The 57,671-nt window shown below is 52.5% G+C and carries 48 protein-coding genes (1 of these 48 running past the window's edge); 28 read left to right on the top strand and 20 right to left on the bottom strand.

Features of this window, described 5'->3' with window-relative positions:
• Together NDI52_RS16000 and NDI52_RS15995 are read left to right on the top strand one after the other, a co-directional pair.
• Positions 1-1,855, top strand: partial view of a filamentous hemagglutinin N-terminal domain-containing protein gene (locus NDI52_RS16000; RefSeq protein WP_190773266.1) — the 3' end only. 2,051 nt of this gene lie to the left of the window's left edge; the window shows 1,855 of its 3,906 coding nt (coding positions 2,052-3,906); its start codon lies off the left edge, out of view; the stop codon is at positions 1,853-1,855.
• 71 nt (positions 1,856-1,926) lie between these two features.
• Entirely contained in the window at positions 1,927-4,437 is a 2,511-nt protein-coding gene (locus NDI52_RS15995; protein WP_190773267.1) for a CHAT domain-containing protein, read from the top strand.
• Positions 4,438-4,657: 220 nt separating this feature from the next.
• On the opposite strand, the gene NDI52_RS15990 is transcribed toward NDI52_RS15995, so the two are convergent.
• The gene (locus tag NDI52_RS15990) at positions 4,658-5,377 is read right to left on the bottom strand and encodes a bifunctional 4-hydroxy-2-oxoglutarate aldolase/2-dehydro-3-deoxy-phosphogluconate aldolase (protein WP_199307667.1); all 720 of its coding nucleotides are present in this window, start codon (positions 5,375-5,377) and stop codon (positions 4,658-4,660) included.
• Between the two features lie 77 nt (positions 5,378-5,454).
• Between NDI52_RS15990 and NDI52_RS15985 the strand changes: the two genes are divergently transcribed.
• Both NDI52_RS15985 and NDI52_RS15980 read left to right on the top strand, forming a co-directional pair.
• Complete coding sequence (locus NDI52_RS15985) at positions 5,455-5,850, top strand: TMEM165/GDT1 family protein (RefSeq protein ID WP_199307670.1); 396 nt, start codon at positions 5,455-5,457, stop codon at positions 5,848-5,850.
• A 59-nt stretch (positions 5,851-5,909) separates the two neighbouring features.
• Positions 5,910-6,200, top strand: coding sequence for a TMEM165/GDT1 family protein (locus NDI52_RS15980; protein ID WP_190770279.1), 291 nt, complete (start codon positions 5,910-5,912; stop codon positions 6,198-6,200).
• Between the two features lie 295 nt (positions 6,201-6,495).
• Here NDI52_RS15980 and NDI52_RS15975 read toward each other — a convergent pair whose 3' ends face one another.
• Positions 6,496-8,157 carry an ATP-binding protein gene (locus NDI52_RS15975; protein WP_199307666.1) on the bottom strand — a complete coding sequence of 554 codons (1,662 nt, stop codon included), beginning with the start codon at positions 8,155-8,157 and terminating at the stop codon, positions 6,496-6,498.
• A 351-nt stretch (positions 8,158-8,508) separates the two neighbouring features.
• On the opposite strand from NDI52_RS15975, the gene NDI52_RS15970 reads away from it, so the two are divergent.
• Entirely contained in the window at positions 8,509-10,020 is a 1,512-nt protein-coding gene (locus tag NDI52_RS15970; protein ID WP_190770280.1) for a UDP-N-acetylmuramoyl-L-alanyl-D-glutamate--2,6-diaminopimelate ligase, read from the top strand.
• An 81-nt stretch (positions 10,021-10,101) separates the two neighbouring features.
• On the opposite strand, the gene NDI52_RS15965 is transcribed toward NDI52_RS15970, so the two are convergent.
• Positions 10,102-11,196 carry a HAMP domain-containing sensor histidine kinase gene (locus NDI52_RS15965; RefSeq protein ID WP_190770281.1) on the bottom strand — a complete coding sequence of 365 codons (1,095 nt, stop codon included), beginning with the start codon at positions 11,194-11,196 and terminating at the stop codon, positions 10,102-10,104.
• 2 nt (positions 11,197-11,198) lie between these two features.
• Complete coding sequence (locus NDI52_RS15960) at positions 11,199-12,512, bottom strand: hypothetical protein (protein ID WP_190770282.1); 1,314 nt, start codon at positions 12,510-12,512, stop codon at positions 11,199-11,201.
• Positions 12,513-12,831: 319 nt separating this feature from the next.
• Between NDI52_RS15960 and NDI52_RS15955 the strand changes: the two genes are divergently transcribed.
• The 3 genes from NDI52_RS15955 (at position 12,832) to NDI52_RS15945 (ending at position 15,088) form a co-directional block, all read left to right on the top strand.
• Entirely contained in the window at positions 12,832-13,029 is a 198-nt protein-coding gene (locus NDI52_RS15955) for a hypothetical protein (protein WP_190770283.1), read from the top strand.
• A gap of 229 nt (positions 13,030-13,258) precedes the next feature.
• Positions 13,259-13,861: a DUF721 domain-containing protein gene (locus NDI52_RS15950; RefSeq protein WP_190770284.1), complete on the top strand. Its 603-nt coding sequence runs from the start codon at positions 13,259-13,261 to the stop codon at positions 13,859-13,861.
• Between the two features lie 912 nt (positions 13,862-14,773).
• Positions 14,774-15,088 carry a hypothetical protein gene (locus NDI52_RS15945; protein ID WP_190770285.1) on the top strand — a complete coding sequence of 105 codons (315 nt, stop codon included), beginning with the start codon at positions 14,774-14,776 and terminating at the stop codon, positions 15,086-15,088.
• On the opposite strand, the gene NDI52_RS15940 is transcribed toward NDI52_RS15945, so the two are convergent.
• On the bottom strand, positions 15,030-16,178 hold the full coding sequence (locus NDI52_RS15940) for a TonB family protein (protein WP_348256466.1): 1,149 nt from the start codon (positions 16,176-16,178) through the stop codon (positions 15,030-15,032). The genes NDI52_RS15945 and NDI52_RS15940 overlap by 59 nt on opposite strands.
• A gap of 466 nt (positions 16,179-16,644) precedes the next feature.
• On the opposite strand from NDI52_RS15940, the gene petN reads away from it, so the two are divergent.
• Positions 16,645-16,734, top strand: coding sequence for a cytochrome b6-f complex subunit PetN (gene petN / locus NDI52_RS15935; RefSeq protein ID WP_075599400.1), 90 nt, complete (start codon positions 16,645-16,647; stop codon positions 16,732-16,734).
• A 13-nt stretch (positions 16,735-16,747) separates the two neighbouring features.
• Positions 16,748-16,894: a hypothetical protein gene (locus NDI52_RS15930; protein ID WP_190770290.1), complete on the top strand. Its 147-nt coding sequence runs from the start codon at positions 16,748-16,750 to the stop codon at positions 16,892-16,894.
• 292 nt (positions 16,895-17,186) lie between these two features.
• On the opposite strand, the gene NDI52_RS15925 is transcribed toward NDI52_RS15930, so the two are convergent.
• Both NDI52_RS15925 and ligA read right to left on the bottom strand, forming a co-directional pair.
• Positions 17,187-18,902, bottom strand: coding sequence for an alpha/beta hydrolase (locus tag NDI52_RS15925; RefSeq protein ID WP_190770713.1), 1,716 nt, complete (start codon positions 18,900-18,902; stop codon positions 17,187-17,189).
• Between the two features lie 170 nt (positions 18,903-19,072).
• The gene (gene ligA, locus NDI52_RS15920; RefSeq protein WP_190770712.1) at positions 19,073-21,115 is read right to left on the bottom strand and encodes an NAD-dependent DNA ligase LigA; all 2,043 of its coding nucleotides are present in this window, start codon (positions 21,113-21,115) and stop codon (positions 19,073-19,075) included.
• A gap of 220 nt (positions 21,116-21,335) precedes the next feature.
• Here ligA and NDI52_RS15915 point away from each other — a divergent pair, with 220 nt between their 5' ends.
• Entirely contained in the window at positions 21,336-21,827 is a 492-nt protein-coding gene (locus NDI52_RS15915) for a hypothetical protein (RefSeq protein WP_190770711.1), read from the top strand.
• Positions 21,828-22,171: 344 nt separating this feature from the next.
• Positions 22,172-24,901: a GAF domain-containing protein gene (locus NDI52_RS15910; protein ID WP_190770710.1), complete on the top strand. Its 2,730-nt coding sequence runs from the start codon at positions 22,172-22,174 to the stop codon at positions 24,899-24,901.
• Between the two features lie 30 nt (positions 24,902-24,931).
• On the opposite strand, the gene NDI52_RS15905 is transcribed toward NDI52_RS15910, so the two are convergent.
• Both NDI52_RS15905 and NDI52_RS15900 read right to left on the bottom strand, forming a co-directional pair.
• Entirely contained in the window at positions 24,932-25,552 is a 621-nt protein-coding gene (locus NDI52_RS15905) for a DUF3611 family protein (protein ID WP_190770709.1), read from the bottom strand.
• Positions 25,553-25,728: 176 nt separating this feature from the next.
• Positions 25,729-26,589: a CPBP family intramembrane glutamic endopeptidase gene (locus NDI52_RS15900; RefSeq protein ID WP_242035660.1), complete on the bottom strand. Its 861-nt coding sequence runs from the start codon at positions 26,587-26,589 to the stop codon at positions 25,729-25,731.
• Between the two features lie 213 nt (positions 26,590-26,802).
• Here NDI52_RS15900 and NDI52_RS15895 point away from each other — a divergent pair, with 213 nt between their 5' ends.
• On the top strand, positions 26,803-27,585 hold the full coding sequence (locus NDI52_RS15895) for an SAM-dependent chlorinase/fluorinase (protein WP_190770715.1): 783 nt from the start codon (positions 26,803-26,805) through the stop codon (positions 27,583-27,585).
• Between the two features lie 81 nt (positions 27,586-27,666).
• A complete protein-coding gene (locus NDI52_RS15890) occupies positions 27,667-28,650 on the top strand; it encodes an ATP-binding cassette domain-containing protein (protein WP_190770708.1) in 984 nt (327 codons plus the stop codon).
• A gap of 305 nt (positions 28,651-28,955) precedes the next feature.
• Here the strand turns inward: NDI52_RS15890 and NDI52_RS15885 are convergent, their stop codons facing one another.
• Positions 28,956-29,690, bottom strand: coding sequence for a response regulator transcription factor (locus tag NDI52_RS15885; protein ID WP_190770707.1), 735 nt, complete (start codon positions 29,688-29,690; stop codon positions 28,956-28,958).
• A 373-nt stretch (positions 29,691-30,063) separates the two neighbouring features.
• Complete coding sequence (locus NDI52_RS15880) at positions 30,064-30,483, bottom strand: hypothetical protein (protein WP_190770706.1); 420 nt, start codon at positions 30,481-30,483, stop codon at positions 30,064-30,066.
• A 97-nt stretch (positions 30,484-30,580) separates the two neighbouring features.
• Between NDI52_RS15880 and NDI52_RS15875 the strand changes: the two genes are divergently transcribed.
• Entirely contained in the window at positions 30,581-31,165 is a 585-nt protein-coding gene (locus tag NDI52_RS15875; RefSeq protein ID WP_190770705.1) for a TIGR00730 family Rossman fold protein, read from the top strand.
• Positions 31,166-31,249: 84 nt separating this feature from the next.
• On the opposite strand, the gene ruvB is transcribed toward NDI52_RS15875, so the two are convergent.
• Complete coding sequence (gene ruvB, locus NDI52_RS15870; protein WP_190770704.1) at positions 31,250-32,410, bottom strand: Holliday junction branch migration DNA helicase RuvB; 1,161 nt, start codon at positions 32,408-32,410, stop codon at positions 31,250-31,252.
• A 256-nt stretch (positions 32,411-32,666) separates the two neighbouring features.
• Between ruvB and NDI52_RS15865 the strand changes: the two genes are divergently transcribed.
• Both NDI52_RS15865 and NDI52_RS15860 read left to right on the top strand, forming a co-directional pair.
• Complete coding sequence (locus tag NDI52_RS15865) at positions 32,667-33,218, top strand: hypothetical protein (protein ID WP_190770703.1); 552 nt, start codon at positions 32,667-32,669, stop codon at positions 33,216-33,218.
• 56 nt (positions 33,219-33,274) lie between these two features.
• On the top strand, positions 33,275-33,703 hold the full coding sequence (locus NDI52_RS15860) for a hypothetical protein (protein ID WP_190770702.1): 429 nt from the start codon (positions 33,275-33,277) through the stop codon (positions 33,701-33,703).
• Here NDI52_RS15860 and NDI52_RS15855 read toward each other — a convergent pair.
• Genes NDI52_RS15855 through NDI52_RS15840 form a run of 4 tightly spaced genes read right to left on the bottom strand, consistent with a single transcriptional unit; the run spans position 33,700 to position 38,634 of the window.
• On the bottom strand, positions 33,700-34,941 hold the full coding sequence (locus NDI52_RS15855) for an O-antigen ligase family protein (protein ID WP_190770701.1): 1,242 nt from the start codon (positions 34,939-34,941) through the stop codon (positions 33,700-33,702). The two genes, NDI52_RS15860 and NDI52_RS15855, sit on opposite strands and share 4 nt — an antisense overlap.
• 4 nt (positions 34,942-34,945) lie before the next feature.
• A complete protein-coding gene (gene wbaP, locus NDI52_RS15850) occupies positions 34,946-36,388 on the bottom strand; it encodes an undecaprenyl-phosphate galactose phosphotransferase WbaP (RefSeq protein WP_190770700.1) in 1,443 nt (480 codons plus the stop codon).
• Between the two features lie 45 nt (positions 36,389-36,433).
• The gene (locus tag NDI52_RS15845; RefSeq protein ID WP_190770699.1) at positions 36,434-37,540 is read right to left on the bottom strand and encodes a glycosyltransferase family 4 protein; all 1,107 of its coding nucleotides are present in this window, start codon (positions 37,538-37,540) and stop codon (positions 36,434-36,436) included.
• 2 nt (positions 37,541-37,542) lie between these two features.
• Positions 37,543-38,634: a polysaccharide pyruvyl transferase family protein gene (locus tag NDI52_RS15840; protein WP_190770698.1), complete on the bottom strand. Its 1,092-nt coding sequence runs from the start codon at positions 38,632-38,634 to the stop codon at positions 37,543-37,545.
• Between the two features lie 290 nt (positions 38,635-38,924).
• On the opposite strand from NDI52_RS15840, the gene NDI52_RS15835 reads away from it, so the two are divergent.
• The 3 genes from NDI52_RS15835 to NDI52_RS15825 all read left to right on the top strand — a co-directional run bounded on the left by NDI52_RS15835 (position 38,925) and on the right by NDI52_RS15825 (position 41,392).
• Entirely contained in the window at positions 38,925-39,716 is a 792-nt protein-coding gene (locus NDI52_RS15835; RefSeq protein WP_190770697.1) for an ABC transporter permease, read from the top strand.
• Entirely contained in the window at positions 39,713-40,510 is a 798-nt protein-coding gene (locus NDI52_RS15830; protein ID WP_190770696.1) for an ABC transporter ATP-binding protein, read from the top strand. The genes NDI52_RS15835 and NDI52_RS15830 overlap by 4 nt, the downstream gene beginning before the upstream one ends.
• Positions 40,511-40,651: 141 nt before the next feature.
• Complete coding sequence (locus NDI52_RS15825) at positions 40,652-41,392, top strand: PspA/IM30 family protein (RefSeq protein ID WP_190770695.1); 741 nt, start codon at positions 40,652-40,654, stop codon at positions 41,390-41,392.
• Between the two features lie 45 nt (positions 41,393-41,437).
• Here NDI52_RS15825 and NDI52_RS15820 read toward each other — a convergent pair whose 3' ends face one another.
• Together NDI52_RS15820 and trxA are read right to left on the bottom strand one after the other, a co-directional pair.
• Complete coding sequence (locus NDI52_RS15820) at positions 41,438-41,629, bottom strand: DUF2949 domain-containing protein (RefSeq protein WP_190770714.1); 192 nt, start codon at positions 41,627-41,629, stop codon at positions 41,438-41,440.
• A 544-nt stretch (positions 41,630-42,173) separates the two neighbouring features.
• The gene (trxA, locus tag NDI52_RS15815; protein ID WP_190770694.1) at positions 42,174-42,497 is read right to left on the bottom strand and encodes a thioredoxin; all 324 of its coding nucleotides are present in this window, start codon (positions 42,495-42,497) and stop codon (positions 42,174-42,176) included.
• Between the two features lie 396 nt (positions 42,498-42,893).
• Here trxA and fabG point away from each other — a divergent pair, with 396 nt between their 5' ends.
• Complete coding sequence (fabG, locus tag NDI52_RS15810) at positions 42,894-43,649, top strand: 3-oxoacyl-[acyl-carrier-protein] reductase (protein ID WP_190770943.1); 756 nt, start codon at positions 42,894-42,896, stop codon at positions 43,647-43,649.
• A 217-nt stretch (positions 43,650-43,866) separates the two neighbouring features.
• Here the strand turns inward: fabG and NDI52_RS15805 are convergent, their stop codons facing one another.
• The gene (locus NDI52_RS15805; protein ID WP_190770944.1) at positions 43,867-44,499 is read right to left on the bottom strand and encodes a Crp/Fnr family transcriptional regulator; all 633 of its coding nucleotides are present in this window, start codon (positions 44,497-44,499) and stop codon (positions 43,867-43,869) included.
• Between the two features lie 628 nt (positions 44,500-45,127).
• Between NDI52_RS15805 and NDI52_RS15800 the strand changes: the two genes are divergently transcribed.
• The 4 genes from NDI52_RS15800 (at position 45,128) to NDI52_RS15785 (ending at position 50,616) form a co-directional block, all read left to right on the top strand.
• The gene (locus tag NDI52_RS15800; RefSeq protein ID WP_190770951.1) at positions 45,128-45,436 is read left to right on the top strand and encodes a DUF6679 family protein; all 309 of its coding nucleotides are present in this window, start codon (positions 45,128-45,130) and stop codon (positions 45,434-45,436) included.
• Positions 45,437-45,907: 471 nt separating this feature from the next.
• Positions 45,908-46,966 carry an MraY family glycosyltransferase gene (locus NDI52_RS15795; protein ID WP_190770945.1) on the top strand — a complete coding sequence of 353 codons (1,059 nt, stop codon included), beginning with the start codon at positions 45,908-45,910 and terminating at the stop codon, positions 46,964-46,966.
• A gap of 80 nt (positions 46,967-47,046) precedes the next feature.
• Positions 47,047-48,309: a competence/damage-inducible protein A gene (locus tag NDI52_RS15790; RefSeq protein WP_190770946.1), complete on the top strand. Its 1,263-nt coding sequence runs from the start codon at positions 47,047-47,049 to the stop codon at positions 48,307-48,309.
• 306 nt (positions 48,310-48,615) lie between these two features.
• The gene (locus tag NDI52_RS15785) at positions 48,616-50,616 is read left to right on the top strand and encodes a DICT sensory domain-containing protein (RefSeq protein WP_190770947.1); all 2,001 of its coding nucleotides are present in this window, start codon (positions 48,616-48,618) and stop codon (positions 50,614-50,616) included.
• Between the two features lie 272 nt (positions 50,617-50,888).
• Here the strand turns inward: NDI52_RS15785 and NDI52_RS15780 are convergent, their stop codons facing one another.
• A complete protein-coding gene (locus NDI52_RS15780; RefSeq protein ID WP_242035658.1) occupies positions 50,889-51,773 on the bottom strand; it encodes a DUF1361 domain-containing protein in 885 nt (294 codons plus the stop codon).
• Between the two features lie 365 nt (positions 51,774-52,138).
• On the opposite strand from NDI52_RS15780, the gene NDI52_RS15775 reads away from it, so the two are divergent.
• The 3 genes from NDI52_RS15775 to NDI52_RS15765 all read left to right on the top strand — a co-directional run bounded on the left by NDI52_RS15775 (position 52,139) and on the right by NDI52_RS15765 (position 57,453).
• Positions 52,139-54,757, top strand: a complete 2,619-nt coding sequence (locus NDI52_RS15775) for a DNA polymerase III subunit alpha (RefSeq protein WP_190770948.1) — start codon at positions 52,139-52,141, stop codon at positions 54,755-54,757.
• Positions 54,758-55,203: 446 nt separating this feature from the next.
• Entirely contained in the window at positions 55,204-56,016 is an 813-nt protein-coding gene (locus NDI52_RS15770; protein WP_190770949.1) for an exosortase-dependent surface protein XDP2, read from the top strand.
• A 537-nt stretch (positions 56,017-56,553) separates the two neighbouring features.
• Positions 56,554-57,453: an alpha/beta fold hydrolase gene (locus NDI52_RS15765; RefSeq protein ID WP_190770950.1), complete on the top strand. Its 900-nt coding sequence runs from the start codon at positions 56,554-56,556 to the stop codon at positions 57,451-57,453.
• Positions 57,454-57,671 lie beyond the last annotated feature (218 nt).

The raw sequence follows: 57,671 nt of genomic DNA, 5'->3' as shown, positions 1-57,671 counted from the left end.
TGCCATCTCGGCCAACTCCCTGATCGCAGCTCGCAATTTGCAAGTTACCGCTCAAACAGGAACTCTACAAATCCTTGATTCTGCTGCAGATGCGATTGTGTTTGAAGCGGGTAATAACATGACCTTGCGGGGTGGTGGTGGCATTAGCCTGAATGCTTTGACGAATACAGGTTCTGTCTTCCGCAGTAATGGGGATATCACATTAATCAGCAACAATGCGATTACGGCGAATGGACGGTTCGGGGCCGGGAGTGATTTCGCAGTGCTGGATGCTCTGGGTAATCCCCGTGCCTTTACCACCACAAACCAAAATGCTAGCAGCGTCATCAGTGCTAGTGGCAACGTGACGTTTGGGAATTACAGTGGCGTTTCGCTTTGGGTAGAGGCTCTGGGCAGCATCCAGGGCGGCAATATTGACATTACGGGGCCAAATACAGCCCTGACCGGAACTGACCCAGAAGTTGCTCTGCTGAGCACCACAGGGTCTGTGGTTTTGCGGGCAGGGGTAACGCAATTAAGTAATCCGGCTAACCTGGGGGCTCCAACGGCCCTTGGGGGCACAACGTTTACTCCAACGACGGCCTCTGGCGGCAATTTGACTGTGGGCAATGTCACCGTTGGGTTTGATGGACGGGTGGTTCTCTCAGCCCGTGGTTCTATACAGACGGGCGACATTTTAGGTGGTGAGGGTATTCGTTTAAATGCTGGTGGCAACATCACGACAGGGAACCTGAATACCAATATTTCAGGAGACTCGCTAGATTTTGGGCAAGTGCGGCTCACCTCAGGTGGTGACATTACTGTAGGGGCTATTGATGCGGGGGCAGGTGGTGTCGATGTCACAGCGGCGGGGGCATTTCGGGCTTTAGGCTATGGAGCAGGTTTGCTGGAGACCTTTGTGCCCTTACGCGGCAATACCCAACTCATCAACTACTTGATCAGCCAGGGAGTACCTGCCAGTTTGTTTGCTGATCCAAACAACGTTGCCGAGTTTATTAGCATTCGCCCTGGCTCCTCAAATGGCACGTTTGACCCAACCAGGACAGATAACACACTGTTTCCCGTAAGTATCTTGACTCGTCCCAGTAGTAGTGTCGTGACCAGCAGTGGGTTTAATGCCCCGGTTGTGATTCGTTATGGTGGGGCGGGAGCCTCTACCCTGGTGGACAATCAATTTACTGTGGAAGGACGACCCGGACGGATTACTGTCATCGGTGCTGGGGAGTCTTTTTCAACGGGGCCACTGACGACAACGGCTAATCCTACTTTGGTGCCAGAGGATGCCGCAAATACCTTCGCGACTTTCGACCCCAACAATCCCTTCAACCTTCGTCTCAACAACACCTACGGCTTGGTGCCGAGCAATGTTGTGAATAATGCCAGCGGTACAGTGGGGGCGATCGCCGTAGGAGCCGGCACGAATGTCAACCTCTACGGCTCATTGCAGAACAACACTTTTGCGCCGATTCCTCCCGATAATGGCGGTGGCCCCGGTGGTGGTCCTGGTGGTGGTCCTGGCGGTGGCCCCGGTGGTGGTCCTGGCGGCAGTCCTGGTGGCGGCCCCGGTGGTGTTGGCAGTGGTGGCAATGGTGATGGTGGGTCAGGGGCTTCAGGCAACAACGTGACTACAGCTCAGTTGGAGAACGACGAGAGCAGTACAGAAACTTGCCCTGTAAACCCAGGGCTGACTCCCAACACCCCGGAAACGATCGCCCTCCGCAGCAGCGAAACCGCAGCTTCACCCTGTACAACCCGATCTGATGAGGAGCCAGTGCTACGGATTGAGCCGGGAGTTGTCCCTCAACTGGCAATTCCTCCGGGGGCAGCAGAGCCGAACACCTCTGATTCTCCTTGATACCCCTTATGCACCGATCGCGCTTGAGTCGCTTGGTCAAATTCCTCAGCTGCTTGCTTTTGGGTCTATGTTTGAGCGGAATAGGGACACCGCTAGTTGCCCTGAACCTGCCAGTAACCCTGGCTGTGGAATCAGCACCTACCACTTCTCCGTCCTTATCGGAGCAGGCCTTGGAGCTATTTTGGCAGGGCTACCGGCTTTATCAAGATCAGCAGGTGGAGGCGGCGATCGCCCCCTGGCAACAAGCCCTCACCCTCTATCAGCAAGCCCAGGATCGTGCGGGAGAGCGCTCTACCCTCAGTGCCCTGGGTTCTGCCTATTTAAATCTGGAGGATTATGGGCAGGCGATCGCTCACTTGGAGCAATTTCTGAGCCGAGTCGAGGCAGAATCCGCACCTTTGCCTGAGGCAGATCGCTTAGCTCAGGCTCAGGTACTCAGCAATTTAGGCGTAGCTTACCGCGAAGTCGGACAATACGCCCGAGCGGTAACCGTGCAGGAGCAAGCTCTCCATCTCATGCAATCCCTCGGAGACGCTTACCAATCTGCAACGGGTCGCGTGTGGGGCAATCTAGGCAATGCCTATGCGGCTGTGGGGGATTACAATGCCGCAATTCAAGCTCATCAGCAGGCACTGGCTATTGTGCAAGCGCAGAATGATGCGGTGGGCGAAGCGGAGACGCTCAGCAATCTGGGGGTGCTCTATGCCAATGAGGGCGACTATGACGAGGCGATCGCCCAGTACCAGCAAAGTCTGGTGCGGCTCGAAGCTCTGGGTAGCCAACCCGAACCAACCCGCTATCACCAGGCTCAGGCACACCTACTCCTCAATATGGCGTCGGCTTACCATGCGAAGAGCGATCTGGATCGCGCAGAGGTTTATTATCGTCAGAGTTTAACCCTGGCGCAGGAGGTAGGCGATCGCTCCCTGGAGGCGATGGGCTTGGGCAGTCTGGGGATGGTGCAGGAGGAGCGAGAGGATCTGGAGGGGGCGATCGCTTTACAGCGGGAGAGCCTGGTCATTGCACGAACCCTGGGCGATCCGCGCCTAGAGGCAACCGTACAGAATAATCTCGGCCATACTCTGTTTAACCAGGGCCAGTATCGAGAAGCAGAGGAGTTGCTGCGGCAGGCGATCGCCCATCTCGAGTCCTTGCGCCCTGGTCTGTCGGATCTGGATAATATCGCCCTGTTTGATAGTCAGATATTCAGCTACAACCTGTTGCAGCAAATTCTCGTGGCTCGGGAGCGCTACGAGGCCGCATTGGAGGTATCGGAGCGGGGGCGGGCGCGAGCCTTTGCAGAACTATTAACACGTCGCAGCAATCCTGGCTTCCCGTCCGATGTGCTGCCACCGCCTACGGTGGAGGAGATGCGAGCGATCGCCCAGCGTCAGAACGCCACACTGGTGGAGTATGCGATCGTGGCAGATGATGCATTTCGGTTTCAGGGGCGGCAGCGGGGGCGGGAGGCAGAGTTATTAATTTGGGTGGTGCCACCATCGGGGGCGATCGCTTTTCGTCGTGTCGATTTACAACCTCTCTGGGATCAAAACCGCTCGAGTAGCTCCCTGAGTAATCTGGTTGCTAGTAGCCGCCGTGCTTTGGGGGTGCGCGGCGAGGAGCGCGATGGTGCCAGTGCAACTAGCTTCGATTGGCCCAAGTTGCAACAACTGCATGAACACTTGATTGCCCCCATCGAGGATCTCCTGCCTGCGGAACCCACCGCTCCTGTCATCATCATTCCGCAGGATGCGTTGTTTTTGGTGCCTTTTGCTGCGCTTCAGGACACTGACGGTCGTTATTTAATTGAACGCCACACCTTGCTCACAGCCCCCTCCATTCAGGTCATTGGATTGGCCCAGGCTCAGCAGGGCCATCGTGAGACGAGAACAAGCGGTGATGCACTCGCCTCGGTGCTGTTGGTGGGTAACCCAACGATGCCCGCAATATCGTCTAAACCCGGTGATCCACCCCAGCCTCTGGCTCCTCTGCCCGGTTCTGAGCAGGAAGCCCGAGACATCGCCCGATTGCTCAATGTGCCTGCTCTTTTGGGTGAACAAGCCACAGAGGTAACTGTACGCGATCGCATGCCTACAGCCCGCATTATTCACCTGGCAACTCACGGTCTGTTGAACTATGGTCAGGCTCAGCAGGGAAGGGGGCGTGATATGCCGGGGGCGATCGCATTAGCTCCTTCTGAAGAAAGGCCCGCCCTTGGTTCACCGCCACTTTCCTCTGCTGAAACCGATGGGCTTCTAACCACCGCCGAAATTCTCAGCCTGCGTCTAAATGCCGATCTGGTGGTGTTAAGTGCCTGTAACACGGGTCGCGGCGAAATTACGGGGGATGGGGTGATTGGTTTATCCCGCTCCTTTATCTCGGCAGGTGCCGCCAGCATCATCGTTTCCCTGTGGGCCGTGTCTGATACCTCCACAGCCTTTGTCATGACCCACTTTTACGAGAACCTGCGCCAGGGGCAGGGTAAAGCCCAGGCCCTACGACAAGCTATGCTGGATGCCAAAAACGAATATAATCACCCATTTGACTGGGCCGCCTTCACATTGATTGGTGAGGCTCAATAATCTGAGTTCGGGTTAAGGAGATTTCCAGATAAGAACTTCCCCATTATTTGGAAAAAAGGCGCGGCGAAGCCGCGCCTTTTTTCCAAATAATGGGGATATTGTTTCTCAGAAATCTCCTAAGGGCGTTAGATCGCAAACGAGCGTTTTGGGCGTACCGAAGCATACCCATAATGCTCAAGAACTAGAGGGATAGTGTGGCTCAGTAGGTTTGAAGCCGCCCTTATGCTTTATCCATTCCGCTATGTATAGGCGAGTGTCCATTGGCTCCTATCAAGAAGCTGTGAATTCGTTGGCGCAGGGTTTGAGCCAGATCAGTAATTTGCGACCAATCTCCTGTGGCGATCGCCTGCTGTGGAAACAATTGCCCGGAAAGGCCTACGGCGATCGCTCCTGCCTCTAAAAAGGTGCGCGTATTCTCCAGTGTCACACCCCCTGTCGGAATCATGGGAATCTGACCTATCGGCCCCTGCAAGCAGCGCAGGTAATTCGCTCCACCTACCGATTGGATTGGAAATACCTTCACTGCCGAAGCCCCAGCTTGCCATGCCGTCACAATTTCTGTGGGGGTTAGAGTACCGGGCACCATTGGCACATGGGCTCGATCAGCTGTTTCGATAAGACGAGGGTTTGTGTGCGGGGTAAAGAGAAACTGGGCTCCGGCGGCGATCGCTTCCTCTACCTGGCTTTCGGTCATCAATGTTCCGGCACCAATGGTGCAGTGGGGTAAAGTTTCTCGCAGGTGAGCAATGAGATGGGCCGGACGATCGCTATTCCAGGTAATTTCAATCAGCCCCATGCCGCCGGCCGCAACGGCTTGGGCCATTTGAAAGCCCAGAGCGAACTCAGGAGAACGGATAACGGCGATCGCCCGCTCTTGGCGCAGTTGCGATAACCAGTCAATGGACATTAAGGATGAAATTTGGGATTGCGTTCCAGACATTTCCACAGGATAATGAAAAGAATATGAAAAATTAGTCCGCCAGGCTGCCAGTGACACTTACTTCCAACTCCCCAACCTTGGCTTCAGACGCTCTAACTTCGGTGACTCCTGCTCCTTCCCTAGCGGTCACCCCGGACGAAACTCTTTCCGAGACTCCGGCCACAGTAGAACCTCAAAATTGCCTCACCTGGCAGGCCGAGCTGCAAATTTTCCTCTCTACATTCTTCACTATTTTTCTGGCCGAGGTGGGAGATAAAACCCAACTGACCGTGCTGCTCATGAGCGCCGAGTCAGGTTCTCCATGGACGGTGTTTTTGGGTGCGGCAGTGGCGCTCGTGGCAACGAGCTTATGTGGCGTGCTGCTAGGGCGTTGGCTTTCCTCTCGGATTTCCCCAAAGGTTTTGGAGAAATCCGCTGCGGTCTTACTGCTGGGTATCGCGGCCTTGTTGTTGTGGGATGTGAGCCAGGGCTGACAGAATTTTACCCTTGTTTCCTTCCTGTCTTAAACCTCTTTCTCCTGGAGCCTGGAGCGGTGAATTTACAATTATTGGGTTTGACCTTTGTAACGGTTTTTATTTCTGAGTTAGGAGATAAAAGCCAGTTGGCCGCGATCGCCCTTGGCAGTAGTTGTAAATCCATCCGGGCGGTATTTTTGGGGGCTTCTCTGGCGCTGGTACTGGCAAGTTTTCTGGGGGTTTTATTAGGAGAAGGGGTTGGCACACTCCTGCCAGAACGATGGGTGAAGGCGATCGCCGCCATCGGTTTTATTATCATGGCGTTCAAACTACTCCTCAGTCGCGAAGACGATACAGAAGCTGCGTAGTTTTGACCATGAGTTACGCCATCAGAAGCTATGCCAGGGCTATAAAGAGTGCGTTGAGTTTGTCCCTCATGTGCTGAAAATTTTGTAATGACGCTGCATGCAGTGTCATTACAAAATTTTCAGCACATGAGAATCTTTTCAGCAATTCTCATTTTGATATCCAACCCGAAAATAGCCCGCCGAAGGCGGGCTATTTTCGGGTTTCAAAGCTGAGAGTTCGTGCCCGACGGGCACGAACTCTCAGCTTTGAAACCCATACTGAGAATTGCTGGAATCTTTTGGTGAATCATGCAGGCTAAACGGGAGTATAGCCTTTCACCAGTTTCAGAATGGTTTCGACGAGTAGCGCTGGCTCTAATGGTTTCGGCATGTGTTCCTGAAAGCCTGCAGCCAGGGCTTGTTGGCGATCGGCTTCGCTGATGTAAGCGGTAAGGGCGATCGCGGGAATTTGACTGGTTTGCGTTACTTTTCGAATGTGCTGCATTAAAGTGTAGCCATCCATCTCAGACATGCCAATATCGCTGAGCAGAACGTCGGGTTTGCATTGGGACAGCGTGTCGAGAGCATCCGATGCTGAGGAGGATGTGGTTACCCTGGCACCATACATCTCCAGGGCAAAGGTAATCATCTCGCGGTTGTCGGCATCATCGTCCACCACCAGGACATGAATGTTGTCCAGTCTGTCCTCGTTTGTAGGAAGGTTCGTAGAAACTGGCATGGATGGCGTGGCCGCTAGGGGAATTTGCACCGTAAAGGTTGCCCCTTGGCCTTCTCCATAGCTGGCAGCGTGAATGCGGCCCTCATGTTTATCAACGATTTGTTTAGCGATCGCCAATCCTAAACCCAGGCCGCCATAGGTACGTGTTGTCGTGCTATCCGCCTGTTCAAAATGCTCAAACACATGAGGCAGAAAATCGGCGGAAATACCCCGACCGTCATCAATCACCTGGATCTGGGCAAAGACATCAAAATAATTGAGTTGAATAATAATTTTGCCTCCAATCGGGGAGAACTTAATGGCATTCGACAACAAATTCCAGACCACCTGCTTTAAGCGGTTCGCATCACCCAAGGCATAGTGTGGAGTATTCTCAAACTGTGTAATTAATTGAATTGACTTTGATTTTGCCATGGAATGAACTGTCTCCATGGCATCTTCAATAATGGGAATTAGAGGTGTTGGAACAATATTTAAAGTGAGTTTATCCCGCAAGATCCGAGACGTATCGAGTAGATCATCGATCATCTGTGCCTGTAATTTGGCATTGCGTTCAATGGTTTCTAATGCTCGTTGGGTTACCTCTGCATCCAGTTTTTGCAAGAGTAGCAATTTACTCCATCCCAGAATTGAATTAAGGGGCGATCGCAACTCATGGGCCAGCACCGCCAGAAACCTATCTTTTAAGTGATTGGCTTGCTCTGCTTCCTCTTTTGCTGCTTGGGTTTCCAGTCTGAGCTCCCGTTCTCGGCGCTCACTGATAATCTTCTGCGTTGTTTCATTGACGGCAATAAAAATGCCTCCCACTCGGCCCGATTCCTCCCAGATGGGCGTATAGGAGAAGGTGAAATAGCCGATTTCAGGCTGTCCAAAGCGCTCCAATTGGAGGGGCAAATCCTCCGACCAGGTAGCCTTTCCTGTGGCGACGACCTGATTCAACATCGGGCCAACTACGTCCCAAACTTCTTTCCAGCACTCGCTTCCCGCTTGCCCGAGGGCTTTAGGGTGCTTGCTGCCTGCAATAGAAATATAGGCATCGTTGTAGAAATGAATGTAGTCTGGCCCCCACAGAATCTGCATGGGAAACTTGGACAACAGCAAAACCTGTAATGTGACCTGAAGGCTTTGGGACCAGGTTTCAATAGGCCCTATCGAGGTCGAGGCCCAGTCAAAGGCTTTGATCCGAGCCCCCATTTCTCCACCCTGTTCAAAGAGATCAGTCAAAACTCCGTTTTTCACGTGATACTCCCTGCATTTCTGGTGCTGTTTTCGATGGGTGGTTGGTTATTGTGGAAGGAATGCTTCGCGCCCCTTCCACCCACAGTAACCAACACAGATTTGAAATTTCACCCAGCTATTTTATAGCGTTACTCAATGAGACGTTAATTATTTATTCCCTTGAAAGATAAAAGGTGATCCTCTATGGCGGAATAGCGCTAACATCAGCCTAAACTTACGCTAGAGAAGGGTCAGGGTCTGCTTCAACGACAATTTTGTAAGATAACTTGCCTCAGGTTGTCAAAAGGAAAACAGAAAAATAGGGGTGGGGATCATTCACAATAGGGGCAGCAGTTGTGAGGAGATTCTGACATGAAACTGAAGGAACTACTGGCCACCCTGTCGGACATGTCTGGACTGCCAGAGCATCCAGCCCTTGACCAGGAAGTGACAGGTCTTTGTACCAACTCCCATGCCTGCAAACCGGGAAGTCTGTTCATTGGGATGCCGGGAACGCGGGTGGATGGCGGCGAGTTTTGGGTCAGTGCCGTGGAATCGGGAGCGATCGCCGCCCTCGTCTCCCCCTCAGCGCTGCAAAACAAGCCTCCCAGCAGTAGTGAGTTTCCCAATGCGTTGGTGATTGCAGTGCCAGATATGGCGATCGCCTGCGCGGCTGTCTCCGCCGCCTTCTACGATTACCCCAGCCGCAAGATGCAGCTAGTCGGCGTGACGGGTACCAATGGTAAAACCACCACGACTCACCTGATCGAATTCTTCCTGCAACAGGCTCAGAAACCTGTCGCTCTACTGGGTACTCTCTACGCACGCTGGCCGGGTTATCAAAAAACTGCGGTTCATACGACTCCCTTTGCCCTGGAGTTGCAGGAGCAACTTTCAGAAGCAGCCCAGGCCGGTAGCCAGATGGCGGTCATGGAAGTCAGTTCCCATGCTTTAGCTCAGGGACGCGTGAGCGACTGTACGTTTGAAGTGGGGGTGTTCACCAACCTGACGCAGGATCACCTCGATTACCACAAGGATTTAGAAGATTACTTCCAGGCCAAAGCCTTGCTCTTCAGTCCGCAATATTTAGCGGGACGGGCGATTATCAATTTGGATGATGCCTACGGAAAGCGTATTGCCTCCAGTTTAGAGGTCGGTCGCGTCTGGACCTATAGCACCCAAGACAGTACTGCCGATCTGTGGACGAGCGACCTGGTTTATGAACCCGATGGTGTGAGTGGCATTCTCCATACTCCTGTGGGCAACGCCTCCTTTAAGTCTCCGCTGGTGGGGCAGTTCAACCTGGCAAACCTGTTAGCGGCAGTGGGAGCTGCTCTGCACCTGGGAGTGGATGTGGAAACCATCGTAGCGGCGCTGCCCCGGTTCTCCGGCGTACCCGGTCGAGTAGAACAGGTGCAAGTGCAACCCAATCAAGATATTAGTGTGATTGTGGATTATGCCCACACCCCTGATAGTCTGGAAAACTTACTTAAGGCATCCCGACCTTTCATTAAAGGGCGGATGATCTGCGTGTTTGGATGCGGGGGCGATCGCGATCGCACTAAACGCCCTCAAATGGGCAGCATCGCCGCTCGCTTGTCAGACTGGGCCATTGTCACCTCCGACAACCCCCGTACTGAAGATCCTCAGCGCATCCTGGATGACATTGTGGCTGGGATTCCCGAGGGAACTAACCCGCTGGTGTTGGGCGATCGCGCCCAGGCCATTCGCACCGCTATTTTAGAGGCGAAGCCTGGGGATGGCGTTCTGATCGCAGGCAAAGGGCACGAGGACTACCAGATCCTTGGCACCGAAAAGGTCCACTTCGACGATCGGGAGCAGGCGCGTGTAGCACTAGAGGAGCGGTTTGCGGTAACGGCCTAAGAGAGAACTTTGGGAGAAAAGGAGTGGGGCGGCGCAACACGCCGCCCCACTCCTTTTGTTAAAAAAACTTTCAGCCCGTCCTCAAGCCATGGGCAACGAAAACCGAAACACGCTTCCCCTTCCTAACTGGCTTTCTACCTCAATGGTGCCGTTCTGCAATTCCACCAGACGGCGGCAAATGGCGAGGCCGACGCCGGTACCGCCAGAGTTGCGATCGCGCGATCGATCTGATCGCCAAAACCGTTCAAAAATGTGAGGGAGATCTTCGGGGGCAATACCGATACCAGTATCACTGATAGCTGTCCAGACGCGATCGCCTTCTTCCCAGGCGGTTACGTGAATTGTTCCCTGCGGAGTGTAGCGCATGGCATTGCTGATCAAGTTGACCAGAATCTGTTCAATGCGAACCATGTCTCCCCGGACGAGGGGCAAATCCAGCGGCTCATCCAGATGTAGGGTAAGCTTTTCATTCTCTACCAGTTGATCCGAAAAGCGCTGCACGACAGACTGCAAGATGGGGTAGAGGGCCGTGGGCTGAGAGTCGATGGGGAGGTAGCCTGCCTCAATTTTGGATAACTCCTGTAAGTCATTGACCAGCCGCCGCATCCGGTTCGTTTCCTTCGATAGGAGCTGGTATAGCTCCGGCGATGCCTCCAGAGTACCGTCGCCCATGCCTTCCAAATAGCCTTCAATAACGGTCAGGGGAGTACGCAGTTCGTGGCTCAAATCCGTGACGAGATCTCGCCGCCGCTGCTCGACCCCCTGCAACCCCGCCGCCATACGGTTAAAACTGCTGGCAAGCTGATCGAGCTCAGGAATTTCTTGAGAAGGCAGTCGCTCTTGTAAGTTTCCAGCCGCAAACTTCTTGGTGATTTCCTCCATTTGGATCAGCGGTTGCACAATCCGCTTTGAAACTAGATAACTCAAAATGCCTGCTGTGCTGGCACCTACCACCACAGACCAGAAGGCTCCCCGGTTCCAGGCATACTGAAACCCCTGTATCAGGTCTCGGCGAAATGGCCCCACGACAATCTCCCGTCCCTGAATTCGCTCAAGGTACAGGATAAAGTACCGGGGAGATGAAATTTTGCTGATCACTACCAGCGTAAGGGTTCCCAGCAGTGTAACCAGCAGGTGGGACAGAAACAGCCGGGAACCCAGAGCTAACTTGGACATTGCTAATTGGATTCAGCCCGATAGATTCTGGCTCGGATACCTTGCTGTTGCAAATCCTGAAGTAGGGATTCGGCGCGGCCTTCTTCCTGAAATGCTCCAAACTGGACAACCGCACCAATCTCAAAGTTGCGCACATAAGCGTCGCCTACAGCACGGCGAGCTGACTCCAGGCTGCGATCGCCTGTATAGTCTGTCACGACATAGTAATAGGCGGATGGCCGCGATGGGGCGGCTGCTACTGTAGGTGCCGGTCGTGACGGTGCCGGACGAGAGGCAGCAGGGGATGGAGCCGGACGGGAAGCAGCGGGTGCCGGGCGAGAAGCTGGACGGGCAGCAACCGAGGGCCGGGTTGTAGGGCGTGGAGATGCGGCTGGAGCCGGACGGCTGGCGGTGCGAGATGGGGTTGCCGGCCGGGAAGCGGGAGCTGTGTTGGCGCGTTGAGAAGATGCAGCCGGGCGACTGGCTGAAGGAGAACTGGCCGCTCGGGATGGCTGGGCTGCTCGAGCAGTATTCGGAGCAATGGAGGGAGCTGCTGTTGGAGTGCGGGGAGTCGCAGACGTCCCTGAGCTTGAGTTGACAGTTGGAGGTTTCGGTGTTGTTGAGGCTTCGGAAGTTCCATCCTCAGGCAGTGTGCTGAGGGTGTCCAAATTCAGATCACGAAATTCTTCGCTTGATAGGTCTGGGTAGAAGGAACTGGGCTCATTGCTGGCGGTGGTTGTGTCTGGGGTTGTAGAAGCGGCTGTGCCAACCTCATTAGCTGGAGCTTTGGCGCTCGTGAACGGCAGTCCGTTCGGGTTGGTCATGATGTACCCCAGGGTCACACTGGAAAGTAGCAGTAGCACCATGGAGCCTACCCCAAGCGGAGTCAGGAGCGTATCCATCAACCGAGGAGCTGACTGTGACTCTGTGCGCAGCTCAGCTTCGTCTTCAGCCAGGCTACGGAGCAAATGCTCAGAGGATTCCAAATAGTCTGGATATCCTTCGGTTTGGGGAGGGGTAAAGGGCTTGGAGGGAGCTTCGGGCGCTAGAGGAGCGGTGAAACTGGGTTCAGGTTGTAGATTGGCAGCCAGGTTTGGAGCGATCGCCAACGCAGCAGTCTCCGCAACGGGAGGAGCGGCTTCGATCGCGCTGACTCCGGGGTCTGTGATCGGCTGCCCTTCTCCCCAGCGAGACTGGACGGGCGATCGCCGTCGTGCACGCCGATAGCGAGCCAGTTCGTCCTCCAGGCGCACATCCATACAGTGCAGCGTTGTCTGAAGCACTGGATGTAGATCTGTCAGGGGTGCAGCGGAATCAGTGGATGGACGGCGAGGCATGGGTCTTTCTCCTGCCATGGAAGGACGCAACGTATAGCCGGGTCGAGGGGTATGCCCTCTATTCTATTGATGATGACTGATAATAATAGCGAATTTTAATAAAGTCAGGGGTAGAACTCGTCTGAATCGGCAATTCTCGCCAAGAACGAGACTGGAAGGTCGGGCTCTACCAGTATGAACTTCTAGCCTCGGAGCTCAAATCTAGCCGTCAGCGGTCCAGTTTAAGGATTGATTGCACGTAGGAAATTGTTGCGCCTGCATCGCTGGGGCCACTGCTTTTAAGAGCTGACAGAACTTACGCATTAATGTTGGGTGTCGTGTGAAAAGCACACCCAACATTAATGCTCTGATAGAGCGGACTTGCGTAAGCCCTGAGCTGAACTGTAGCCAGGTTCATTTGAGTTGCGGCGGTGGGAGAGCTGAGGACTTAGTCTTTAGCTCTCCCACCGCTGTAACCGTATTGGGTGAGCCTGCCATCAATGAACGCCTACTCGAAGGCAGCATTTTTGATCCGTGAGAGAGGGGGATCACCGAATTCTTTAGCAAATTTAATAACTAGTGTGGCTGTACCATATATAGTGGACAATGTTCGAGTAAAAAGCACAACTACGCTAAATCTGGTAAAGCCATAGGAGTCCTGTTGATAGTATGAATTGACGTTAGATTGGTATCGATTGATGTCGGCTAGGGTATCGGTAGACTCGGGATTCGTTAATCAATTTTGAATTGAAGGTTTTGGAAATCTTATGGCGTGGCGATCGCTCCACCAAGTACTAGGTTCTTTTGAGCAGGAGCCCACCTGGAACCATCGGCAACAGTTTCAGCGCTTGCTGGCTCACTGGCCCGAGGTGGTGGGAACAGCGGTTGCAGCCCAAACTCGTCCCATTGCGTTGCAACGGGATGTACTTCAGGTAGCGACCAGTAGTTCGGTGTGGGCACAGAACCTGATGTTTGAGCGGCAGCGTATTCTCGATAAGCTCAACTCTCAGCTATCTTTAGCCGTTAAAGATATTCGCTTCTCCACAGCTCACTGGTATAACGGCGGGGCAGAAACGATCGCTTCCGAGTCGCAAAAGATTTGGCAGCAACATCCCAGCCGTACAAGCGGCCCGGGGTCTGTGATTGTGCCTCCGGCTCCTTCGAAGGATGCGACGACAGCGTTTCAGGCTTGGGCAGGGCGAGTGCGATCGCGCGCTCAACACTTGCCGCTGTGCCCTGACTGCCGTTGTCCTACGCCAGAAGGGGAATTGCGGCGCTGGTCAGTTTGCTCGTTATGTGCTGCAAAAGCTTGGGCTCCCGGTGGAGACAATGCTTCAAAGGATGAGTCTGTGCCCGACCCATCCGTTTAACTTGAGATGTTGGCAGGGTGGACAAAGCCTTCTTAACGTTATAGGGGCGTGCTTTGTAGCCCTACGTAATTTTGTACCAAACCTGAGTTTGGGATATGGGCTTTTCGAGGGGCGCGCAAAGCGCCCCTCGAAAAGCCCATTTTGATGTGCGCGTTGGGCCATGCCTTCCCAAAATTAGTTTTTTGAATAAATTCTAGGTGGTAGAAATACAGTCCCTGTGTTTGAGATGAAGGTGCAAGCACCTCCATCTCAAACACAGGGGCATTGAGCTGTCAATCTAGGCCCTTGTGGGAGTCATAACCGTGCCGCTACCCCCATCAGCAGTTCTTATTTTGGAATCAAGCCTGAAAACCGCTCGCCTGAGGTGAGCAGTTTTCAGGCCTCAAAGCCCACTATGAGAATTGCTGCACTTCCACAGAAGATGCAAGGTGTCGATGCGTCATTCTAAGTATTTGCTGGATTGCTGCTTGGTTTTGCCGAGGTTTCTTGGGGCTACTGGTACTACACCAAGAAGATTTTTTGAGGATCCGAAAATTTGCCTAATAAAAGTGAAATTAGCTCAATCTCTGGGTGGAAGCGATCGCTAAATTGTTTTTTAACTCTGGAAATTCCTACTGGAAGATTGTATTTCTTTCCATACTCCTGGCTTCCTGTTTCCGATGATCCCCGATCAGTTGCTCTTGGAATGAGAGGGTTCTTAGGTTTGTAAAGGATAATACCTACTACAGAAAAACTAGTGCTTTTTTTCTGTGTCTTTAATTAACCGAAAACGGAAGAGAATGTAAAACTTGTTTTTTATTTGGGATCGCTAGAACCCTTACAAAAATAAGGTCTTGAGTGGGTTTTTTATAGAAAACTTCGATCGAAACCCAACGCAGAATAGGAGTACTTCCTCCACTATCAAATCTTCCAATGAGCAGCATTTCTCCCAAAGTTTCCGCATGCCGTCATTGCCTTTATTACCAGGTTGAAGGGCGTCGGGGCGGTAACTGTCATCAGCTGGGGGTTCCCGTACAGGCTCAATGGAAAGCGTGTCCTTTAGCGACACCCTGTTTTGCTGAATCTTCCGTTAAAACAGACGAAGATTTACTCTATCAACCAGCGCTTACCCCTGTTATGGAAGTGATCCCCACCGTTGCCGTCATGGAAGTACCAACTGCGGCGGACGTCATTCCGATTGCGGGTGCGGTGCGGCGATTGGTGCGGCCTCCCTCCCTGATGGCGTAGCAGCTGTTGTGGGTGTCGCGATGGTGTAATTGAACGTCATATTGATCCCCAAGCGCTCATCGGTCATCTCATCATTAAAAGCTTGAAAGGGTGCTGCATTACGCACAGCCTCCAATGCGGCTTGATCGGCTGCAGCAGAACCGGAGGGCTGTGTTAATGCCACCTGTCGCAAATTCCCCAGGCGGTCGACCTCCAAACGAACGATCGCCTGACGGCTAACATCCAAAGGAATTCGTTCCCACTGAGCAATAATTTGGGCATTGACCTGGGCAGCGTAGGCTCCCCGTAACTCATCCTGCTGGGCGGCAACCTGTACGGGGCCGTCCTGGTTGGTGTAATCCGGGTTCGGTGTTCCTTCTAACCCTGTGTTCGCAGCGATAGGCTGGGTTACCGAGGCGGGTGTTGCGTCTGCGGGGGCGCTTTCAGTGGGGACGCTCGCCTCTAAAGTTTCAGCCTCTGATATCGCCTGCGGCGAGGGAACTTCTGGCGGTTCGGGCAATGGGAAAGGCTGTGCAGCGGGATCAACTTCAGGTTCTGGTGAAATCGTGCTCGGAGAAACCACTACCTCAGAGGGCAACGTTGGGACCGGTGTAGAGAGGGATGGGGCGACCAAAGGGGGTGGGGTCGTGGGTGCATCAGCTGTTACAGCTTTTGCTTCTTCGACGGGCGGAGTTTGTGATGCCGGAGGGGGCACGTTATTTTGGGCTGGACGCACTTCTCCTGGGATGTTGAGAGTAGCCGCATTAACGGGTTTAGAAGCGTCTTCAGCCAGAATTGCTTTTTGTGGAGCAGCGGTTGCTTTCCCAGCATTAATCGGTAAGTTAGGCCGGTGCTCACCCTGAGCTTTGGTATTAGATTGCGCTCGTCGAGGGGTATTTTCTACAGACGCATCATCGTCAGCATCAATATAGATGAATTCAATGGGAGTGCTGGCGATCGCCTCTGGAGCAGTGGCTTGCCATTCTTGCCAACCGACAAATCCGGCAGCCCCAGCCCCAGCATGGAATGCTATAGCTGTTACTAAATAGAACAGAATGCGATCGCCCCGGGGAGCCGCAAACTGAACGCGATACTTTCGAGCAAGACTCATTCCTCACCACCCAAAAACCTGGAAGACCTTAGCCACGACCGAAGCTGTCACGATAAGCTTCTACGCCATTAAAATTGCCTTCCCGCTAAAAATTGCCTTCATCTAATCACACCTTCAGGTGTTTGACGACCGTAGCCAACCCTAACTCGATGCAAGAGATATTTAGCACGCTGCGCTGCTGATCTCTCCGCATTAGGATGGTACTTCCGCTATTTTGTCAGATGTTGCGGAAGCACCTATGTCATCGAGCAAAGTAACGCTATATTTGGCAGATTTATATAGGCTTTAAAACTGATTTGCAAGTCTTGGAAAGGGTTGATGCTTCATACGCAGTATCAACCCTTTCCAAGACTTGCAAACGGATTCTTAGAGGGATAATGGGATCGTTGCGGCTGGCTCTAAGGCTATCCAAAAGGCGGTATCATAGGCGATGAACGCTGTGTTATGTCAGTTGGGTACTGCACTTATGGATATCTTGACCTTGGGCTGGGTTTCGCTGCTGGTCGTTTTTACCTTCTCCATTTCAATGGTGGTGTGGGGACGTAACGGTTTCTAGATGAGCCTTTCCAATGCCCATTGAGATCTCACCTCTGATTATTCTGTCTACAGTTGCCCTGCTGTTGATGTTGCTGGTTACGGGTGGTGTGGCTTATCTCACCGCCATCGATTGGCGCGATCGCCGCCGTCAAGATCAGGAGCGACGGGGTAAGCGGTAGCTACCTAAGAACCGTCTATATAAAAAGGTGCAGCGTAACATGCTGCACCTTTTTGCGTTCAACAGGACTGGTCATCGGCTCAGGCGGTTTTAAGAGTCATTTTCTTCGTAACCTGAGTTCGGGTTAAGGGCGTTTTCGAGTGCCGCGCAACGCGCGGCACTCGAAAACGCTCATTTTGGCGTGCGCTTTGCGCACGCCAAAATGAGCACTTCAGCTTATCCCGAACTGAGGTTTCGTACGGTAAGCGCACGAAAAAAATGACTCTTTCATCCAGTTTTAGAGTTCCTCCAAACTATCGGTTGAGAGGAATTGCCTCAACCAGGGAAAGCACGCCTGGGGAGAAGTTACGAACCAGGTCAATGGGCAAATCGGGTTGGCTCAGATAGCGGGCATAGGCCGGAGTAAGGTAATTCTCCAGAGAGCCATCATTTTGCAGATAATGCCCAAAAAAGGCCAGGCTGAAGGCTGTGAGATACTGATGAGCGATCGCCGGGCTTGGTCCTACCAGTTCCGAGGGCAGGGTGACCGTAGCCGTCTCGCCTTCTGGAATGTCGATGGCGGAAAAGTGAGTTGCATTTTCCATCATCAACAGATAGCGATCGGGTATGGCCAATTGAGAGAAGGGGGTGATCTGCTCCGGTAGGGCCGGAGTGACGGTATCTGCACCACCCGACACTACCATGACAGGAATATCGACCTGAGCCAGGGCCGTGCGATCGAGCAGGCTGCTACCTACAGTGTTAATGGCAAAAATAGCTTTGACCCGCTCATCTCGAAAGTTGAGTTGATCGGGAATGGGCAAATTTAGCACATCACACTGCAATAGCAATGAGAGATTGAGCGAGAAGGTGATGGTGTTTGTCGCGGCACAATCGGCTGCCAACTGGGTACGGTTGAGAGGAACCCCGGCCAGAGCAAAAGCGGTATAGGCTCCGAGGGATTGTCCCATGACCCCAACGTGCTGCACGTCATACCGTCCTCGCAAGGTCGGGTCTTGCTGGGCCCGGCGCTCCAGTTCGTCGAGCAACCGGGTTACATCTAGAGGGCGATTGATGAATTCACTGGGTTCTGTGACCTGCTGGGCCCGCCCCTCAATCAGGGCTTCCAGTTGTTGGGTGTTGCTTCCGGGGTGCTCGGGTACCGCCACGGCAAAGCCATGGGAGGTGAGGTGCCGGGCCAAATAGGCGAAGGTATCCCGGTTTGACCCCAGACCATGGGAAATGACTACGATAGGAGGCGGTGGTTGATTCAGTTCCAGAACGGGGAGGTACAGGTCAACGGCAAAGGTGCGATCGCGCTCTGTATCGACTAGCTCAAAGGTGTATTGATCAATGCGAAAAGACCCACGCCGTTCTAGTTGTGGTAACTCTGAGAAGTTGGGCGAGGGGGTGTTATCAATCGACTCATCAGCTTCTGCTTCGATGGCAGCGATCGCCCGCTGGGTCTGAGTTACTTGCCGCTGCACCTGGGCAACAATCTGGGAGGTTTGGGTCAGGTCAATTTGCAAGCCATCCAGGGGGAAGTGTTGCAGCACCGTGAGGGGAGTCAGCCCCTCTGGGTCAAAGGCCGCCAGCACGAGAGCCGCTCGAAGGGCACGAGAACCCGATCGCCCGGACTCTGTGCGCACAACGGCTCCCAATTGTTCCAGCAGAGCTTCTCCCTGATCGGTATAGAGAAACTGGGAAATGCCGACCGGAGAAAGGTCAAACCGTGTCCTGAGTAATTGTCGAAACTGTTCGACCTGTTCAGGGGTAAAGGCTCGCGTGTAAGACTTGAGCTCCTGAGGTATGTCTTCGCTGGCAGAGAACTGTTCGAGGGTTTCGATGCTGATGCTGCGTTCGAGTAACCCATAGGAAAGGGTAATCCGCTCGGCGGCATGAGCAGGGGTCAGAGCCATTGCTAGGGGCACAATCCATCCTAACCAACGTTCCCAGCGCCAGGGCGTTTGTCTCGGACGCCGTCCAGCCAAGGCACGATCCCCCAACTTTAAATTGTGATACCTGCTCATGGGGGTAATCCGCTACGCTATCCAGTGCCGCCGCTTGTGCCCGGTCAATCTTTAAGAGTCAGCTACTCGGCTCTTAAAAAGTAAGTTTAAGAACCTTTTTGTAGATTCGCAGACCTGACAAAAATTCTTGACAGAGCACCAGGGGCAGCAACCTAATAATATGGATGAGCTTATTGTTTCAGAAGTTCCAGGAGTTCTGCTTCCGACAACTGGGTGATTCCCAGGGCGATCGCCTTCTCCAATTTTGATCCCGCATCTTCACCCACAACCACGTAATTCGTCTTCTTGCTGACTGAGCCCGTTACTTTTCCACCGGCTTGTTTAATCAGCTCGGCAGCATCATCTCGGCTGAGGGTGGGTAGGGTGCCGGTCAAGACAAAGGTCTTGCCCGTGATGGCAGTGACTGTGACAGATTTCTGGCTGGGTTCCGTTGCTTCTAACGTAACGCCCGCCGCTTTGAGTTGCTCAATTAAATAGCGGTTATTGTCTTTTCGAAACCATTCATAAACCGACTGAGCAATTTCGGGGCCAATGCCGTGAACCTGGGCGATCGCCTCTGTCCCTGCCGCCGCCAGTGCATCCACCGAAGAGAAGTGCTCGACCAATACCTGAGCATTTACTGCTCCCACATGGCGGATTCCCAAACCGTAGAGTACGCGAGACCAGGGTTGAGATTTGGATTGGGCGATCGCCTTCACCAAATTCTCTGAGGATTTTTTCCCCATCCGTTCCAGGGTTTGTAGTTGCTCGGGGGTCAGGGTGTAGAGATCGGATACTCGCTTGAGGAGACCGTGCTTGGCGAACTGCGCTACCCACTTTTCCCCCAGGCCATTAATATCCAGCGCACTCCGGGAAGCCCAGTGGATGATGGCGCCTCGCACAATAGCGGGACACTCAGGGTTAGGGCATCGGGTGACAGCTTCCCCTAACGGTTTGACCAGAGCGGTGCTGCACTCGGGGCAGTGGGGTGGCATTTGATAAGGTGTCGTTCCTTCGGGGCGCAGGTCAACCAGCACGCGCACGACCTCGGGGATAATTTCCCCAGCTTTGCGAACGATGACCGTATCTCCCTCTCGTACATCCAGGGCGGCTACGAAGTCAGCATTATGCAGGGTAGCCCGCTGTACAGTGGTGCCCGCTAGTTGGACGGGGTTGAGTTCCGCTACCGGGGTGACGGCACCCGTCCGGCCGACGTTGACGGTAATTTGCTTGACGACGGTGGGGGATTCTTCGGCGGGGTATTTGAGGGCGATCGCCCAGCGGGGAAACTTTTGGGTAAAGCCCAGCCGTTCTTGCAGGGCAAAGGAATTGAGCTTCACTACCAACCCATCCGTTAGATAAGGCAGATTGAACCGCTCTTGCTCCCAACGGTTCGTAAACTCTTGCAGCTCGGCCAGAGAGCGGCACAACTGCCGATTGGGATTGACCCGGAAACCCATTTTCTGAAGCTGTTCCAGGGCTTCCCACTGGCTTTTCAGGGAGCCATGCCCCTCCTCACCATTGACAGGAATTTGTAGAGTATAGGCAAAAAAGTCCAACCGTCGCTGGGCCACAATCCGCGAGTCGAGTTGCCGCAAGGTTCCGGCAGCAGCGTTGCGGGGGTTGGCAAACAGAGCTTCGCCAATCTCCTCCCGTTCCCGATTAATCTGCTTAAAGGATTCCAGGGGTAAAAACGCCTCGCCACGCACTTCAATGCGAGGGGGCGGATTGTCCAGTTGTAGCCGTAGAGGAATGGTGCGAATGGTGCGAATGTTCTGGGTGATGTCTTCCCCGGTAACGCCGTCACCTCGGGTTGCGCCTCTGACCAGGAGACCGTCTTCGTAGGTGAGGGCGATCGCCGACCCATCAATTTTCAACTCAGACACATACTCAAAGTCGTTCACCTCTGGTGCTACCCGCTGCCAGCGCATCTGCCAGGTGGCTAACTCATCCACATTAAAGGCATTTTCCAGGCTGTAAAGCGGAATGTTGTGGCGCACCGAATTAAACTGGGCGGCGGGCCGTTCGCCCACCCGCTGCGTAGGGCTATCGGGAGCGATCAGGTCGGGGTATTGGGCCTCCAGGTCTTGCAATTCTCGGTAGAGCTGGTCATAGACCGAGTCAGGCAACGTCGGCGCATCCAATATGTAATATTCGTAACTGGCCTGGTTCAACTGCTGTCGCAGTTGGGCTGCCCGTTGCTGGGCTGTAAGGGGTGTCGCCAACGATGTCACAATTCCTCTCCTTGTCTCTCCTTTGGCTAGTCTAAAGCAGCAATTCTCAGTATGGGCTTCAAAGCTGAGAGTTCGTGCCCTTCGGGCACGAACTCTCAGCTTTGAAGCCCGAAAATAGCCCGCCGAAGGCGGGCTATTTTCGGGTTGGATTCCAAAATGAGAATTGCTGAGTCCAAAGGCTTTTGTAGAGGTCGGGCGGATGTAGTCAGCAATTCCGGCCTTGGCTAAAACCTCATCAGAATTGCGGGAATGGAGCCTGCCTTACTGCCAGAACTTGTGTCATTCGTCCTATCTTTCGGTATCCTGCGAAGATGGGGAACGTTCCGGAGCGCTGTCCGGGCGAGAGTGCCCCCTTTCGACTCTCATGCGTATTTGGGTTACCCCCTTTCTCGTTCTATTTGTAGTGTTTTTTGGTGCAGCGGAGCTGTATCCCTGGCTGTCGAGCCTGGTGGGGTCGCCGCCAGGGGTTTTGGTGGCAGGCATTTTGTTAGCGATCGCTTCCAACCTTGATAAACTTCCCAAGCAGCTAAAGCCAGGGAGCGCTCAAGGTTTGCCTGGCTCCACGCAACCAGCTTCAACCCCGATCCCTGCTGCACCTCCTCAGACCCAAGTTATGCCGCCTAAAGCATGGTCACCGTCCAGCACGGCTCCTGCTCCTCCCTCGACGCCTTCCCGCTCCATCTCCTTCACAATTAAGAAGCGGGACTCGTAATCTTTGCCCCTAATCTCTACACCAGGCAGAACTGCTGGGATGGCTTAGCACTTCTCGGGTAAAACCTTCTTAAAAAGTCGATGAAGAGCGATAGCTTTCTATCATTTGGTATGGGAAGCATCTTGTCTGATCTAGATCTACTGGCTAGAGTCATAGGTAAAAGCATCGTGCTTTTTTCGGCCTGGTCGTAATTTTTTCTTTAAATCTGCATCTGCCCTAGTGATTTCTTGGCCTATCCTGCCCTTAGACCTGCGTCTCACTTTATTGAGTGATGTGAGAAGGAGAAACAGAGTGCGGTATTTTCAGGAAAAGAGGCGATCGCCCCATTATCAGGTTTCATCGCTATGACTCCAACGTCTTCGCATCTACCCGACCGGAACTCAGCCCTCCCCGTGGTGCCAGCCGCTGAAGGGGAGTTGACTGTAGTACCGGTTCAGACGGAGACCCCCTCAATCATTGAACAGGCAGTACAGCGGATGCATCCGCGCGATCGCCAATCCGATAGCATCACGCTCGATGTCACTCCTATTAATGAAGCATCCAAAGATGGTGGGCAGTTGGCGCGTGCTCAGTCTCAAGTACCAGGGTTAGCTTCCCCAGGCAGCTCCTTTTCCAGCTTTCTGGCTCCCCTCACGCAAGACACCTTCCGCCAGGTGGTCACTGATGTTGAAGAACGACTGCGGGTGGTGAACCAGACCCTCTCGATGCTGGATGTGCAGGGGTTTGATGCCATTCTGGAGGAAATGCTGAGCTCCATTACCTTTAAGACGGCGGAACTGTTGAATGCCGATCGAGCCAGCATCTTTCTGTTAGACGAAGAGAAGAACGAACTTTACTCCATCGTGGCGAAAACCGCAGGGGGAGGTACCCTCGAAATCCGCATCCCTGCTGATAAGGGGATCGCAGGAGAGGTGGCTACTTTCCGGCGGGTGGTCAACATCCCCTACGATTTCTACAATGATCCCCGTTCGACCTTCGCCCAAAAAACAGATAAAGAGAACGGCTATCGCACCTACACGATGCTGGCCATGCCCCTACTCAACGACCGGGATGATCTGGTCGCTGTGGTGCAACTGATCAATAAGCTCAAGCCTGGGGTTGATGGAGAATTACCTCTAAATGAAAAAATTGACGATACAGGCTTTACTGCCGATGATGAGCAGGTTTTTCGGGAGTTTGCCCCATCGATTCGCCTGATTCTAGAGTCCTCGCGCTCCTTCTATCTGGCAACTCAGAAGCAGCGGGCCGCCAGCGCTCTGATTGCGGCAACAGAATCCCTTAGCCGTAGCAGCCTTGACCTGGATGACACCCTGAAGCGGGTGATGGACGAGGCGAAAAAGCTAATGAATGCCGATCGCAGTACCCTCTGGCTGCTCGACCACGAACACCATGAGATCTGGACCAAAATTGAAAATGACGATGGTTCCTTAAAGGAGTTGCGCATTCCTATTGGGGTTGGTTTTGCCGGTCAGGTAGCGGAAACAGGGGAGGTGCTCATTATTCCCTTTGATCTCTACGACCATCCGGCTTCAGAAACCTCTAAAAAGTTAGATCAGACCAATCACTATCGCACCTGTAGCTTGCTCTGTATGCCCGTGTTCGCTGATGGGGAACTCATCGGTGTTACCCAGTTGGTGAACAAGAAGAAACAGGGTGACTTACCGCCCTATGATCCGCAGCACTGGCCCGAAGCTCCTGAGTGCTGGCGTGCCAGCTTCAACCGCACGGACCAGGAATTCATGGAGGTGTTCAACATTCAAGCTGGGGTCGCGCTGAAGAATGCCAAGCTGTTTGCCAAGGTGAAGCAGCAGGAGCAGACCCAACGGGATATGTTGCGATCGCTCACCAATGGTGTCATCTCTGTTGATAAAAATGGCATTATTATCGCGGCTAATGAGAGTGCCAAGGAGTTGCTGGGTCTTGATCCAGCCTCCTATCTAGAGGGGCAATCTGTCCGCAAGTTGATGCAGTTGGAAAAGGGAGAGTTCGATCGCTGGGTCGATATGGCCCTGGAAGCCAAGGATGACAAGAGCCGCGAGCAATACTACCCTGACCTGACGCTTCAGGACCTAACGGGTAAAGAACAGCACAGTATCAACCTGTCCATCAACACCATTGCTGATGCCGCCGATGCGACCCAGGTTTCGGGGGCACTGGTGGTCATGGAAGACATCAGTGATGAAAAACGGCTGAAGCTCACCATGTCGCGCTATATGAGTGAAGAAGTGGCGCGTCAGTTGTTCGAGAATCCCGATGCGGCGAAGATGGGGGGCGATCGCAAGGAGGTTTCGGTTCTTTTCTCTGACATTCGCAGCTACACCAGTCTGACGGAAACCATGAGCGCGGAAGAGGTGGTGGTTATGCTAAACCAGTACTTCGAAGCGATGGTGGAAGCTGTATTTAGCTATAAAGGTACCCTGGATAAATACATTGGGGATGCCATTATGGCCGTCTATGGCTCACCCCTACCCCTGGCAGAGCATCAATGGATGGCGGTGCAAACGGCAGTAGAAATGCGGCATCGCTTGGCAGAGTTCAACATTAAACGGGCAGAGAAAGACTTACCCATTATCCGCATTGGGATTGGCTTAAACTCTGATACCGTGATCAGCGGCAACATCGGGTCGAGTAAGCGGATGGAGTTTACGGCGATCGGGGATGGAGTAAACCTGGGCTCTCGTCTGGAAAGTGCCAGTAAGCTTTATGGCACCGATATTGTGCTGAGCGAGTTCACCTACGAACCCTGTGCCGATCGCATCTGGTCTCGTGAACTCGATCGCATCCGGGTGAAGGGCAAAAACCAGCCCATTCGGATCTACGACCTCATGGGTCTACAAGATGAACCGCTGGATGACGTGAAGAAACGCCAAATTGACCTTTATCGTGAAGGTCGCGAACACTATCTTAATCGCCGCTTTGCCAGGGCGATGGCTTCCTTTGCCACGATCCTGGAAGAAATTGATACCAAGGACAAAGCGGCCGAGTTGCACCTGCAACGAATCAATTACTGGCTCAGTAACCCTCCCACAGATGAAACATGGGAAGAGGGTGTGTGGACGATGACCGAGAAATAAAAAAGAGGGGCCGAAGGCCCCTCTTTTTTATTACGCTTGTCGGCTCATCGCTCGTAATAACCAGAGCGATGAAACGATCGCCACAAAGTGAGCCAGTAACACTAGAAAGACGCCCTGGACGGGGAAAATATCGGAGGCGGTGATGAGGCGATCGCCGATTCCTCCCAATGCCGACACGGCCGTAACCTGAAATGCTTTACCTACCAGCGTCCCCACAATGGCAAACCCACCCAGCAGGGTCAGCAACATCCCAACCATATTGAGGGTCAACCCCATCCGCAACTGACGGAACACATCGGTGCGTTTGGGCCGCTTACCGGAATCGTTATCCCGCAGCTTTTTCGCCAGTCGAATATAGGTGTAGGCCCAATAAATGCTGACGTATAACGCAAGGAGCCCTAACCCAATCAACACCAACCCGAATCCTGCGCCAGGGTTACTTTGGGTTGTGACCACGTTGGGGACATTGGGAAGATTGGTGCTAACCGTCGAGCGGTTGGCGAGAAATAAGCTACTGAAAACCAAAACGACGGTAGAAACTGCCCCCAAGACCACCTGTGACCAGAAACTCAACAGACCCGCTCGCCGGAATGCGAGCGCCACACGACGCACAGCAGGGGGAACCGAGTAAGAGTCCAGTTGGCTCGACATAGGGTTCATGGAGGGGAGTCTACACAGTGGTTTTGTTTCAACTATTCTAAACCCCGTTTTGTTGATGCTGTATGCGCTTCGTCACATCGCATTAAGGAGGTTTTTGCATAAGAACTTACCAGGATGTTGGGTGTAATTTCATTGCTGGAAATCTCCTAACAGGAGTGCCTCTGGGTTTAGGAACGTTTCAATGCGGTTAATGGAACGTTGTTAAGCCCTATCAGGACAGCCAGCAAGAGCAATAAACCCATTGCCCCAGCCAGGGGATTACCGTTGATGCCCGTGAGCCAGGAGGGAATGCGATCGCCATACACCACCCAATCTCCGACATCCACCAGGTAATAGCCCCAGACAAGCCCCCCATGCAATCCAATGGATAACCCCAATTGGCCCGTCCGTTGCTTTGCCCGCCCCAAAATTAGACCCAATAACACCAGCCCAAAAAATTGGGGCAGTGTATACAAAACCTGCTCCAAAGGTTTGATGAAATGCAGCGTAGCGAATAGCCCAGCATTCCAAATGGCCGCAGGCCAGGGCCGCAAATCTCGCTGCAACTCATCCAGCCACCAGCCTCGAAATAGCAATTCCTCCACAATCCCAACAGCAATTCCAAGCAGTGCCCCTTGGGTTAGCAGCAGCCCAAAATTGGCTGGAAGTGCATTCCATCTCACCCATCCCAACAGAGTTTCTACACCAAATAACAGAGCAATGAGCCCCAGTCCAACTCCCAGTCCAATCAACCCGGCTCGGCCGTTATTCCAATGCCATCCTAACCCGTAGTACTCAAAGCATTGGGTAACCCCGTGAACCTGTCGCCCCCACACTCGCAGTAACCCTAAGAAGATACCGTAGAGCCCGACCATGACCACAATGGTTTCCAGGGTGAGGTTGTCTACAAGGGTTGACACCACGGCCCATAGAGGTAACCAGAGCAGCAGCAGCAGCAGCCAAAATGCGCCGACTCTTAGATACCAGGGTTTGGGGGCCAGGGCTGTGAGGTAAGTGAGCATGGCGATCGCGGAATGACTCATTGTCATTAACAGTAGGACACAAGGAGTGATGTAGCGCGCTATGCTACCACTCTCCTTGTATCATCACCACCTACTTGAAAAATTCTTGTATGCCAAATAATGGTGCTGATGTAACGCAGGAGCGTTGTCGTCTCAGTCTCTAAGCTCTATTGTTTCAGGGGATGCATTCCACACAAACCCCCTATTGTTGCCTGGAGCCTCACCATGACGACCGAACCCTTGAGTATTTCCTTAATTGCTGACTACGGTACGGGTGACCCTGCCTTTTCGGAAGTGACCCAGCGTCTGCTCATGTATCTGCCCGATGCCCGTATTCACTGGCTATCGGTTCCCCCCTTCAGCACCCTTGCGACAGGTTTTTGGATTGCTCAGTTGGGGCTTAATCCTGGGCCTGCAAATCGCTTGATCTACCACAACTGCGCTCCCCGCAAGGATGACCCAGAGGCCCGTCAGGATAATGAGGGTGAGGGCTTAACCTATGGACTGTTACCCAATGGTGTCAAAGTAGTTGGGGTGAATGCCGGGTACACTTTGTCCTTTATCAAGGAACATGCGACTACCCTGCAAACCGTCAATGTATCTCGGGGAGGCTCTCAATTCCGCTCACGGGATGTGTTTCCTCAGGCGGCGGGGGCGATCGCTCAGGACGACTTCAGCTTATTGGGGGATGTGCTGAACCCCACGAATCTGCCAGATATACCCTTGGGACGCATTGCCTGGGTCGATGGCTACGGCAACCTGAAGACGACCGTTCCTGCTGATCGTGTCAAGCTAGAGCCTCAGTCGCGGGTGTTGATTCGCGTGGGCGATCGCGTCAGTGATGCCGTCTACTCCGATGGCAGCTTTAAGGTTCCCGAAGGTACTCTGGCCTTCGCCCCTGGTAGCTCGGGTTGGGACACCGCTGACCACTCTGTCCGTTGGATGGAAGTCTTCCTTCGGGGTGGCAACGCCTGGGAACGTCTTGGCAGACCTGAAGTTGGCCAAACCATTGCCTATGCCTAGACAATAAAAATATCCCTACTCTCCCGTCTTTCCTACCTCTCGATCGTCATCCTTGCCCCTCCCCTTCACCCCTTTCCCTCCATGTCCCCCATCATCACCGTCGATCGCCTCAACAAGACTTACTCTGTTGCTGTCAAGGAACCCGGTATCAAAGGCACTCTGTCCCACCTATTTCAGCGGCGCTACCGTCCCATCGTGGCGGTCAAAGAGGTGTCCTTTGAGATTGAGCCCGGGGAAATTGTGGGATTTCTGGGGCCAAACGGGGCGGGCAAGACGACCACGCTGAAAATGCTGACGGGGTTAATTTATCCCACCAGTGGTCAGGTCGCGGTGGCAGGCTATAAACCCTTTCGGCGAGAATCGGGTTTTCTACGCACCATTACCCTGGTGATGGGGCAGAAGCAGCAGTTGATCTGGGATTTGCCTACCATGGACTCCCTTCGGATCAATGCTGCTGTGTATGGCATCTCAGATGCAGATCTGCGGCAGAGAGTTGGCGAATTGGCCGAGATGCTGTCCCTCGATCGCCAACTCACCCAACCTGTGCGCAAACTCTCGTTAGGGGAACGCATGAAGGCGGAATTACTGGCAGCCCTGTTGCACCAACCCAAGATCCTGTTTCTGGATGAGCCGACGTTGGGCTTGGATGTGAATGCTCAAACTAGCGTGCGAGATTTTCTCAAAACTTATAACGAACGCTTTCAAGCAACGGTACTACTGACGAGCCACTATATGGCTGATATCACCGCCCTTTGCAAGCGGGTGCTGATGATCCATCAGGGCAAGCTCATCTATGACGGTAGCCTGGAAGAATTATTGGAACGGTTTGCTCCATGCCGCGAGGTGACTGTGGAGATGACTCGGGAGCGATCGCCGGCTGATCTCGCCACCTATGGCGACCTGCAATCTTTAGATGGCCGCGTTGCTCACTACATCGTGCCTCAGGAGCACTTGCCCCAAACCCTTTCCCGCCTCCTTGCCGACCTGGATATCGTCGATCTGACTGTCACAGATCCGCCTGTTGAAGATGTCATTAGCCGTGTCTTTGAGGCCGGAGCGGTGTAATGTTTGAGCTGAACTCTATAGCAATGTGCAAGTGCGTTAAGTACAGAAACGGTGGTGTGGGGCACGAAGTGCCCCACACCACCGTGCTTAGTCAACGTGCACAGCGCTATATTGCTGGTATGTCATTTAGGCCAAAGCAATTTAGGAGCAATGTTCCCAATCGCTCCTGATGGCCTAAATGAGACAAAGGCTATCCATGCTCTAAGACCCGTGTAGAAACGTTATATGCAACGTTTCTACACGGGTCTTGAGAATCTGAAAAGTGCTCGATGCTCAGCATTCACACTTCTTAGGTGACTAGAGTTTTATGAGACAGCATTACTGGTTTCAGCGGTAACCGCCTGGGGCAACTCTAGACAGTACCCAGCACCATAAACTGTTTTGATGTACTTAGGATGGCGGGGATCTGGCTCCAGCTTGGTGCGCAGATGACGAACATGAACCCGAATGGTTTCGATGTCGTCATCAGGGTCGTAGCCCCAAACCTCTTTAAGAATTTCGCTGGGCGAAACGGTCTGCCCGTGACGTTGTAACAAGCAGTGCAGTAATTCAAACTCCAGATGAGTCAGCTTAACAATCTGATCAAACCAAATCGCTTCTAAGCGCTCAGGAACCAGCGTCAGGGGGCCATAATTCAGAATCTCAGCGTGCTTAGCCGCTTGAGGAATGCGGTCAGTGCGGCGGAGTAAGGCGCGCACTCGAGCCAGCATTTCTTCTACTTCAAAGGGTTTGGTGAGGTAATCATCCGCCCCTGCGTTGAACCCTTCGACTTTATCCTGAGTCTGGCTGAGAGCCGTAAGCATGAGGACAGGAATGTCAGCGGTACGCTCGTCACGACGCAAGCGCTGACATACCGTGAACCCATCCACTTTGGGCAGCATCAAGTCCAGCATAATCAGGTCAGGGATGAGCTGGAGTGCCAACGCCTGGCCTTTAATTCCATCAGGGGCACGGCTCACCTCATACCCGGCCATCTCCAGGTTGACTGAAACCAACTCAGAGATAGCGGGATCATCGTCAATAACTAAGATACGAGGCATGTTAAATCGTCTTGAAGAACACTACGTGTTTGAAAACGGCGAATCCCGATAGATTGACCAAGTTTCGTACCAGTCTATGTAAAATTCTAAAGTTTTTCCTCTATTTATGCACCTTTTGGACGCTGCATTATACGCAGTATCCGACTATGGTCTACATCTTTATAATTTTTATTAGCTAGTTTGGAGAAAGTAAAGAATCTACTCAGATTTTTACAAAGTCTACTCTTAAATCCGGAATTTAAGGGCTGTGTGCAAAGCACAAAGCTACCCAAATTAAACGTTACCCAGACTAAAGGGATTGTCTCAGGTTGATTTTGCGATCGAGAGGATAGGTTCTCAAACTGAGCCGCACCCGTTAAGTCCTCCATCTTCATCAATCAATATGAGCCGGTTCCTGGGCACGCTGGTCATAGAGCTGGCTCTGCATCTGCAGGCATTTATCCAGCCAGAGTACCCGAAAATCTGCAACGCTCACCACTCGTCCCATCAGGTCGCCAACGGAGTAAATCTCTGATTCCTCGCACCAGCGTACGCAGATTTGGTAGGCATCCCAATCGAGCGGGTCGGTTTCCCAACGAGCCGTGATTTTGTCGTGGCCCATCAGCCAGGCTGCAAAGGCTCGGGTGTGCCCGTCAGTCAGCACCAGGCGATCGCCCAGACGCCAGATTGGTACCGCTTCCTGAACATCAATGGGATGATGGGCTAACTGATGCATCATCCGTGATAGCTTGTCGGCGTTGATATAGGGCTGGCTGGGTTGAAGGTTTCGGAGGGAAACGCGGAATAGGTGCACGACGAGTCTGGCGAAAGAGCAGAGTAGAAGTAGCTAAGCTTGAAGAAAGAATCGTCCAAAGAAATTGTAGGTCTTACGGGCTTGGAAGGGGTGAGGTATGAGATCCATCTGTGTGTTTTGTGGCTCTAGTATCGGTTCAAATTCGGCATTTCAATCAGCGGCAGTGGAAACGGCAAAGGCGATCGCCCGTCGCAACCTGCGCTTGGTTTATGGTGGCGGTAAGGTGGGTCTCATGGGTGTGCTGGCTGATACCGCTCTGGCAGAAGGAGCTGAAGTGATTGGCGTCATGCCAGAGTTTTTGATGGCCAAAGAAATCGGTCACGATGGGCTGAACCAACTTCATATTGTTTCATCAATGCATGAACGCAAAACTCAGATGTCCGGCATGGCGGATGGATTTATTGCCCTACCGGGTGGCTATGGCACTCTGGAAGAGTTTTGCGAAGTCTTGACCTGGGCTCAATTGGGATTGCATCAGAAACCCTGTGGTCTGCTGAATGTGAACCACTACTACGACCCCCTGCTACAAATGTTTGACCAGGCGATGACGGAAAACTTGATGCGTCCTCGGATGCGATCGCTCGTGCTCACTGCTGACACGCCCAACGCGCTATTGGATGAAATGGAGCGCTATAAGCCCCAATTAGTCAACCAATGGATGCAAAAGGACACTCAGGTATAGCGCTGCCTGGGTCATGTTGCAAACCTCTGGATAGATGGGGTGGAGGCACTTTGTGCCTCCACCCCATCTATCCACAAATGTAAACTACCGCAGAAGCGATAACTGGCTTTCAGGTGGTTCAAAGCCTAAATGTCTCCAGGCTGCAGGAGTTGTCACGCGGCCTCTGGGGGTACGGTTCAGGTAGCCGATTTGCATCAAGTAAGGCTCGTACACCTCCTCAATGGTTTGAGCGTCCTCTCCAGTGGCAGCGGCCAGAGTATCAAGGCCAACTGGCCCGCCTCCGTAGTGTTCAATAATGACACTGAGCATCCGGCGGTCTGTCCAATCCAACCCGCAAGGGTCAACGTTAAATAGTTCTAATGCTTCAGCCGCGATCGCCTCATCAACGGCTGTATTAGGCCGTTTTACCTGCACATAGTCCCGCACCCGCCGTAGCAGGCGGTTCGCAATCCGAGGCGTGCCCCGAGCTCGGCGAGCAATTTCGGCTGCTCCATCCCGCTCAATAGAGGTTCTGAGGATCTTGGCAGCCCGCAAAACAATCTCAGTCAGTTCGTCAATTTCGTAGAAGCGTAGGCGTTGTACCAGACCAAAGCGATCGCGCAAGGGTGAGGTCAGCGCTCCCACCCGAGTTGTGGCTCCCACCAGGGTAAATTGTTGTAGCGGAATACTCCGGGTTCGAGCGCTCTGACCTTTGCCAATGGTGATGTCAATCCGTGAGTCTTCCATGGCCGGATATAGAATCTCTTCCGTCATCCGGGATAGGCGATGGATTTCGTCGATAAACAACAGATCTCCTGGTTTCAGGTTAACGAGCAGCCCAACAATGTCACGGGGGCGCTCCAAAGCAGGAGCGGTGGTAATTTTGCAATCCACCTTCATCTCAGCAGCCAGAATTAACGCCATGGTTGTTTTTCCCAACCCTGGCGGGCCATATAGCAGTAGGTGATCGAGCGGTTCCTGTCGCGCTTGGGCCGCCTGAATGGCGATCGCCAGTACCTCTTTCAAGTCCTTCTGTCCGACATATTCTGCCAAACGCTGAGGCCGTAACCCCTCTTCAGACTTTCCTGTGTCCTCGGGCTGTCGTTCGGGCTGCAAAATTTCCTCAGCAGGGGTATTCTGCTGAAGTGAGGCCAAAGGAAGGTCCGGCTGGATGGGCGCTGGTGCTTGCTTGGCCCGACGGCTGGTTTGCCCTGAAGGGGAGGGCTCGGGTTCGGGAGTGATGGGTTTGGAAGAGATGATCGCCATATCACTCGGAGGTGAGCAGGATTATTAGAATACTAATGCACTATTGAAGCCCTTAAAATGCATTCGTTCCCGGAAAATACCTTAAAGCTGAAACTTTTACGACAAAGGCGTTTCATGAAACCTCTCTGCCATAAAAGTTTCAGCCCATCATAACGCTGTTACATAGAGCGGTACTTTGTACTCCTTGCCGGAGGGAGTACCGGTGCAATGTTGAGTGATAGATGATAGGGATGGCAGATGACGAGGGAGAATAGCGATGAATATTCCAACAACGGTAAGTTTTGAAGAGGCGATCGCCCACACCCATCAGCTCATGGAGGCTCTAGAGCAGGAAGCCCTGACGGATGCTGAAATTGAACATACTCTGGCCCAATTAGTTAGTACCGAAAATGGCGCTCGGGGCTTCTTTGTGACCTACCTGACAGACGATCGCCCCCTGGCAGACCACCCTTCTGAAGCGGTTCTTACGTCTCTAAAATCTTCACCTGATATTGTCTCGGAGTTGTTAGTGAAGAACCTGGCCATGTCGTCGGCAATGGCGATCGCCCACCGCCGCAACAACAACGAAGACATGGCGCAGGGCTCTGACCGGGTGCGAACTCGTACGCTCAATCTGGTACAACAGCTTCAATTACCCCAGATTGCCACCAAGCTACAGCAGCTAAATGAGAGCGCTACCACTGGCCAGGGGGTTTATCAATCCTTCCTGGATCGATGGAATTACGATGCTGAGCAACGGCAGGTCATTCAAGTGGCGACGCAGGAGGCGGTAAGGCAGGAGGCAGACGGGGAGCAGGGAAGCGTTTGAGGCGTGAGGGCGTCCTGAGAAATTGATTTTTTTGCGATTTGAAGGGAGGGGCAACCATGACAATTGGGTTGCAGAATTGGCTAGGCCAGCAGGTGGTTGATAATACGCTGTCACCGGTGCGCTCGGCGCTGGATCAGTGGTTGGCGGAGCATGGGTGGATTCTATTTCTGGTGAATCATCCCCTGGTGCTGTTGGGGCTACTGCTGCTGGGGTTGTTTCTGATTTCGGGAGTGTGGCGGGCCCTCAGCCGACTGAGTGAGAATTTGTGGATTTTTATCGTGGGTCTGCCGTTTCAAGTGCTTGGATGGTTCGGCTTACGGGGAATTTCGTTGCTAAAACAGCGGACACAGCCACGCGTTAGCGGAGCACCCTCCCAGGAGAATCGCCTGACGGAATTGCTGAATCGCCTGGATGCATTGCGTGAAGAACAGGAGACAGTGCTGAAGGAAGTGCGATCGCTCCTGGAGCAATCCCCTCAACGTTAATCAGGGCTCACCTTACTCTTCCAAAACTGGCCAAAGAACCACAACCCTGACAACGTCAACCAATTCAAGATGTGTACGCGGCCATCAAAAAGGGTGACATCCAAGAACCCATAGGCAAAACAACCCCAGAAGCCCAAACCGTAGGCTAGCAACACACCGTTTTCTACAGGGGGGAATTGTTGGCTGAGCCAGACTCGCGCTGCCCGGTAGCAAATATAGCCAACAAACAACGTAACCAACGCGGTCACAATCAGGCCCATCTCGCTCCCCAGCAGCAACCAGATATTGTGGGGATGAAACATTTTGGGATAGTTCACCGGGTCAAAGGTACGGGGAGGAAACAGAACCTTATAATTTCCTGGCCCCCACCCTAGCCAGGGGCGTTCGCGGATCAGGTCGATGGCAACTCCCCAGGCTCCAGTGCGAGGGTCTTTCGCCCAGTTGTCGGAGAGCGATCGCCCCCCAACTCCAAACAAAACGGCACCTCCTGCCACAGCCACCAGACCGATAAGGCCGCTAAGTAAGAGTGTGAGATTGATGCGGGTTAGCAGCAGAAACACACCAATTTGCGAAATGGCGACCAGTAAACCATTGCGGGAGCCTGAGGCAAAAATTCCGATGAGGCAGGAGAAGGTAGCAGCCAGCAGCCAGAGGTTCTGACGCGTCAGGAGAGTGCGTTCCCTTTGCTGCCCCAACTGGCTGAGCAGCAAGCCCAAGCCTAGACCAAAAACAATGACCAGGTAGCTAGCAAAGGCATTGGGATGATCGAAGGTAACCACTGCCCGCCCCCGATGAGGCTCCAACCGTAAGGCTTCTATCCAGGGAATTGTTTGCCAGGCTAGCGGTAGGGCAGGAGACTTGAGGCCATATTCCACCAGGCTCAGCAAGTTGAGAGGAAGAATGGTAAGAACCAGATCTGTTGCCGCTTGCTGCCAGTGCTCAATGCGATGGAATACAAGGGGTGCTACGGCGAAAAAGAGGAAGTAGGGCAAGAAGTTGCCCAGTTGCAGAAAGGCCTCTGGACGGCTATAGGCTACGGTGCTACTGAGCACCATCAAACCTATTATCAGGAGTAGGGCTCGGCCTGTGAAGGAATCGAGTGCCGTGCGTTTGGCTTGGCAGGTTATGAGGGTAACAACCAGGATGCCCAGAAAACCCAGGTAGGAGGCGTAGGGCAATAACACGAGACTGGCTCGTAGAACTTTACGAAGAGACGGAGAAGGCGATACCGCCGTCATAACATCAGTACGCCCCTTCGCCCGATATAACCACCCAAACGGTGCGGATCAGGATGTATAGATCGAGCCAAACTGACCAGTTGCGGACGTAATAAGCATCCAGGTTGACCCGCTCCTCATACGGTAGGTTGTTGCGTCCGGAGACTTGCCATAACCCGGTCAACCCCGGCGTCACTTTGGTATAGAGGGAAAATTTGTCACCATAGCGCTCGATCTCTTCCGTGACGATAGGACGTGGCCCTACTAAGCTCATCTCGCCTCGTAGAATATTCCACAACTGCGGAAGTTCATCCAGGCTAGTTTGCCGCAGAAATCGCCCAACCCGTGTTACACGAGGGTCATTCCGCAGTTTCTGATTCAATTCCCAATCTTCCCGTAGCTCAGGATGCTGGTTGAGGTAATCCTTCAGGACGGTGTCCGCGTTCTGAACCATAGAGCGAAACTTCCACGCTTTGAATAGCTGGCCATTTTGTCCAATACGGCTCTGCCGATAAAAAATGGGGCCAGGGGAATCCAGGCGAATAAGCAGAGCAATTAACAGAAAAATGGGCAGAATAAAAAGCCCACCGATCAGAGTCGTCAAACGATCGATGAGAAACTTCATCAGACGTGGACCGGGAAGCAAGAGCTGTTGCCGGATTTCCAGCCCCAGAATTCCTCCCATGTCTTTAGCGGCTACCCAGAGGCTAGAGAACCCGAACAGGTCGGGAATGATCAGCAGGTGGGCAAAGGTTTGACCGTATTGTTCTAGCAGGCTGAGGAGCCGCTCGCGTGGTACCCCTGGCATGGCCACAATCGCGTAGGGGATATGGCGAGCTCTGGCGATCGTTGGGGCCAGCTCCAGTCCTCCCAAAACAGGAATGTCTAAGAGAGAACCGTGCTTCTCGGGGTCATCGTCCAGGAGGGCAACAGGCTTGAGCCCGATCCGGGGGCGGCGCTGTAGTGTACGAACCACCATCTCCCCAGTTTTTCCGGCTCCCAGGATGATCACCGGGTAGCCCCACCAGCGCTGTCGGGCAAAAAAATGGCGGCTCAAGGCACGACCCGCCAGTACCAGTACGATGGATAGAAACCAGGATGTTAGAAAAATACCCCGGGAATAAACTTCGCCCTCTTCTTGTAGAAATACGGTTGACCCCAAAACGAAATAGACCAGACTGGTGGAAATGCTCACACGTCGCAATTCATCCACCGGGCTGATCGCTACGCCAGGATATAGACCCGAAGCCGCATAAGCGACGACAAAGAGACCTGAAACCGGTAGGAGCTGCCAGTATAGGGTCGGTGCAAAGTTTCCATGCAGCAGCAGGCGCACCCAAAAACTCACTAGCCCAGCAGTACCCAGGGCTAGCAAATCGGTCATGATGGTGACGGCAACTGTCGGTGCTGATCGCGTTGAAACGCGCAGCCCGGACAGTGTAGGTCTTGAAGCTCGGTCTAGCTGCATTAAATTTAATTACTACTCCTCACGCTTTAAATTTATGCCATGCTGTCACCGAAATTCTGTCCACCGTTGGTCAACAAATTGAAAAAACTCTCGCCGAAAGCGATCGGGAGCAAAACGTTCGGCGTGGAGACGGAGGACTTCTATATCAAAGGATTGAGCTTGTGTTTCAAAGAACTGTACAGCTTCTACTAAACATTCGACAGTTTGTTGTGGAAACAGGATCCCAGTTTTTCCGGGAATCACCGTTTCAGTTGCACCCCCTTTACCGTAAGCGATGACTGGAGCGCCTGCCGCTTGTGCTTCTACAACGGTGATGCCAAAATCCTCTTCTGCCGGAAATACAAAGGCTTTGCAGCGTTGCAGGTAATCTTCCACGACATCGTCGGGTTGTCGCCCCAGCAGTTGAACATTAGCAGCCGCGATCGCTTCCACCCGTTTCCGATCCGGCCCATCCCCAATGACCACCAGGGGTAAGCCCAGTCGGTTAAAGGCTTCTACGGTCAGATCTACCCGTTTGTAGGGCACAAATCGGGACACCGTTAAATAAAACTCCTCTCGATCCGGGTTCGGTCGAAACCGATCCACCGAGACGGGAGGATAGATGACTGTTGCGTCCCGACGGTAGGTCTTTTGCACTCGGCGGGCAACAAAGTGAGAGTTTGCCAGAAAGTGATCCACTCGGCTGACGGTCGCCAGATCCCACAGCCGCAGGTAGTGAAGGATGATCGCTGCGGCGATCGCCCCCACCCCCTTCTTCAACCCCGCCCCCTGCAAGTACTGCTGCTGCAAATCCCAGGCATAGCGAATGGGGGTGTGGATGTAGCTGATGTGGAGTTGGTCAGCTCGGGTCAGTACCCCCTTAGCAACCGCATGATTGCTTGACAGAATTACGTCGTATCCCTCCAGGTCGAACTGCTCGATCGCCAGAGGCATGAGCGGCAAATACTTACGAAAGTGCCCCTGAGCAAAGGGTAAGTTTTGCAGGAACGATGTGGTAACAGGGCGATGTTGAATGAAAAATCGTAGCTCCTCGGACAGAAAATCTACCAGGCTAAACAGGTCAGCCTCTGGAAAAGTCTGGAGCATCTGTTCACAGACCTGTTCAGACCCTGCATAGGTGACAAGCCATTCGTGGATAACTGCCGTTTTCATGCCTATAACCGAATTTTTGAGAGAATCGAGTGCCCCTGAAAGGGCTCTCCGCTCAGAGGGTTAAATGCTAGAGGAAGTGGAAACGCTTCTAGAAAAGCGTCTGGTGACCATTCGATCGGTTCCCAATTCTTGGTGACAACCTCGATGACCCGCTCCCAGTTGGTCCGCTGGTGCCTGTCCTGCCGATAGACAAAGCGCTGGGTTGCCCCTATACCCCAATAAAAATCTCGAATGCGGTAGTCAATCTTCGTCTGGGGGAACATCATCGACATCACGTCACCACCTTTGCCTCGATAGTGGAGATAAGCACAGGGAATGCCGTAGGCTTCTGCAATGACCAGACCATGCAGGCTGGTGCTCACAATACACTTGCAAGCCGTAATTTCGTCAATTAAGTTGGCGATCGCCTCAATACTATTGGGAGTGACGAAGGTATTAAAGAACCGCACCTGTGGTTCCATGGTCGGGGAAATCCAATAGCGCTTCAAATTAGGGCGCACAGGTGCATGGGCGCGAGATTCCTGAAGTTCCGAGATATGAACAACAACTCCCAGGTCGTAGCGCTTCTGAGAGGCCCCAGGAAAAAGGCTGGGTAAAAACCAGACGGGGTCACCGTAAACAGCAGGGATTTCGATGCCAAACTTTTGAAAGACTCGTGCGCTAGCCGGCCCTCGCAGGGCGTGAACTTTCACGGTGGTGTCGGGAGGAATTGTATAAAGCCCTGGTGCATCTTTTGGCCCCCGAGCCGGGTTAAACCCCGTCCCCCAATAATGAACGGTTCCCCCCACAAACTTATGGCCAATGGTGCCTACGCAGGCGAGCCGTTCCGTCTGCGACTCGAAGCGGTGATAAGCAATTGGTAAGCCAGATAAAGCACTGACAATAATGGGGCTGAGGGCATCTCCAAGGTTGGCGTCAGGGTTATTGGGTGTCGTCGCAGCCCAGGTCAAAGGCACTACGTATCCCCTATCATCCAGTTGGGGCAGCATTGTAGCTTTGCTACCAGGCTCAGCCAGGGGAGCCCGTGGGCGAAATAGATTTGCGACGGAGTCCGCAACCATCCGTTTTGGAAACTTTCGGAGGGGTGTCAGCATGGAATTTGCACCAAGGAACCAAATTTCAACAGGGGAAGCTTGTTACAGTAGACTATCATCATGAACTTTTGATTCACTGGGTAATCTTACTTAGTGGATTAAGAATCGATACGTTAGGTATTTGCGACCGCCAGTCTAGGGAGAATTGCGGATCCGCTGAAAGTGCGGGAGATACACATTGCCCCTAATGTTCTAATTTTCCTGCGTGAGTAGCTTAGGTGATCTGTAATCTTGTCCGGGTTACAGAGATCAGTGGTGTGATATGTAGTGAACGAGGCAGAATCAGACGCATGATTGGGATACCAAAATGGGGCGATCGCCGCAGCCTGGAGAGTTACTGGGATCTGCTGGTGCTTCTGGTGCAAAAAGAATTGAAGGTACGCTACAAGAAGAACGTTCTGGGCTACGTCTGGTCGATTGCGAATCCTCTGGCCTTTGCCTTTGTCTACTTCTTCGCCTTTAAAGTTGTAATGCGCATTAACACGGAGGCTTACCCTCTGGTGTTACTCTCCGGGCTCTTTCCCTGGCAGTGGTATGCCAACACCATTACAACGGCACCCAATTACTTTATTAGTACATCGGCCATTATTCGTAAGGTCAGCTTCCCCCTCAGCACAATTCCGCTGGCCGCAACCCTCAACAACATGCTGCACTTCCTGTTTTCAGTGCCAGTGCTCGTGTTGATGCTCTTCTTTTATCATCGGATGCCGACGGTAAACTGGATTTATGGATTGCCGTTGCTCATTGTGATTCAAACCACAACGCTCTATGGCATCTCCCTGATGCTATCGGCCCTCAACCTGTTTCTGCGAGATATTGAACGGGTTGCTCAAATCATCGCTCAGTTTGCCTTTTTCTTTACCCCCATTGTCTATACCGTCGATTTAATTCCCGATCGCTACCTCGTTCTTCTCCCCCTTAACCCAGCGGCTCCCCTCATGGTTAGCTGGCGTGACTTGATTCTGAACGGTCAATTTGACTGGATGTATGTCTCGATTAGCGCTGGTTATGCCCTGCTATTTCTAGGGCTGGGCTACTGGGTATTTAGCAAATTGTCCTATCGTTTTGCGGAAGTGGCATGAGAGAGCCCGTTATTGCATTTGACCAGGTGTCGAAGTCTTATCCCTTTTACCACCATGTACGAGGGATTAAACACCTACTTTTTAACCTACCCCGCAACGTGAAATCGTTTCAGCAGAACCAATACGAGGCTCTGCGCGATATTTCCTTTGAGGTTTATAAAGGGGAGCAGTTTGGCATCATCGGCCACAACGGTGCTGGAAAAAGCACAACTTTGCAATTGATTGCAGGGGTGTTGCGGCCGACCTCCGGGCGGATTGTTGTGCGGGGTCGTATTTCCCCTCTTCTGGCTCTGGGGGCTGGCTTCCATCCAGACCTGACGGGGCGTGAGAACGTCATTTTCAACGGCGTACTCATGGGCTTAACTCGGCGCGAAGTGATGGCCCGCCTGGAGGAAATTGTAGAATTCTCTGAGCTGGGTGATTTTATCGATCGCTCCATCCGTTCTTATTCCAATGGGATGCTGGCCCGACTGGGATTTTCCGTGGTGGCTCACCTGGATCCAGAAATTCTGCTGATCGATGAGGTCCTGGGGGTCGGTGATATCCGCTTCCGCCAGAAATGCATCAAAAAGATGATGGAATTTAAGAACAACAAAGTCACGATGGTGCTGGTGACCCACTCGGTTAATAGCGTGATGCAGATTTGCGAACGCGCCATGTGGATTGAGGATCACACCGTCAAGATGATTGGTGATTCTCAAAAAGTGGCTAGGCTCTATTGTGAAGCGGCGGGTGTTCCTCTCAATTCTCAAGAAAACGTGGGAATGGCTGAGTTGGAAGCCCCAGCTATCTAACACGGCTTAGTAGGAGTTGTCTCTCATCCCCGGAGAACTGATGAGTGGGTACGTTAGGATGGGAGCAAGTATTAACTTTTCGATCGGTATTACTGAGCGAAAATTAATCCTGAATGGGGCATGTAGCAGGCGGAGCGTCGTATGGGACTATTGGATCGCATCGCACGGATTATTCGCGCCACGTTAGGCGGCTGGGTCAGTCAAGCTGAAGATCCAGAGAAGATCCTGGAGCAAACAGTGCTGGATATGCAGGAGGATCTGATTCGGTTGCGGCAAGCAGTAGCCCAGGCGATCGCCACCCAAAAGCGCACCGAACGTCAGCAAATCCAGGCAGAGTCTACCGCCAAGGAATGGTATCAGCGGGCACAACTGGCCTTACAGAAGGGCGAAGAAACCCTGGCTCGGGAAGCGTTGACGCGCCGCAAAACCTATCAGGATACGGCCACCGCTCTCAAAACCCAATTGGAGCAGCAAAATTCCATTGTCAACCAGATGAAACAAAACATGGTGACCTTGGAAGGAAAGCTGGCAGAGGCCAAGACCAAAAAAGATATGTATATCGCTCGGGCCCGCTCGGCAAAAGCTTCAGAGAAGCTGAACGAGATGTTGGGCAATTCGGGCATGAACAACAGCATTGCTGCCTTCGAGCGTATGGAGGAAAAGGTGCTGGAGTTGGAAGCCCGTTCGGAGGCGATCGCTGAGCTCAATTCTGACTCTTTAGAGTCCCGCTTTGCTTCCCTTGAGAGCGGCAATGTGGACGCGGAATTGGCTTCCATGAAGGCCCAATTGCTCGGAGGTTCTACCTCTGGCAGTCTTCCCGCTGCGGCTCCTGAAGATCCTGAACTCGCCAAATTGCGGATGCAAATTGAGGAAGGAGGTTGATAGTTCGGGTACATCTGCGCACACGTACCATCAACCAAACTGGGCTTAAGCGGTTTCTAACCAGTCATAAATTCGATCAAGCTGCTCTAAAGTGACCAGGCCATACTGCCACAGCACCATAGGGAGCGGGCCAGGATCTTGTTCACAGTGCCGCTGAGCGATCGAAATGGCGGCATCTGGTACACCCAGTTCTTCCCGCAGAAATTGAATGAGATGGGCATAGCTTGTTGGTGTCATCAGATGTCCCTCCCTAGTTCTCAGGGTGAGCAGGTCATTCAGTGGGGGTTGAATGGAATAAACGGGGGCTCTCCGCTGGCGAGCCCAGGATTGAGCGGTATTGCCATTTTGGATGAGACTTGCCGTTTCGTCCGGTAACAGGGCCACTTGTTGATCCGTCCTGGTAAGTCCTTCTGCACCTTTAGGAAAAAAGCGCTCTGGTACTGGGCTTGACCGTTAGGCCTTAGCGTGACGATCACCCAAATCAGGGGCAGAAGGGCTCAGTGTCATATCCCCAAGGCTATGCTTTAGGATAGCGAAACTTTCTTACACTGAACGGATCAAGCTCAGAGTAAGGGATTAGGGGTGTTACCCCTTCCGCGATCGCACGCTAGTTTTCAAGTAATTGGGAGAGAATTCAACCGCTTGCCCGTAGATTCCTCAGGTTGTGGGTCATAAAGCCCAATAAGACGAGCGTCTGATACATTTTGGTTACAGCGAAAAGAGAGCTTGGGGTTTACCTAAGCTCTCTTTTCGCTGTAACCAAAATAAACGGAAGTATAGGTCAGCTTGGCAGCCGTTGTTGAAGATGGGCAATCAACTGATGGGCCGGAACAACCCCCTCAATCCGGTCTACAGGCTTGCCCTGGCTAAATAGCACTAGGGTAGGCAGTGCATAGATATGGTAACGGGATGCTAACTCTGGGTACTTTTCCGTATCAATCTTGATGATCTTTATCTGAGACTTGAGGGATTGGTTAACCTCTTCTAGAATCTTGGCCATGAGCTGGCAAGGGCCACACCAGTTAGCGTAAAAATCCACAAGAACAGGCTGATCGGAATCGGTGATCAGCGACTCGAAACTAGAAAATTCTTGCTTGACCGCCATGCTAACCTCGCTAATTGTAAGGTCGTGTCTCCTATGGTAGGGCAGAAAAATTCGGCTGTGGGGGCGATCGTACCCAAATGGGTAGGGTTCTGTGAACCTATGCTTTAGGTTCTGCCTTAAAGCACGGCTTGGTCATACCGCGCTGTCAAAAACCTTTTACCGCCACAAAGCGACGGTAAAGGAGGCCTCTGCTTCTGAGGTTTGGAGAGAGGATGCCGTTGCCCTCGTTCAAAACATTAGAGGGATCCAAATGCCGTAAGATAGCGAAGGACGATTTTTGCTGGGATGTAGCCAAACCCTACGTTGCCGCTGCTCTTGCAGCCGTGGCTTGGGGTTCTCCAACGGCAATTTCCTGCAAGTCGACTGATCGTTGAGGTGATCCTGAGAGGTGTGTTGATGACCGAATCTGCGAAGCGATTGCAAGACCAGGTGGCCCTGGTAACCGGAGCATCCCGTGGCATCGGTCGGGCGATCGCCCTGGCCCTGGCGACGGAAGGGGCCAAAGTAGTGGTGAACTATGCCAGCTCTGCCACGGCAGCGGATGAACTCGTGGCTGAAATTGCGGGTATGGGGGGAGAGGCGATCGCCCTCAAAGCTGACGTTTCCAAGGCAGATCAGGTAGATGCCCTTGTCGCAGCCGTGATGGAGAAGTGGGGACGGGTGGATATCCTCGTCAACAACGCCGGAATTACCCGTGACACCCTGTTGCTGCGGATGAAGCCTGATGACTGGCAAGCCGTTATCGACCTCAACTTAACCGGCGTTTTCCTGTGCACCCGTGCCATTAGCAAAATTATGCTGAAACAGCGATCGGGGCGGATTATCAATATCAGCTCGGTTGTGGGAGAAATGGGCAACGCAGGCCAGGCCAATTATAGTGCGGCCAAGGCGGGGGTTATCGGTTTCACTAAAGCTGTGGCAAAAGAAGTTGCCAGCCGTGGTATCACCGTCAATGCAGTTGCGCCGGGTTTCATTGCGACAGACATGACCCATGGTCTCAACGGCGATGACATTCTGAAGATGATTCCCCTATCCAGGTTTGGGCAGCCCGAAGATGTGGCCGGGGTTGTGCGGTTTTTAGCGGCTGATGCGGCGGCCGCTTACATTACAGGGCAGACCATCAATGTTGATGGTGGTATGGTGATGGCCTAATACTTCAAGAAGTGCGCAGTACTTTGTACCGTGCACTTCCTTTTAAGGACAAGGGTGGAAGCTTTGCTTCCACCCTTGTCCTTAAAACTGTTGGGAAAATCTTTCAAGAGCAATCTTCCCAAACGGGCTCAGGGATTAGATTTCTTGTATGAATCGTTGCACGGCTTCGGTGGGCAACGATTCATACTCTCAAAAGCCGATTCATGCAGGAGGTCTATCAGCAAGTGGCGATGGGGGAGAGGATGATATGGCGATCGCAGTCAATACTCAGCCAACCCTCCTCCCGAAACTGACTAATCAGACGAGTGACGGTGACGCGAGTCGTGCCGATAGCACTGGCGAGCTGCTGATGGGTTAGCCTGACTCCCAGTCGGGTGCCTTCTCGTATCGTCTGCCCAATCTCCTGCTTGAGTAAAAGCAGGAGATGTCGCAGCCGGTCTTCCACGCGTCGATAGCCCACAATCGCCAGAATAGCCTCGGTTTGTCGAAGTCGTCGGGAGGTCTGTTGAAAAATGCCTTGGGTTAGTAGTGGTGACTGCTCAACCTCCACCCAGGTCAACCGCATTAGATCCACATCTGTCAGCCCTACCGCATGATATGGACGAATCAGCGTGAGCGGCAGACCAAAGGGCATTGAAGGGCAGGCTAAGCCTAGCAAAGACTCATCTCCCGTGTCGTAGAGTGTCCCTAACTGAACAACACCCCGACAAACGACCCAAATTTCATGTGGCGAGAGAGGAATGTCCTGGCCACTGCGGAAGGGGTGTAGTGTTCTCCCCTGATAGACCTGCTCCAATAAGTGACGCATATCGGTTTGAGGAGCGACTTCAAGGGGAAAAGGCTGTAGCATAACTCAACTCTGCCGTCTAGTATTGCCGCTTACAACAGTAAGTGTTTTACCTAAAGACCAGGTAATTAGAAGTTTCAGTTCAGGTTAAGGTTCTAAAGCTATGGATCTTCTGTGGCGCGGCAAGCTACGAGTATAAATTGCTGGAATTGTGTATCTATTCCGGCATAGTCACGGGCGGAATCGCTAAAATGGGGAGGTATCCATTGATCAAGCTACCCCTCCGACCAATCTCCATCATGTTTCTGCATTCTGGTCGGTATTTGTGCTTGAATGATGTCAAAAGGCCGAACATTTCCCAAAGTGATGCACTTTTTTGCAGAACATCCTGGAGCGTTAATGGATGGGATCACGCTTTTCTCGCATCGGGTACATTTGATTCAGAATCAAATCAGGGAATGCTGTCTATTGAGACTATGGACGATATGAGTAGACAGCCATTAAATCCTCCTGCCATGCCACCGGGCACTGCCTTCTTTCCCTGGGTCAAAAAAAATCTGGTGCTGATACGGTGGTGTGTAGATTTCCTTGATCTGTGGTTCCTCACTTCTACCAGGTATTTCCCTTCTATAGCTTAGGGGAGTCCCTGGTTTTTCCCGTTTTTGCATTGTCCGTTCAGGAGAAGCAACACATGCTACACCGCAAGATTTATCAATTCTGTTGTGACGGTCGCGAAGTCTGGATTTTCTTGCGGGACCAGCAGCGATGGTTAGAGCGAGCTCGGATCCTAGACATTGAGGGAGATCTGGTTACCGTTCGCTACGAAACCGAAGAGGAGGACGAAATTTGCTCCTGGGAGGAGATGATTCGTCTTGAGAGTATTGGTTCCGTCATGCAGAAATTGGCAACGGTGCCTCGCGGAGATGTAGAGCCTCTAGTTTCGGAGGATTGCCCCGAAGCTGAGCAGATCCGCAATCATCGCCCCGATGGCAACGACTAGAGTTTCTGTAAGAGAGGGTGGGGTGCTTCGCATCCGCCCTCTCTTTTTGCTTTGAGTTTATCTTTCCAGGAAAAAGGGTACCTTGCTACCACAGCAAGGTACCCTTTTTCTAAGAAGTTACAACGCGATGGTTGCTCCTGAGCCTTTCTGAAACCTTGGCAACGCCCGGTTAAAGGGTTGCCCTTGAGCTGTCAAGATTTTTTTACGTTTTCTGAAGGTGATGGAGATATACTAACTACCGTTCTAGATTTACAGCTCAGCTTCTCCTCTCCTTTGATCGCTTCTGTGTACCCTATCGGCCAGCTACGTGTGGCTTCACTACCCCGGGATGAACCCGGAAAAGTGAATTTCAAAAATTTTGCCTCAACAAGATCTTAAACTTGCGTCAAAATTACCCCGAGGCGATCGCTTTTCCTGGATTGATCTAAAGGATTACCATCAGCCCTTCCTTTCTAAACCCACCCCTTTCCGATGCAGCCTCATCATTATCATTTTTTGTACGATATCTTAGCGTTTCTGATGGCGGCGGCGGTTGTGCTCGTTAGTACACCGATCGTTAAAAAAATTGGTCTTTGGAGTGGTTACGTGGATCTGCCGGGTGGCCGTAAGGTTCACCAGGATCCTATCGTGCGGTTGGGGGGCGTATCTATCTTCCTGGGAACGGTTGTGGCGTTGCTGACCGTTTGGGGCATGGGTGGATTTGGCGTATTACCCCCTGATAAGGAGTATGAAATTTGGGGTGTCACCCTGGGTGGCCTCGCTTTCTTCCTGATTGGCCTGGCGGATGATCTGTTTGGGCTATCACCTTTTGTGCGGTTGGTGTTTCAGGTGGTGGTAGCGGCGATCGCCTGGTCCGCAGGGGTGCACATTGATTTCCTCACCATACCCTTCATGGGGCTGGTGCAACTGCCTGCAGCGATCAGCATGGTCATTACAGTGATTTGGCTGGTGGGAATGGCCAACGCGATTAACTGGATCGACGGTCTGGACGGTTTAGCGGCTGGAGTTTCAGGCATTGCTGCCGTTGTCATGCTCATTGTTTGCCTATTTATGAACCAGCCCGCAGCAGCACTGGTGGTGGCATCTCTGGCTGGGGCAGCCCTCGGTTTCCTGCGGTACAACTTTAATCCGGCCCAAATCTTTATGGGAGATGGAGGTGCGTACTTTATCGGCTTTACTCTAGCGGGTGTCGGTATTGTGGGGCTGGTTAAGAGTGTCACGACCGTAGCGGTATTGCTGCCCTATGTGATTTTGGCCGTTCCTATCCTTGATATGTCGGCGGTTATTTTAGACCGATTGCGCAACGGTAAGTCTCCATTTATTGCGGATAAGCGACACCTGCATCACCGTTTGTTAGAGGCAGGGCTCCCCCACCGGACGACCGTACTATTTATCTATTCCCTGACGTTTTGGGTTGGGAGTTTGGGGCTGGCGCTGTCAGGAATTCCCAGTGGTTTAGCCTATGCGATCGCTGGAACTGCCCTGCTGAGTTACGCGACCTGGAAAGCGCGCAAGCAGGTCCGCTCCTGAATTTTGCTCAATCTCAGTGGTAGATTGCATCCCATCTCGATTCCATCAGGTTGCGCTCAACTGTTTCAGACGAGGCCGCTATGACGACCGTTCCCTCCGGGGCAGAAGTAATTTGTGTAGGCACCGAGCTGCTCTTGGGTGATATCCTCAATTCGAACGCGCAGTTTCTCGCCCGAGAACTGGCCCAACTAGGGATTCCCCACTACTTCCAAACTGTCGTGGGGGACAATATGACCCGATTGCATCATGCGATCGAGGTCGCTTCCAAACGCTCCTCCATTCTGATTTTCACCGGTGGGTTGGGGCCAACCCCAGACGACCTGACGACAGAGGGCATCGCCACCTACTTTGACACCCCTCTGACCGAACGCTCTGAAGTCCTGGAAGATATTACCCGTAAGTATGCGGCTCGGGGGCGTGAGATGGCTCCCAGTAATCGGAAGCAGGCACTTCTTCCAGTGGGGGCGGATGTGCTACCTAATCCGCTCGGTACGGCTCCAGGCCTTTTGTGGGAACCCCAACCCAACCTTATCCTGATGACCTTCCCAGGGGTGCCGTCCGAGATGCATGCCATGTGGCAAACGACGGCAGTGCCCTTTCTCAAACAGCGTGGCTACGGTCAAACGCTCATCCACAGCCTTATGCTGCGGTTTTGGGGCATCGCGGAGGCCACTCTGGCTGAAAAGGTTGGTGAATTTTTAGAGTTGGAGAATCCCACCGTTGCCCCCTATGCCGGCCACGGAGAGGTGCGGCTACGGGTATCGGCTCGGGCTGCTTCAGAACCGGAGGCCGAGGCACTAATTGAGCCTGTCGCACAGCAGTTACAGGCGATCGCCGGTCTAGACTACTACGGTTCCGACGAAGATACCCTATCTTCTGTAGTAGGTCGCTTGCTACTGAAAGCAGGACAAACCCTGTCAGTTGCTGAATCCTGTACCGGAGGTGGATTGGGCCAGATGCTCACCGCTGTTTCAGGTAGCTCTGCTTACTTCCTGGGGGGTGTCATTTCCTACGACAATGCTGTCAAAGTAGGGCTGTTGGGTGTCTCTGAGGCTGACCTGGAAACTCATGGGGCTGTCAGTGATGCTGTAGCCCAACAAATGGCAGAAGGGGTGCGATCGCGCCTCAACACAACCTGGGGTTTAAGCATTACAGGTATAGCTGGGCCCGATGGCGGCACAGACGAGAAACCTGTGGGTTTGGTCTATATCGGTTTGGCTGGGCCTAGTGGGGTGAAGAGCGATCGCTTCCAGTTTGGTGCCCATCGCAAACGGGATTTTATTCGTCATCTGAGCTCTTGTACAGCCTTAGATTTGTTGCGACGAGAGTTATTAGAAAGCTAGGGCAGATTCCCTGTGTCTGGCTCAAGCGAGAAGGGGTTAGGAGATTTCTGCATAAGAATCTACCCAGGATGTTGGTGCTTTGCCCGCGAAGCGGGCAAAGCACCAACATCCTGGGGGTAATTTCATTGTTGGAAATCTCCTGAGGCCTGATTTGGGCATGTAGAACCAGGGTTTCACGGCTCCAAGTCTAACCTAAATAAGGAATACCCATTTTTAAAGAAACAACCGCGAGATTTTGCCTGAGAATGGGAGTGGGATATTGCGTCTGTACTGAAACCCCCGTTTGGATCCCTCATAACGCTTTTGATGAGTATCTCCTCCTCGGTTCTAGACGAGCTATTGCAGCGATCGCCTCACCTCCGTCCTCAGTTGTATTTCAAGTCTTCGCTGACGGCCCTCTCTCATGCGATGGAAGATCAGGTGTTGGCGGCTGCGGGGCACCCATTGGTGATTGCTAATTTCCAGCAAGAGCGATTTTATCGCCAGGAAGCCCATCGCTATCGCCGTATTGCCACCCTCAGCTCGCAGGTCTATGTTCTGGCGGCTCCAGAAACCAGCTTTACGGATGGCCCCCAGGACTATGAGCTCATCGCCTTTGAGCCCGATGACCAACTGACTCAGGAATGGCACCTAGTGGTCATTGGGTCTAACTATGCGGCCTGCCTCATCTGTCGAGAGCGATTTTATGCTCCGGATGGCCCGGAGGCGATGGATCAGAACCGACGTTTTGAGGGCGTATGGACGTTTGATCGACAAATCAGTTGTCAGGCTGCTGAAATTTTGCTGGAGCGAATCCAGGCGTATCGACCTGACCTTAAAGCTAAAATTGCTGACGCTAAAGACCAGCTGAGAGAAACGGCACCCCCAGCGGCAGAGGTTGCCGCGGATCCCTTTGTTCAACGGCTGATTACGCACCTCCAGGCGGGGCAATATAAGCTGTTAAAGGCTTATCGTTCCATGGCGAGTCAAGAGCGTCGGGAACGGTTGGTCAACTCTATTGTCATGGCCATTCGCGAGTCCCTTGATCCGGCAGAGATTTTTCGGGTAGGGGTACAGCAGTTGCAGCAAGCGATGGGCGTTTGTCGCTGTATTGTCTACCGCTGCAAAGCGAGTGATGCTACAGCCCAGATTCTCTATGAGGCTCGCCGCGAGGAGACTATTCCTTCCCTGCTTGGGCAAACCTGGCCGTTGCAGACAAATCCTCTTTTTCAGCAGGTGGCTCAGACACGACGAACGGTGGCGATCGCCAACACCATCGCGGATCCTGCTCTAGAACTTACTCCTCTGCAACCTACCCTGGAACAATGGCACATTTATTCCTGGCTGTTAGTGCCCGTGGTGTATCAGGGGCGGTTACTGGGTGTGGTGGAGCTACATCACTGTATGCCACAACCTCATGCCTGGTCTGAGGAAGAACAGAGTCTGGTGGAGGCAATTGCTAATCAATTGGGGGTCGCCCTGATCCAGGCGGAGTCTTATGCCAACTTAGGAGATTTGAACGAACAGTTAGAGGCTCTGGACCGAACACGTAGCAACCTGATTGCGATCACGGGCCACGAACTGCGTACGCCCCTCTCAACGATTCAGATCTGTTTGGAGAGCCTGGCGAGTGAGCCAGATATGCCCCTGGAGTTACGTCAGGTGATGCTTAATACGGCTCTGACCGATGCGGAGCGGATGCGCAAATTGGTGCAGGACTTCCTCACGCTGTCACGGTTAGAGAGTGGACGGGTCGAGTGGCACCTGGAACCTCTGGCCATTGGAGAATGCGTCAGCCTGGCTTTAAGTAGCATTAAGACCCGACAAAACGAACTGCAACTCCCCGAAATTAATGCGCAGGTATCAGAGGAATTGCCTCTGGTGCGAGCGGATGGGGAACGGCTAGTGGAGGTATTGTCCAAACTGCTCGATAATGCGTGCAAGTTTACAGAGCCTGAGGGAGAGGTGGTGATTGAGGCTCATCCGAATGGCGATCGCATGCTAGAAGTGACCATTACCGATACCGGGCGTGGCATTGAACCAACCCAATTGGAGGCCGTATTTGACCGCTTCTACCAGGAAGAGGGAGCACTTCGTCGTACGGCCAGCGGTACAGGGCTGGGTTTAGCGATTTGTCGCCAGATTATTCTGGCTATGGGAGGACGGATCTGGGCCGAATCGGATGGGCGCGATCGCGGCAGTCGCTTCCATTTCACTGTGCCGATTGCCAAAGAAAATGGTAGATCCTCCGCCCGCCCGTCGGAAACGGTTCCTACTGCTCCAAGCCGGAAGCGCCGTTCTGCAAAAGATGCTCCTAAAGCGAAATAACTCTACAAACCATTAAATATGTGGTTGTTTTGGGAGGGTACTAATGCCCCTCTCACAACAATCCCATATCTAAACAGCATTCAAATAGAGGAGGTGATAGGTGCCCTGCACCTATCACCTCCTCTATTTGAACGTCAGTTCAGGATAAGCCGAACCGCCCATTATTGCGTGCGCGTCGCGCACGCAATAATGGGCTTTTTCGAGTGCCGCGCTTCGCGCGGCACTCGAAAAAGCCCTTAACCCAAACTGAGGTTATTTGAATACCAATGAATTCACTCCAACACATGTATACCCTTGCGGGCATAGCGAATGCGTAATCTGAGTCCTAAAGTAATTTGCTTCATAATCCAATAGAGAACCGTCAAAATTCCAAAGGTAACGATTATGACGGCGACGGGTCTACGAGCTGTCAAGGTGTTGACCGCCACTACTAAAACGCTACCTGGATCGACAACCAAATCCCAACTATTCAGCCGAATGAAACGGCCTAAGAAGATACCGATCGCGCTCATGCTATGCATGATGAGCTCTGCCGGTACAATCCAGCGTTCTGCCCCCCGCTGCTTCAAATAATAGCCCTGGTTGAGAAGCGAAATGACGTAGGCTTCAAAGCCTAACAGAATAGCGGTGGCATGAAGTGGAATAAAAACAATGGCAATGACCCAGACAGGAATTTGCCCAGAACTTGTGCCTCGAATCAGGTGGATAACATCGGTCAATAGGTAAGGTGCATTAGGTAGAAAGGCAATAAATGCCACTAGACCCATCCACCAAAGGAATGTCCGAAAGCTGCGCTGCCGTTTGTATAGCCAAATGCTCAGCATCGAAGCGATGATACACAGGGAAAATAGCCAAAAGACTGTAACTTGAGCTGAGAATTCACCCGCCAGTACCGACTGTGTGACATTACCCACGGCTCTCACAATATGGCGGTAACGGGGAAAAAAACCAATCGCTCCAATAAAGCCGACTATTCCACAGAAACCCCATAACCAGGGCTGAGCAATGGCTTTGCGACGAAACAGCAAAAAGCTAAGAACGAGAGGAATAAACGCGAGAAATAAGTTCCACCAAATCCAACCGCTGTAAACGTTATTGAAGGCGGCCAGCACATCTATTAGTCGCGATCGCATAGGTACAGCATCCGGTTGAATCAAACTACTACCCAGGTTAACCTTCCTGCCGGGAAGAAAGGATTCCTGAGATTTGTCAGGATTTGTGAATTGATTTAACCTGAGTTCGGGTTATGGGCGTCGAGTGTCGCGTGAATCTGCCATATGTAATGCCACTTCTCACTAGCTAGCAGATTCATAAAGGCGTTGCCTTCGGCCTTACTAATATCCTAATAACTTGATACATTAGTACTGTATAAACATGAATTTTAGTAATAAGAAGAAACGTTTTACTGGGGAATTTTGATAGCCCTAAATATGGAGCCAGTTTTCTAAGAAAAACCGAAAAGAGTCTAGATATAGTAGCTAGAATCGGTTACTCTTAGCTCATTCCTGTTGGGCGTTGGTTTATGTCGTTTGTTGGCCTGCATGTTCACAGTAGCTACAGCTTGCTCGATGGAGCCAGTCAGTTGCCAGCTCTGGTGAAACAGGCTGAGGAATTAGGGATGCCTGCGATCGCCCTCACCGATCACGGCGTGATGTATGGGGCGATCGAGCTGCTGAAGGTTTGCAAGAACAACGGCAACGTCAAGCCCATCATTGGCAATGAGATGTACGTCATCAATGGCGACATCACCAAGCAGGAGCGCCGCCCCCGTTACCACCAAGTGGTGCTGGCGAAGAATACCCAGGGCTATAAGAATCTGGTTAAACTGACGACCCTCTCCCATCTACAGGGGGTTCAGGGGAAAGGGATCTTCTCGCGCCCTTGTATTAATAAGGACTTGCTGGAGCAGTACAAGGAAGGCTTAATCGTCACCAGTGCGTGTCTGGGCGGCGAGATCCCTCAAGCCATCATGCAGGGTCGCCCGGAGATTGCCCGGAGGGTGGCAACCTGGTACAAAGAGCAGTTTGGCGACGACTTCTACCTGGAATTGCAAGATCACGGTTCTCCCGAAGATCGGATCGTGAATGTAGAAATCGTTCGCATCTCGGAAGAGTTAGACATCAAATATATCTGTACTAACGATTCCCACTACATCTCCTGCTTCGACGTAGAGGCCCACGACGCGCTTCTCTGTATCCAGACAGGTAAGTTGATTTCTGAGGATAAGCGGCTGCGCTACAGCGGTACGGAGTATCTGAAATCTGCCGATGAGATGCGGAAGTTATTCCGGGATCACTTGACTGAGGATGTGGTTGAGCGGGCGATCGCCACCACCCTTGAAGTTGCTGAAAAAGTCGAAGGCTACGATATCCTCGGCTCGCCCCGTCTCCCCAACTATCCCATCCCCGAAGGCTACACTCCCGAAACCTACGTCACGAAGATTGCTCGCGAAGGTTTGGTGGAGCGATTGGGGTTGAGCAGTCTGGAGGAGGTGTCGGAGGAGTATCGCGATCGCCTTGAATTTGAACTAGATGTTATCCACCAGATGGGCTTCTCCACATACTTCCTGGTGGTGTGGGACTATATCAAGTTTGCGCGAGATCAGGGCATTCCTGTGGGGCCAGGTCGGGGTTCGGCGGCGGGCTCCCTGGTGGCGTACTGTATGCGGATCACCAACATCGACCCGGTACATCATGGCTTGCTGTTTGAGCGGTTCCTCAATCCCGAGCGGAAGTCCATGCCAGATATTGATACAGACTTCTGCATCGATCGCCGTGACGAGGTGATCAAATATGTGACGGAGAAATACGGCAAGGATCACGTCGCCCAGATCATCACCTTCAACCGCATGACCTCCAAAGCGGTTCTGAAGGACGTGGCCCGTGTGCTGAATATTCCCTACGGGGAATCTGATCGTATGGCGAAGATGATTCCCGTCATGCGAGGCAAACCCGCCAAACTCAGCAAGATGATCTCGGATGAGACAGCCGCTCCCGAGTTCAAAGAGAAGTACGACTCTGACCAACCCATCCCCAATACCGATCCCCCTGTCACCTATCGCCGCTGGATCGACATGGCCATGCGGATTGAGGGAACAAACAAGACCTATGGGGTTCATGCGGCAGGCGTTGTGATTTCTGACACGCCCCTGGATGAAGCTGTACCCCTGCAATACAACGATAAGGGCTCAGTGATCACCCAGTACTTCATGGAAGACATCGACGCCATGGGTCTGCTGAAGATGGACTTCCTGGGCCTCAAGAACCTCACCATGATTCAGAAAGCGGTCGAGCTGATCGAGCGTTACCACAACAAGACTATCGATCTCGATCGCCTTCCCCTGGATGATCCTGAATCTTACAAGCTGCTGGAGAAGGGCTGGCTAGAAGGCATCTTCCAATTGGAATCTTCGGGGATGCGCCAAATTGTGCGCGATCTGAAGCCATCCGGTCTGGAGGATATTTCATCCGTTCTCGCCCTCTACCGTCCCGGTCCGTTGGATGCGGGCCTAATTCCCAAGTTCATCAACCGGAAGCATGGTCGAGAGCAGATTGACTACGCCGCTGAGGTGCTGGAACCGATTCTGCGAGAAACTTACGGCATCATGGTCTACCAGGAGCAGATCATGAAAATTGCCCAGGATATGGCGGGCTATACCCTGGGACAGGCTGACCTGCTGCGGCGAGCGATGGGTAAGAAGAAAGTTTCAGAAATGCAAAAGCACCAGGCTCAATTTGTTGGAGGGGCTCAGGAGCGAGGCATTGAGGAAAAGGTAGCCGCAGAACTTTGGGATCAGATGGTGCTGTTCGCGGAGTACTGCCTTAGCTACGAAACCCCAGTTTTGACAGTAGAGTATGGCCCCATACCCATCGGCGAAATTGTCGAACGTGGCCTGAAATGCTCCGTTTACAGCATGAATGATGAGGGCTTGATCTATACGCAACCGATCGCCCAATGGCATCTCCGTGGTCTCCAATCGGTGTACGAATATCAACTGGATGATGGCACCATCATTCGCGCAACTGCTGACCACCAATTCATGACAACGGATGGTCAAATGATGGCGATCGACGACATTTTTGAGCAGGGTTTGGAGTTGTTGAAGTGCCCTGTTGGTGGGCGTCAGCCTACTCTGGCCTAGACCCAGGCTAGTTTCATTGTGGCAATAGTTTTGCTCTGCATTACTGTTTAGAATTTGCAGAGAAAATTTGAGATGGGAAATGTTATGGGGAAGTACGGTTGCTGCAAGCTATGGGGCGATCGCAAAACCTATCTCGTTACACTTTATCCGTGAAATTACAAGCATCTATTTTTTGCTACTTCATTGCGTTATTAAAAATGCCAAAACCCTTGTCTGACCTATGTTCAGCTCATTTTTGGATATTATTTAGCGGTAATCTTTAACAATCAATTGGGCCTTATTGAAGAGGCAGTAAAATCAATAGATTTTCTAGAGACATCTATTTTGGGTTTGCTTAGGATAGCAGTGTTGAGGTTGAAGTGCTTCAGACGGTTCATCTACCACGAACCTTGCCACAAACCGACACCAAACCACACTATTCAGGCACCTCTTTTAGAGACATTATTATGCTGAGAATCAAACAACTGCTGACAGTTATGAGTCTCGCTGCCGGAAGCGCTTTGGCGATGGGAACAGCACCGGCTCAAGCTTTAGGCTTTTCGTTTTCCCCGTTCCAGTTCAGCACTCAATGGCAAGGCTCTGCTCCTACAGGTGATGTGATGCTGAAATCCATCACAACCGGTGGTAAAACCACCAGTGATTTCTACACAGTGACCGGGGCAAATATTCTGCAGAATGATGCCCGCGTTCCTGGCGTCAGTGATTCAGGTGCAGCCAGCTCTGACCGGGGTGACGCCGTGACCAATTACGGAACTGTTCAAGAAGATGCATCCAATGCCAGCATCGTCTCCAGCCTGGGCAACCTGAACTTGAACAGCATCATCGACACCGAAGATCGAGGTGGCTTCACCATCGATGTCACCTTCGGGAAAGCCATGAATGAGTTTCTGTTCTGGGAGCGTGGTATGAACAGTGCTCTGAAAGTGCAGGCTATAGGTGAAGGTGATACTGTCCTGGCTGAGTACTTACTAAACAGCCGTCCTGGTCAAGGCTTCAATTTCGCGGGCTTTGGTATCAACACGACTGAAATCAACGAAGTGCAAGCCGTTGGTTCTCTGGGGCTTAAGCTGGCGGGTGGTTACACCAATCGTCTCCGCCTGACGAGCGTTAAGAATAGCAGCCTTTACAATGGCCCTGACTTCAAGGTAGTTGGTGCGAATCCTGTACCCGAACCCATGACGATTGTTGGTACAGCCATGGCAGCTAGCGCGTTCGCCGCTGCTCGTCGTAAGCGCAAAGCCGCTGCAGAGCAAGCATAAACATAAAACGAATACCTAACGAGGTGGGTGAGGGCTTTGCCCTCACCCACCTCGTTGCATAAATCCTCTGGGTTTATCAAGAACGGTGCTTTAAAATCTGGTTGTTTTTGTGAGAGCTTCGCTCCGCAAGGCTCTCACAAAAACAACCGTGGCTGATTCAATCACAAAGTGCTGTAAAAGGCTGCTTCCAATGGTCCTCATACGCATAGCGCGTGAAGAGTCATTTGGAACGATCTCTAGCGCTTTAAGGAAACCCTAAATCATTTATGAGATGAGTTGTAAGAAAGGATGTGGGCTTCGGCCGCACCCTTTCTTACAACTCGTTTGGTATTGCCATATAGCACTCAGCCCTATAAGAAAAGACCCCTTAAATCCTATGTCTTGGAGGTCGTTAAACCTTTAATTCCAGAGGCATGCTTTAGCCTTCCATCACCCCCGTTGGCGAGTCTGCAAAGCGCTTGGGGAAGAAAATTGGAGAGGCAACTTTGAAGAAATAGGGACGCTATACTGAATTTAATACTTCTTTACATATGGGTTATGCAAACGGCGATCGCTCCCATCCACGGCAAAACCTGGGAATGGCAGGGACATTCCATCTACTACGTTCAGGCTGGAGAAGCTCGGAGCGATCGCCCGCCGCTGTTGCTTGTGCATGGGTTTGGTGCTTCCACCGACCACTGGCGCAAAAATATTGCAGGGTTACAGTCCGATTTTCAGGTTTGGGCCATTGATATGTTGGGGTTTGGGCGTTCAGCCAAGCCTGCTTTGGAGTACAGTGGCAACCTCTGGCGTGACCAACTCCATGACTTTATTACCCAGGTTATTGGGCAACCGGTAGTGCTGGCTGGGAACTCTCTTGGAGGCTATGCTGCCCTGTGTGTAGCCGCTCAACGGCCTGAGTCGGCAGCCGGTCTAGTTCTGCTGAACTGTGCTGGCCCGTTTACAGAGCCTGAGCCCCAGAGGCCTCCTCACCCCTTGCAGCAAACCTTTGGGCAGGTAGCGCGATCGCTTCTGTTACAACCGTTGCCTAGCTTCCTTTTGTTCCAATATGTCCGCCGTAAATCGGTTATCCGGAGTACTCTCGAAAAAGTCTATTTAGATAAAAGTGTCATTACCGATGAATTGATAGACGATATTTATCGTCCCTCTTGTGATCCGGGTGCTCCCCAGGTGTTTGCTTCAGTATTTAAGTCACCTCAGGGAGAGCGCAATGACGTTTTGCTGAGCCAAATGCAATGCCCGTTGCTCATGTTATGGGGTGATGCGGATCCGTGGATGAACTCGCGAACCCGAGGGGCCAAGTTCCGCCAATATTATCCGAATTTGACGGAGCATTACCTGCATGCAGGGCACTGTCCCCATGATGAAGTTCCGGGCCAGGTCAACGGCCTGCTACGTGAATGGATGTTGAATACGGTTGTGCCCGGGTTACAGTAATTCGTACAGACCCCATGAGTTTCTGAAATCTGTATGAATGGTTTAGACCATTTTTGGGTCTATTAATATGACATTTGATTAAATAGCCGTGAGCTAACTCTACTTATACCGTTTTAATATGAAGCTGCGCCAAATAGGGCTTCGAGAATGAAATCGTAGGACGTCAATGACGCAACCCTTTCAGGGGAAATCTTGTCGAGTTCCGAGGTCAGGAGTTT

Source organism: Leptolyngbya sp. PL-A3, from assembly GCF_039962325.1.
In the GTDB taxonomy this organism is placed as follows: Bacteria; Cyanobacteriota; Cyanobacteriia; order Elainellales; family Elainellaceae; genus Vacuolonema.
Note: the sequence above shows the minus strand (reverse complement) of the source record. Positions and strands in the feature narration are given on the sequence as shown.

Excerpts from the sequence above, each read along its gene's own strand:
- NDI52_RS15990 (WP_199307667.1), bottom strand. The coding sequence starts at position 5,377 with ATGTCTGGAACGCAATCCCAAATTTCATCCTTAATGTCCATTGACTGG.
- NDI52_RS15970 (WP_190770280.1), top strand. The coding sequence starts at position 8,509 with ATGAAACTGAAGGAACTACTGGCCACCCTGTCGGACATGTCTGGACTG.
- NDI52_RS15965 (WP_190770281.1), bottom strand. The coding sequence starts at position 11,196 with ATGTCCAAGTTAGCTCTGGGTTCCCGGCTGTTTCTGTCCCACCTGCTG.
- NDI52_RS15960 (WP_190770282.1), bottom strand. The coding sequence starts at position 12,512 with ATGCCTCGCCGTCCATCCACTGATTCCGCTGCACCCCTGACAGATCTA.
- NDI52_RS15950 (WP_190770284.1), top strand. The coding sequence starts at position 13,259 with ATGGCGTGGCGATCGCTCCACCAAGTACTAGGTTCTTTTGAGCAGGAG.
- NDI52_RS15945 (WP_190770285.1), top strand. The coding sequence starts at position 14,774 with ATGAGCAGCATTTCTCCCAAAGTTTCCGCATGCCGTCATTGCCTTTAT.
- NDI52_RS15940 (WP_348256466.1), bottom strand. The coding sequence starts at position 16,178 with ATGAGTCTTGCTCGAAAGTATCGCGTTCAGTTTGCGGCTCCCCGGGGC.
- petN (WP_075599400.1), top strand. The coding sequence starts at position 16,645 with ATGGATATCTTGACCTTGGGCTGGGTTTCGCTGCTGGTCGTTTTTACC.
- NDI52_RS15930 (WP_190770290.1), top strand. The coding sequence starts at position 16,748 with ATGCCCATTGAGATCTCACCTCTGATTATTCTGTCTACAGTTGCCCTG.
- NDI52_RS15925 (WP_190770713.1), bottom strand. The coding sequence starts at position 18,902 with ATGAGCAGGTATCACAATTTAAAGTTGGGGGATCGTGCCTTGGCTGGA.
- NDI52_RS15910 (WP_190770710.1), top strand. The coding sequence starts at position 22,172 with ATGACTCCAACGTCTTCGCATCTACCCGACCGGAACTCAGCCCTCCCC.
- NDI52_RS15905 (WP_190770709.1), bottom strand. The coding sequence starts at position 25,552 with ATGTCGAGCCAACTGGACTCTTACTCGGTTCCCCCTGCTGTGCGTCGT.
- NDI52_RS15900 (WP_242035660.1), bottom strand. The coding sequence starts at position 26,589 with ATGACAATGAGTCATTCCGCGATCGCCATGCTCACTTACCTCACAGCC.
- NDI52_RS15890 (WP_190770708.1), top strand. The coding sequence starts at position 27,667 with ATGTCCCCCATCATCACCGTCGATCGCCTCAACAAGACTTACTCTGTT.
- NDI52_RS15885 (WP_190770707.1), bottom strand. The coding sequence starts at position 29,690 with ATGCCTCGTATCTTAGTTATTGACGATGATCCCGCTATCTCTGAGTTG.
- NDI52_RS15875 (WP_190770705.1), top strand. The coding sequence starts at position 30,581 with ATGAGATCCATCTGTGTGTTTTGTGGCTCTAGTATCGGTTCAAATTCG.
- ruvB (WP_190770704.1), bottom strand. The coding sequence starts at position 32,410 with ATGGCGATCATCTCTTCCAAACCCATCACTCCCGAACCCGAGCCCTCC.
- NDI52_RS15865 (WP_190770703.1), top strand. The coding sequence starts at position 32,667 with ATGAATATTCCAACAACGGTAAGTTTTGAAGAGGCGATCGCCCACACC.
- NDI52_RS15860 (WP_190770702.1), top strand. The coding sequence starts at position 33,275 with ATGACAATTGGGTTGCAGAATTGGCTAGGCCAGCAGGTGGTTGATAAT.
- NDI52_RS15855 (WP_190770701.1), bottom strand. The coding sequence starts at position 34,941 with ATGACGGCGGTATCGCCTTCTCCGTCTCTTCGTAAAGTTCTACGAGCC.
- wbaP (WP_190770700.1), bottom strand. The coding sequence starts at position 36,388 with ATGCAGCTAGACCGAGCTTCAAGACCTACACTGTCCGGGCTGCGCGTT.
- NDI52_RS15845 (WP_190770699.1), bottom strand. The coding sequence starts at position 37,540 with ATGAAAACGGCAGTTATCCACGAATGGCTTGTCACCTATGCAGGGTCT.
- NDI52_RS15840 (WP_190770698.1), bottom strand. The coding sequence starts at position 38,634 with ATGCTGACACCCCTCCGAAAGTTTCCAAAACGGATGGTTGCGGACTCC.
- NDI52_RS15835 (WP_190770697.1), top strand. The coding sequence starts at position 38,925 with ATGATTGGGATACCAAAATGGGGCGATCGCCGCAGCCTGGAGAGTTAC.
- NDI52_RS15830 (WP_190770696.1), top strand. The coding sequence starts at position 39,713 with ATGAGAGAGCCCGTTATTGCATTTGACCAGGTGTCGAAGTCTTATCCC.
- NDI52_RS15825 (WP_190770695.1), top strand. The coding sequence starts at position 40,652 with ATGGGACTATTGGATCGCATCGCACGGATTATTCGCGCCACGTTAGGC.
- NDI52_RS15820 (WP_190770714.1), bottom strand. The coding sequence starts at position 41,629 with ATGACACCAACAAGCTATGCCCATCTCATTCAATTTCTGCGGGAAGAA.
- trxA (WP_190770694.1), bottom strand. The coding sequence starts at position 42,497 with ATGGCGGTCAAGCAAGAATTTTCTAGTTTCGAGTCGCTGATCACCGAT.
- fabG (WP_190770943.1), top strand. The coding sequence starts at position 42,894 with ATGACCGAATCTGCGAAGCGATTGCAAGACCAGGTGGCCCTGGTAACC.
- NDI52_RS15805 (WP_190770944.1), bottom strand. The coding sequence starts at position 44,499 with ATGCTACAGCCTTTTCCCCTTGAAGTCGCTCCTCAAACCGATATGCGT.
- NDI52_RS15800 (WP_190770951.1), top strand. The coding sequence starts at position 45,128 with ATGCTACACCGCAAGATTTATCAATTCTGTTGTGACGGTCGCGAAGTC.
- NDI52_RS15795 (WP_190770945.1), top strand. The coding sequence starts at position 45,908 with ATGCAGCCTCATCATTATCATTTTTTGTACGATATCTTAGCGTTTCTG.
- NDI52_RS15790 (WP_190770946.1), top strand. The coding sequence starts at position 47,047 with ATGACGACCGTTCCCTCCGGGGCAGAAGTAATTTGTGTAGGCACCGAG.
- NDI52_RS15785 (WP_190770947.1), top strand. The coding sequence starts at position 48,616 with ATGAGTATCTCCTCCTCGGTTCTAGACGAGCTATTGCAGCGATCGCCT.
- NDI52_RS15775 (WP_190770948.1), top strand. The coding sequence starts at position 52,139 with ATGTCGTTTGTTGGCCTGCATGTTCACAGTAGCTACAGCTTGCTCGAT.
- NDI52_RS15770 (WP_190770949.1), top strand. The coding sequence starts at position 55,204 with ATGCTGAGAATCAAACAACTGCTGACAGTTATGAGTCTCGCTGCCGGA.
- NDI52_RS15765 (WP_190770950.1), top strand. The coding sequence starts at position 56,554 with ATGCAAACGGCGATCGCTCCCATCCACGGCAAAACCTGGGAATGGCAG.